The following is a 57,671-nucleotide window of genomic DNA, read 5'->3' as shown; positions in this document are numbered from 1 at the left end:
CAATCATTGAGCGAAACGACAAAGTATACGACTCTGGTTCGACAGTCGGCATCTATAGTCAGACTGGAGACGGAGCGTAATCGGACACATATACCTTTCACGACACAAAATGTGGAATGATAGTTACGTAGTAGTATATCCAAAGTGATGATTACTCAGCTATAGCGATTTTGAGTGTGAGAAAACCACACGCGATGTGGCCGTCCTCGATTATGCGGAGTTGGATAGATCGCGGTTCGAAGACAGCGCGTTACAGGTACCGACCACACAGTGACAGAGCGGAACTGGTTCGGCACTGGATCCCCTCCAACTCGGTGCACTATTTCAGTAGTGATTGCTGATATACTACGAAAAATATCATACAGCTCTACTGATCGTGTATCTGTCTCGTGCACGTTTCGTGTCGTTCGCAACTCACCCAGCCGGGTCTGTTGTGAACGTCTCGGTGGTACCGTGGGCTACTACTCACCAAACTTGGAGTGGGCCACGCTTTTTCCAATCTAGTTTCTATGATACCGTCTCCGATTAGCAACACAGCTGTTTGTACACCACAACCACAAATATTATAGCGTAGTGCCCTGTTACCCCGTCTCATGGGCAGTGATACAGCCAATGTGCCGGTACTTGTAGCGGGTGCTGGACCTGTCGGAATGACGACGGCACTCGCATTGCACGCACGCGGCATCGAAACGACGATTCTCGAGGCGGAGCCGGAAGACCGAGACCGCTCTGGGAGCCGCGCGATTTACGTCCACGGGACGACGCTCCGGACGCTCGAGCGGATCCATCCAGGACTCGGAACCGACCTCGTCGACGAAGGACTCGTCTGGCCAACCCGACGAACGTTGTACAAGGGGACGGAAGTGTTCAACCGAACGTATGACTCGCCGGGTGGGTCAGGCGACATTCCGCACTTTACCAGTGTCCCGCAGGTCACCACCGAACAATATATGCTCGATGCGCTTGCGGACGTTGGAATCGACATCCACTGGGAGTCCGAGGTCGTCACCGTTGACTCTTCGTCCAACGGTGTCCGCGTCGAAACCGCCGACGGGCAGGAGTGGGAAACCGAGTATGTCGTCGGTGCCGACGGCGGCGGCTCGACAGTTCGGAAGGAAATCGGTGCGAACTTCGAGGGCGATCAGTCCGAGAACGCCTTCCTCATCGCCGACGTTGTGGACGAAGCGATTGACGACGACCACCCGGACCTCGAGCGAGTGTTTCACTACGATGCGCCCGAGGCCGACGGCCGCAACGTGTTGCTCGTTCCCTTCACTGGCGGCTGGCGATTGGACATTCAGTGTCTCGAGGACGACGACCCCGAAGAACTCAGCAGCGACGAGCGGATGCGTGAATTCGTCTGCGATATCATGGGTGAGGAGTACGAGGATCAGTTGCAGTGGGTCTCCTCGTACTACTTCTTACAGGTAATGGCGGATTCGTTCATCGACGACCACCGACGTGTGCTGCTGGCCGGTGAAGCAGCGCACTTGCTGGCACCGTTTGGTGCTCGTGGGATGAACTCCGGTGTTGCAGACGCCGACGAGGCCGCGTCAGCGATTTCGGTGGCGCTCGACGCTCGACGGGACGCTGTTGCCCGCGACGAGATTGAGTTGTACGCTGCCCGACGCGAGACGGCCGCCGAGTATAATCTCGACGCCGCCGGACAGGCCCTCGAGTATCTCCAAGGTGAGGATCCGGTAACCGTTCTCCGGAAGGAAGTCGCCGCCTCATTGGCAGACCAGTTCGAGACTGCGGGTGAGTGGCTTGACGACGCTCCGTACGGGCCCCATGGGTCACCGCCAATCGTCTCGACTGGAAACTACTAGCGACTGGGCTTGACGCGGTCTTGTCGGTCGTGTTCGAACGCGGTCGAACTGCAGTTTTTCGGAGCACGATGGGAACTCGAAAATCTGTCTGAGACTGTGTCCTCTCTTACCGGGCGATGGGAAGACCCTGCAGTTTTATGATAGGTGTTCACGTACCGTGGTATATGTACGAGATACTGCTCGCGATAGATGACTCCAAATCGCGCGCCCGTTCCCAAGTCGAGGCAATCGTTGACATTCCGGTTGACTCCAGTTCGGTGCGAATACACGTGGTCCACGTCTTCACCGATAATCCGTCCGGCGCGACGATCCAGAAGCTGGGATCAGCGAAGACCGTCAAACGCGCCCTTTCCGACCACGGAATCGACTACCAACTCGAGGAGCGAAGCGGCGACCCAGCCACGGAGATCCGTGACTACGCGGTGACACACGACGTCGATCTCATCTGTTTGGCCGGCCGGAAACGATCTCCTGCTGGGAAGGCACTGTTCGGGAGCGTCACGCAAGATGTGATCCTCAATACGGAGCGCCCCGTCCTCGTCGCGAATGAAGGGGACGCGCCGGACGAGTAGCGAGTGCGCCTTTGGCGGTCAACTCACGCTCGTGTGTCCCTCACGTTCCGTATCGGTACTTTATCGTGATCGAGTCAACCATTCCTTCAAGTTTTTGCAGGAGTTCGTGCTGGTACGTTTCGTCTTTGATGCGTCCGGTCGGACAGACCACGCCGGCCGAGCCCTTGAGCTGACCGTTGATACTGATCGGCGCGCCGATCAGTCCCATTCCTTTGACCTGCTGGTCCCAGTCAACTGCGTATCCTTGCTCTCGGACTGTTTCCAGTTCCGCACGGAGCGTCTCCTCGTCGGTGATTGTCTCCTCGGTCCGTCGCTCGAGTCCCTCGTCGATGATTTCGTCGGTCCGATCAGATGAGAGGTGTGCGAGGATGACCTTCCCTGTCGCGTTCGAGTGTAGCGGGGTGATCATTCCCGAGTAGATGCCAAGCTCGAGTGAGCGATTTCCTGACTCGATGTGGAGGATAACTGAGCGGCCGTTCTCCTCGATCACGAGCGTCACGAGTTCGCCTGTTTCCATCGCAAGCTCTTGGAGATTCGCTTCTGCGGCCTGAAAGAGGCTATTTCGGTGTTTAATCCGCGAGCCTGTGGTCAGAAAACGGTGACTGAGCTGGTACTCGCCACCGTCGTTAACGACGTAGCCGGTCTCTCGCAGCGTCCGCAAATAGACGTGGGCCGTGCTCTTCGGAACGTCCATCTGTGCCGCAACCTCTGAGGGGCCCGCCCCGTTGACCTCCCAGAGTACGTTCAGTACGTCGAACGCACGCAACACCGAATTCATCGGGGGTGTGCCGTCGGTCATGGACGAACCATCATTGTCGACAGTGATAAACCGTCCGATACTGTTAGACGCAATTTCTAATTCTGCACACAGAACCAGTCGGTATTTGCTCTGTCTATGATAGTTAGACGCCTATTGCCTGCCAGATACGCGTGTCTCCGGAAAATTATTACGAACGTACTGGTGTAATTCTCTCGGCGACCAATACGAACCTAACTAGTGCGCCTCCAAATCAACGGGGATCGTGTGGCCAAGAATAGTAGACGGACTTCACGATAGACAATTATAGACTGCTGCCCCAGGGATCACCGTAAATGAACCAAGCTGATACACACGCCTATAGTAGCCACTGTAAGTCACTGTACACCTGTCAAACAGCTACTGTGCGATCAGGTGTAACCAGTTGCAGTTGTCACTATAATTGCGTACTTGCAACACGCGAGGGCCCCATCCTCACCGGTCAGCACAGAGAGAGTGCGCCACCAAACGAATAGTTCGAAAATCAACGTGTCTACTAGTAATAGACGAATACGAACATCATCGGTTCTGCCACTCAAAACAGTAATCTGCAAAATTGATGCCAGTTCCGGCTCGCTTAGCCCCCGATATAGGATTCGACGAACTCGTCGGATTGGAGCGACTCGGTCGCTCCAGAGCGACGGACCGCACCGTTCTCGAGGAGGTAAAGCCGGTCGGCGTGTTCGAGCGCGAACGTGATGTTCTGCTCGCAGAGCAACACCGTCACGTCAAGTTCGGTGATGGCAGTCAGCGCTTCGCTGATGTCCTCGAGGACGACTGGAGCGAGCCCGATAGACGGTTCGTCCAAAATCAAGAAATCAGGATCGCTCATCAGCCCTCTCCCAAGTGAGAGCATCTGCTGTTCGCCGCCACTCAGGCTTTCGGCTTCCTGAGATCGGCGTTCCTCTAAGCGCGGAAAGAGCTCGAAGACTTCTGCGAGACGCTCATCCTCGCCGCCATTGTTCAGGTACGAGCCGAGTCGGAGGTTCTGTTCGACGCTCATCTGGCCAAACAGGTCTCGGCGCTCGGTGCAGTAGAACAGGCCGTTTTCGACGAGCGTTTGCGTCGACGACCCGGCAATCTCCTGGCCGCGATAGGTGATCGAGCCCTCGTAGTCGAGAAAGCCGCTGATCGCATCGACGAGCGTCGACTTGCCGGCACCGTTTGGACCGATCACACCGATGGTCTCGCCCGATTTGACGTCGATGTCGATACCCTTGAGTGCCGTCACCTTGCCGTACGAAACCGTGAGGTCCGACACCGAAAGCAGTGAGTCAGTCATCTACAACTCACCTCCGAGGTACGCCTCCTGAACGGTCGGATCGTTTCGGATCTCTGCCGGTGTCCCCGCAGCAATCTTCTCGCCGAACGAGATGACGATGACGCGGTCGACGAGTTCGAGCAGGCCGTGCATGTTGTGATCGATTACGACCAGCGTCATGCCATCGTCACGAAGCGAGGTGAACAGGTCGGCGGTGCGTTCGATCTCCTCCGTCGTGAGCCCGGCAAACGGCTCATCGACCAGCAGTAGGTCCGGTTCCGTCCCAAGCGCGCGCCCGATCTCGAGTCGGAGCAGTCCCGCGTGAGGGAGTTCATCGGGCATCTGGGACGTGACGTCACCAAGGCCGACCCGTTCGCAGATTTCCCGTGTCTGTTCTTCAGTATCGGCGCGAAAGTCCGAACGCGAGAACAGCGAGTCGGGAACCTGTGAGAGCGCGACGTTCTCGAGGACGGTTCTATCGTTCAGCGGTCGGAACGTCTGGTACGTCCGTGCGATCCCCGCTTTGACGAGTTCGTGTTGTGGCCGTCCGGTTACGTCCTCGCCGCGATAGTAGATTGTTCCGTCTGTTGGTGCCATCGTCCCTGAGACGCAGTCGAACGTGGTCGATTTGCCAGCGCCGTTCGGACCGATGAATCCGAGGATTTCCCCCTCACGAACGGCAAACGAGAGGTTATCTACCGCAGTGACGTTCCCGAACTGTTTCGTGACGTCCTCGAGTCGGAGAACGTCGTCCGTCTGTCCCTCGTCGCCGGTCGACTGTGTTGAATGAGTACTCATTAGTACGTGTGTCAAGAGGTTGGCTCAGTTTGGTCGGTTCGTCGTTCGGCGAGTTCGTGGCTCAGGTCCTCGAGCCATGGAAGGATCCCCTTCGGCAGGAAGAACAGAATCAGCAGTGCGAGGCTGAAAAACAGGACCATCGAGATATGTCCGACCGTGACGTCAAGCAGCGGAATCGTCAGACTGCTGGTCTGGAGTGCGTCTCGGACGAAGTAGTAGGCGATGCCCGCCACTGCGGGGCCGGTGATCGTCCCCATTCCACCGAGGATGCTGACGATAACGACTTCGATACTGACGACGATATAGAGCAGTTCACCGACGCTAGGCTCGCCGACGGGTGTGTGGACGAACGCGGCTCCAGCGAGTCCACCGATGGTGCCACTCATCGTAAACGCGAACACCTTGAACTTCGCAACGTTGATCCCGGAGGATCGGACCGCGTCCTCATCCTCGCGGATCGCTGTGAAGATCGAGCCGATATACGAGCGTGTGAACACGTAGAAGAGCGCGTAGATGGCCAGAAACAGGAAGAGCGCGACATAGTAGTAGACGACCGTCTGGTGTTCAAACGACGTCTCGAACCCAATCGTCGAGAGGACAGCGATGGTATCGTCGACTGGAATCAGTCCCGCCGGACTCGGGAGCCCGGCATCACCACCGAGGGTACCAGGGAAGATATTAACGATTTGAACGAGCACGATTGGCGCGATCAACGTAATAAGCCCCAGATACGGCCCCTTGAGGCGAAGCGCCGGGTAGCCGACGATGATCCCCGCGATCCCAGCTGCGATTGTTCCGATCAAAATCCCCAGTAGCGGACTGATGCCGAGTTCGAGGTTGAGGACTGCCGCAGTATAGCCGCCGATCCCAAAGAACATGCTGTGACCGAAACTCAGCTGTCCCGTGTACCCGGAGACGTAGTCCCAACTCATCGCGAACATGCCAAGAAACAACGCTGCGGTGAGCTGTCTGAGTGTGAGTATCGGCATGAGCAGGGGCGCTGAAAGCAACCCAATGACGCATGCGATGCCGACGAGATATCGTGGTTCGAGGTCTACCCGTGTCATGTAATCACTTGCCTTCTACCGTATACGTCCAAACCCACCTCCATATATTTTTCTCCCGGTCTACGCACACGGTGCATCTGTATTAGTAACAGCCGAAGCGTCGGGTTCCATACCAGTGCCCCTCCTAAAATCTACTGTGAGAGACCATCTAAAGCGGCTGTATACCATTTGAACTGAGATATCGCAATCACTGTCAGCGGATTACTGGCAATTGATCATCAATAATTTTATCTGCTATTAGAAATACTCACTTCATATGCGTGGTAATCGCGTGCACAGCACCGATAGTGTAAGACGAATGAGTAGACGGCAGTTTGTCGGACTCGCGGGGGCGGGTGCGACCGTCTCGCTCGCGGGGTGTATTGGGGGATCAGACAACGGCGGCAGTGACAGTATCACAATCGGCCTCTTGGCATTCGAGCCGGGCAGCGCACCACAGGGGACCGCGCAGGAGCAGGCTGCTGAACTGGCTGTTTCCGACCTCAACGACGATGGCGGCATCCTCGGCGAGGATGTCGAATTGCTCGTCTCGAACACACAAGGGTCGGCCTCGACTGCCAGTGATCGCTATCTGGAGTTCGTCACCGACGACAACGTCGACATCACTGCTGGCGTGTTCCAGACGGAGGTGATGACCGGTCTCATGTCCGATATCGCCGACCACCAAACGATTCACATGAGCGGCGGTCACACCTCACCGACAATTGCTGAAATGCTCGCAGACGACTACGAGCAGTACAAGTATCAGTTCCGCCCGTACGGGAACGCCACCCACTGGATCGAATCGATCACAGACCTCGCTGGACACATGCAAGACGAAGAGGACTGGGAACGAATCGCCATCCTCGCCGAGGAATACGAGTGGACGCAGTCATTCTCGAACGACCTTCCTGATATGATCGAGGACGCTGGCCTCGAGGTCGTGTACAACCAACGATATCCATCCGATACGGAGAACTTCACGCCGCTGTTCGACAACATCGAGAGCGAGGACGCAGACGCCGTCGTCATGGCACAGGCTCACACTGCCGGGCCGGCGATGATCCAGTGGCGAGAAGAGGAACGTGAGTTCGCGATGTGCGGCCAGATTTCACAGATCATCGACCCGGGGTCCTACGAGTCGTTCGATGGGGATAACGAGTTTGCGATTAGTAATGCGCCCGCGGTTCACACTGCTGACCTCACCGATCAGACAGCTGACTTCGCGGAACGATACAACGACGAGTTCGATGTCTACCCGAACGACGCCTTCTCGTACGCGACGTACGACGGCCTCATGATGTGGGCCGAAGTCGTCGAACAGGAGGACACGACGGATGCTGAGGACATCGTTCCGGCACTGGCTGAGGCGTCCTATGAGGGCACACGCGGTGTAATCGAGTTCAACGACCAAGACCACGAGTTCCCACACGACGCACGGTTTGGCGAGGGCTACCTCCAGCGAATCAACTTCCAGTGGCAAGAACAGGATGGAGAGGGCATCCAGGAAGTCATCCATCCCGACGGGTTGGCCACTGCGGACTACCAAGAGCCGCCGTGGTTCTAATATATGGTTGACATCGTTAGCATCGGTGCGAATACGATCGTCCTCGGATCGTTGTACGCCCTTATCGCGATGGGGTTCACGCTCATCTTCGGCGTCGCCGGTCAGGCAAACCTGGCACACGGCGGGACGATCACGATTGGAGCGTTTACCGCCTGGTACGTCGCCGGTCTCGGCGGCGGTGTCTGGGTTGGACTAGCGGCGGCGACCGTCACGGGAGCGCTCTTCCACGTCGTCTTGTACCGGGTGTTCGTCCGACACATCGATAATCCGGTGAACGTGTTGATCCTCACGCTGTTGGCGTGGTTCGTCGTCGAATACAGCTTCCTCGCGATTATCGGCTCCGAACCGAGATCGGTTCCATCGTTACTGGGCGGTACGACGTCAATCGCCGGCGTCTCGTTCCTGTACAACAACCTGTTGATATTCGTCCTCTCGTGGGTGTTCATCGGCGCCCTCTTCGGCTTCGTCAACTACACGAAGACCGGCCAAGCGATTATCGCCACCAGCATGAACGAGCGGGGTGCCGCGCTAGTCGGGATCAAGACCGACAACATCACACTCCTGACGTGGGCGCTGGCCGGCGTCCTCGCCGGCTCCGCCGGTGTGCTCTACGGATCGTTCCGGGCCGCGTCGTGGGATATGGGGATGACGCCGCTCGTTCTGGCGTTCGCTATCGTCATCCTCGGTGGTATCGGCTCGATCCGCGGGAGCGTCATCGCCGCGTACATCATCGGCTTCCTCGAGGTGTTTACCATCTCCGCCGTTTCGCCGCGACTCAGCGGGATGACGGCGCTACTGGTGATCATCATTGTGTTGCTGGTCAAACCAACGGGACTCTACGGTCGCGAGCTACCCGGTTGAGAGCGGTCACCGTTTTTGCTTTGATTTAGGTGACAGACGAGAACCAGTCGTCAGCAGTGTTTCGCGGACGATGACGGGGCATCGACCATTTCGCCGAATACTCCTCCCCGATTCTCTGTCGCTGATTCTGAGACTGTCCTCAAGGAATATGTGTAAGAGGAACATCGAACATATGTGAAGACGATGACCAATATCGATGAGAGGAACGGAACCTCTCGGAGAGCAGTTCTTCGAGGGCTCGGTATCGCCGGAGCAAGTATTGTCCTGTCAACGGGTAGTGCAGCGAGCCAACCGGCTACTCCTGCGAGAGAGGTTGAACGTTATCAGAACCTCACGTACGTCGAACGGCCGGCGGTCGATCACCAGAGCCACAGCGAGGGCGAACTTCGACTTGATCTGTACCTCCCAGAACAACGAACTCCCCATCCAGTTCCCGTAATCGTGTACATGCACGGCGGGATGTGGATGTTCGGAACGAAGGACGGAGAACAACAGCTGTTCGAACAGTTTGCGAAAGCAGGGTTTGCCGTTGCCAGCATCGAGTACCGTTTCATCTCGGAAGCGATCTTCCCAGCACAGATTCACGACGTCAACGCCGCAATTCAGTGGCTGCGAGCCCACGCTGACGAATACGGCCTCGATCCGACTGCCATCGGAACCTGGGGCGCGTCTGCTGGAGGTCACCTCGCTGCACTGGCCGGCGTCACGAACGACGTCGAAGAATTTGCAGGCGACGGACCGTACGCCGAGTACTCGAGCGATGTCCAAGCCGCGGCGTCGTGGTATGGGATCATGGCCCTCCACAAGATGGTCGAAACTGCGCCGCCGGAAAGTGACATGCCCTACGAAGAAGCGGACTCGCCCGAGTCGCAACTCGTCGGCGAAACGATTGCAGACAATCCGGACGCCGGGAAATACGCCAGTCCCATTGAGTACCTCGATTCGGACGACCCACCGCTCTTGCTCTACCACGGCACTGGGGACGAGCTTGTTGGAGACGGACAGAGCGAACGCATGTTCGAGGCGGCTCGCGAGCGCTGTCACGAGACGACGTACTACGCACTCGAGTCACTCGGCCACTCGTCTGACGAATTCTACTCGGAACTCACCAGCAAGCCACCCGCAACGGCGACCGTCAGGACTGTTCACGGCGGCTGCTCCACTGGTGGCCCACGCGAACGAACGAAAACGGGACCGCTCGCGTCCCTCTCCGATATGGAGCGATTCTTCCGGCGAAACCTGCGATAGAACGAGGGCGCGTTCCACGAGTCAGCGGTGACGCAGTCGTCGACGACGCTGGGTGCACGAGGAACCGGAACCGAATTGAGATGGAGAGTGAAAGGGGTCGATCAGCCACCTATTCACACTACTGGTCGACTGGCAACCTTCCGTGCTCCGACTCGAACTCGTCGCGCAGCACCTTCTTGTCGAACTTGCCGGTCGTCGTCTTCGGAATCGACTCGATGAAGACAATTTGGTCCGGCAGCCACCACTTCGGGAACCGCTCTAAGAGGTGTTCTTTCAGTTCGTCCTCGGTGACGTCCTCACGCTGGACGACGTAGGCGACTGGCCGCTCGTCCCACTTTTCGTGTTCGATGTTGATCACTGTCGCCTCTTCAACGGCGTCGTGAGCCATCAATTCGTTCTCGAGTTCCAGCGAGGAAATCCACTCGCCGCCGCTCTTGATGACGTCGTCGAGCCGGTCGACGACCTCGAGGTAGCCGTAGCCGTCGATCACGCCGACATCGCCAGTCTTGAACCACCCGTCGTCGGTAAACGCCTGTTTGGTCGCATCGGGCCGGGCGTAGTATTCGTCGATGAGCCACGGCGACCGCGCTTGGATCTCGCCGGTCGACTCACCATCGTGCGGGACTGCCTTGCCGTCCGGGTCCCGGAGCCGGATCTGGACGCCGGGTGCGGGGAGACCGGGTTTCATCTGCTGTTGGTAGCGCTCGCTTTCGGACAGTTCCTGCACTTCAGAGGTGGTCATCGTGTTGACGAGGTGGGGCGCGGCCTCGGTCATGCCGTACCCCTGCTGGATCGGCGCGCCGATTTCCTTGTCAAATTTCTCCATGAGCCACTCCGGCGGCGACGTGCCGCCGATGAGGACTCGCTCTAAGCTCTCGAGTTCGACATCGTCGCGCTCGTCGTAGAACTCGGCCATCTCGAGCCAGACCGTCGTCACCGCAGCAGTAACGGTCACGTTCTCCCGGTCGATGAGTTCGGCGATTTCTTCGGCACCGGTCTTTGGCCCCGGCAAGACGAGTTTCGAACCGCACATCGTCGCGGTGTAGGGCAACCCCCAGGCGTTGACGTGGTACATCGGGACAACGGGCATCACGGTATCGTTCTCGCTGATCCCAAAGACATCGACGTGACTGTGGGTGACGGTGTGGAGGTAGAGATCCCGGTGGGAGTACGACGCCCCCTTCGGAAGCCCGGTCGTGCCGGACGTATAGCAGATGCCGGCCTCCCGGTCCTCGTCGAGCGTTGGCCAATCGTACTCGGTGTCCTGGCCCTCGAGTAGGTCCTCGTAGGCGATAACCGGCTCGAGACTGGTTGCTGGGACATCGTCGTCGAGGATCACGTACTGCTCGACGGTTTCGAACTGGTCGGCGACGTTCTCGATGGTGTCGACGAACGCGGGGTCGACGAAGACGATCTCGTCCTCGGCCTCGTTGACGATCTCGACGAGGTGTTCGTCGGGGAGCATGTGGTTGGTCATGTGGATGCTCCGTCCGCTACAGGCGAGCCCGAAGTACAGTTCGAAGTGGCGGTGGTGGTTGATCGCCATCACCGACAGACGTGAACCTGGATCAACGCCGAGGTCGTCTAGCGCGTTGGCAAGTTGGCTGATCCGGTTGTATGCGTCGTCGTACGTATACCGGTGGGTCGTTCCGTCGGGCTCTTCCGAGACGATTTCCTTGTGGCCGAACAGGTTCGTGGCCCGTTCGAGCATGATCTGTAGCGTGAGTTCGTACGCTTTCATTCGTGTTCACCGTTGTTCGTGTCTTGGGGTGTGAATCGGTAGAATACTCGTTCCTGATCGGTCGGTCCGTCAATCTCGACGATCTTCAGTTCGACCGAATCGCCGATCTCGAGGTCGGCGTAGGAGGCGTCGTCGATCCGAGCCGACAGTTTCACCGGGCCAAGGTCGACGACGCCGACGACGAACGGGACATCGTGTTCGCTCAGCCCCATCGGGAGGCCACCTCGGACCTCAGAGAAGGTAAATAGCTCTCCCTCATGAGGCAGGTCGACGTACTCGAGGTTGTCTCCCGTACACTCCGGGCAGACGATCCGTGGTGGGTAGTGAATCGCCTCGCAGTCGCGACATTCCGTCGTCGTCAACCGTCCATCACGGAGATTGTCGTAAAACTCGTGAATCTTCGTCTGGTCTGCGGTCTGTAGCTCGTAGAAATCGAGGAGTCGTGGGAGTTCGATCTCCTCGGGGATCGAGACGCGATCACGCGTTCCCCTGTCGCCGTCTGAATCGGTCATGTTTGTCATTGTGGATCACGGTCTAAGACCATGACGCTATGGACCGAGCCACTCCCGCTTAAGTTGTGGATGAGGCCGGTCGATGCATCTGCCACGTGTCTGCCTTGCGATACTTCTCCTTGGAACTGCTGGGTGACCTCGAGGGCCTGCGAGATGCCTGTTGCACCCAGTGGGTGGCCACAGCCAAGCAGCCCACCGCGGGGGTTGACAGCGACGTCGCCGTCGAGGTGACTGCGCCCGTCCTCGATGAACTGTCCGCCCCCGCCGCGCTCGGCGAAACCCAGTTCCTCGTACTCGATGATCTCGCTGATCGAGAAGCAATCGTGTATCTCGGCGATATCGATCTCCTCGAGGGGGTCCTCGATACCGGCCTGCTCGTAGGCGTTCTGTGACGCTTTTCGAGCCTGCGGCCAGCCCGAAAAGGAGGGAAGGTTGTTGATCGAGTTGCCCGCCATCGACGACTGTCCGCTGCCTGTGATCCAGGCTGGGGTGTCGGTGACCTCGCGGGCTTTCTCCTCGCTCATCAGGATTACGCCCGCCGCGCCGTCCGTGATACCGCTGCAGTCATAGAGGTGCAACGGCGGTGCGATTTCAGGTGATTCGAGGACGTCCTCGGGCTCGATCTCCGTCTGGAAGTGCGCAAAGTCGGTCTTGGCGGCGTTGCTCTTGTTCTTCGCCGCGACCTGGGAAAGCTGCTCCCGGGTGGTCCCGTGCTCGTGCATATGTCGCTGGGCGTACCAGGCGAAAAACGGCGGTGCAGACAGGCCGTTGACGCCGTCGAACTCGCGGTCCAGCACGTTCGCCATCGATCCCTGCATCTCCGGCATGTAGTCACGGCCGAGGTTCATCTTCTCGACGCCGAGAACGAGCGCGACATCCAGTTGTCCGGCGGCGATAGCCAGCCAGGCGTATCGTAGTGCGGCCTGCCCGCTCGCACACGCCAGTTCAGTCCGTGCGATCATTTCGGTGACCTCGATGCCGAGCAGTTCGGCGACCATCGGCGCGACGTGTGACTGGTAGGCAAACCGCTCGGGCTGCACCGCGCCGACGAACAGCCCCTCGATGTCCTCGGGGCCAACACCTGGGACGGCGTCGAACGTCGCCTTCCCGCCCTCCTGTGCGAGATCCTTCCAGGTCGCGTCTCGTTCACCCCAATTCGCATGACCGCCGCCAACTATCGCAACGTTTCGATTTGTCGCCATCTCACTCACCCTCGAACTCCGGCCGGCGGTCCTCTCGGAACGCCGTCACGCCCTCGAGCATGTCATCAGTCGTTGCCAGCACCGCGAACGCCTGTTTCTCCATCGCCAGTGCCGTCTCGAGGCTGGCTTCCGGGCCGTTTTGAATAACCTGTTTGGCGGCTTTGAGCGCAACCGGTGGTCCCGAGACCAGATCGTCAACGATGTCGTCGACGGTGTCCTCGAGATCCGTGGCCGGGACGGCGTGGTTAACGATGCCCCACTCCTCGGCCTGCTCGCCGTCGAACTGCATGGCGCGGTAGACCATCTCTTTCGTCCGGGCTTCGCCGATGAGGCGAACGAGTCGCTGGGTCGCACCACCGCCGGGGATCACACCGAGGTTCGTCTCGGGCGTTCCAATCGTCGCATCCTCTGTCGCGACGCGAATGTCACAGGCAAGTGCGAGTTCGATGCCTGCACCGAGACAAAAGCCGTGAATCTTCGCGACCGTCGGCCGGTCGAACTCGTAGACGGTCTGGAACATCTCATCGACATCCATGATCTCGGCTGGATCGTCAGCGGTGAAACCAGTGATATCTGCCCCGGAGCTAAACGCCCGGCCGGCCCCTTCGAAGACGACACAGGAGACCTCCTCGTCGTCAACGTTCTTCAGGAGTCGGTCGACTTCCATGAACATGTCGTCCGACATCGAGTTCATCCGCTCTTGGCGGTCGAGTTCAATCGTGAGGACCCCATCGTCGTCGAGTTCCCAGTTGATGTAATGAGTGGGCGGATCGACCCGGTAGTCGAAGAAGCCCTTCCCGGCGCTCTCACCGGTCCAGCCCTCCTCGACGAGTTCGACGAGATAGTCGGCTGGTTCGTAGCGCTCGGTCCCGTACTCTTCGTACAGCGACTCGAGTTTCTCGAGGACGACGTCCAGGCCGATGCGGTCGCCGCGTCGGCACATCCCCTCGGGGAAGCTGCCGCCGAGCCGGAGCCCGATATCGATCTCCTCGGGCGTGGCGACGTCGTTGCCGACGAGCCAGGCGGCCTTGTTGATCATCACCGCTTCCGTGCGAAGGGTATCGTAGTTGCCCGCGTCCTCAGGCTGGTAGTCGGTTCCGTCGCCGTCGTCCGCATAGTCATAGAACCCGCTGCCACTCTTTCGGCCGAGGTCGTCGGTCTCGACTTTCTCCTCGATAGCTGGGGGGACGGGTTGGCCGGACTCATCGCGGAAGTGGTAGGCGATATCGATCCCGCCGAAGTCGTTGAGCTCGAACGGCCCCATCGGATAGCCTCGCTCGTAAACCATCGCTGCATCGGCTTCCTGGACTGTTGTCTCGTCGTTTGAGAGCATCCAGGCCGCCTCCTCCATGAATGGGACGAGAACCGTGTTGACGACGAAACCGTGGACGTCCTTGCGGACATAGATCGGGCGCTTGTCGACCGACTCGGCCCACTCGTAGGCGAGTTCGGCCGTCTCGTCTGTCGTCGCTTCACCATAGGTCACTTCGACGAGATCCATCTTCACCGGTGGATTGAAGAAGTGCATCCCGACGACCTGTTTCGGACGGTCGGTCGCCGCTGCAATGTCCGAAATCGAGAGACTCGAGGTGTTCGACGCCAGAATCGCGTCCTCGGGCGCGTGCTCGTCGACCGTCGAGAAGGTGTCTTCTTTGATCTCGAGTTGTTCGGGAACGGCTTCGATCACGAGGTCAGCGTCTGCGACGGCGTCAGCGAGGTCCGTCGTCGTGTCGATGCGCTCGAGGACTGTCGCAGCGGACTCGTCGATCCGGCCCTTCTCTTCGAGCTTCTCGAGGCTCCATTTGATGTCGTCGTAGCCGTCTTGGACGAACTCTTCTTCGATGTCCCGCATTGTCACATCGTAGCCACCAATCGCGGCAACCTCCGCGATACCGTGGCCCATACTGCCGGCTCCAAGGACTGCTACTCGTTGCACTGTGTCAACCTTCATCACGAAATTATCCGTTATTGTGTCACATATATCTTTGGAAGAACGCACGCGTGCGTGCGGGTTCCAACATCCATGATTTCATGATTTGCTTCCGACTTGAAAGCGGGTTACGAACCGTTCGACAGAGATAGAGGATGGAAGATTTGACGACGAGAGAAACGGACAGTCAGTGCATCGCTCCGAGTTGCGTGCCACACACCGAACGCAAAAGCATCGTCGACCAAGGGAAAGCATCCCGTCGTCCAAGCAATTACAGTTCTGACTCGAGTTCCTGCACTTCGCGGCGAACGTTTCGTACCTTCTCGGCCTGTTCGCTGTTGGTTTCGGCGAGCGTCTGGATCTCGCCTGCGATGTTCTGGCTCCCCTCGACGCTATTGCTGAGCATCGTTGCGACTTCCTCGGCTGTCGCGGCCTGTTCGTCGGTCGCATCGGCAATCTCCTCGCTTCCTGTCGTGGCCTCGTCGATGGCGGTCTTGATCTCGGACTGTTTGTTGTTAACGGTCTCGGCGTGCTCAATCGCTCTATCGACGTGCTCGAGTGTTGTCTCAACGTTCTCGATTGTTTCCGTCGTGTGCGAGCGCACTTCGTCGACGATCTGTTCGATAGTCTCGACCTCCTCCTTTGACTGGTCTGCGAGTGCTTTCACCTCGTTGGCGACGACTCTGAACCCTTCCGCTCCACTGCCAACCTGTGCAGCCTGGATGTTGGCGTTGAGCGCCAGTAGATTTGTCTCGTCGGCGATCCCGTCGATCACGTCGACGATGGTGTCGATCTCCTCGATTCGCTCCTCGAGTGTGCGACTGGTCGTGGCGAGCGTATCCGCCGCGTCCCGAACGTCATCAACCGAGGTGACGATCTCGTCGGTCGCTTGCTTCGATTCGTCCGCCAGTTCCGCAGCTGTGGCGCTTTGGCCACTGACTTCCTCAGCACTGGCGGCGACCTCCTCAACAGTTGCCGACAGCGATTCCATCTGCATCTGAACCGACTCGAGGCTCCCGACCTGCTGATCGACGAGCGCCTCGAGTTCGTCGTTCGTCTCGGCGTTCGTTTCGGTTGCCACGAGAAGGTCCTCGACGGCCTCGTTGATCGTCTCGCTGATCCCCTCCTGAACGCGCTTGACTTCCTTGCGCTGCTCGACGAGTTCCGTGACGACGCTTACGTACTCGAACGCGCCAACGACCTCGCCGGTAGGCGTTCGTAGCGGCGACCCAGCGGCACGGAGGTGCCATCTATCGTCGTCAGGACCGCCCGAACGGATGTGGTCCTCACGAATCTCCGTCTCTGTCCGGACGATCTTCTCTGCAAGGGTTTCTTCGACGCCCTCGGTCCCAAGGACATCAATCGCGTTCTCTCCGAGCGTCTCGTCAGCAGTGATGCCAGTCAGTGGTTCGTGCTTGTCGTTCCAGTGTGTAATGCTGCCGCCGTCATCGACGACAAATGCCGGTTCCGGAAACTCATCAACCAGTTGGTCGAAGAGCCCGCGCCAGAGATCCCGTTCGTACTCGAGGCGTTCGACCTCGTCGAATTCGGCGTCATCGACGAACTCCTCAGTATCAATGAGGGGAGTGGTAGCCATGTACACCCTGTTTCCAGACGGGTACTAAGTATCTAACGGCAGCGCTCCCGAGAACGGCTGGAACCGCTGGGTGTACGCCCTCCACATCGACACGGGTCGGCGAAAGCTCCTGTCACGTCGGGAGTGCCAGTCAAAACGTTCCAGTACGACTGTGTGTGACTGACCACATCAGGCGAGTTCCAATTTCTTCGCCACCCAGTGGTCACGAGCGGCCATCACCAACTCCTCCTCGTCTGCGAACTCGGTTCGCTCGGCGACGAACTCGTCCCACTCTCCGTCTGTGACTGTCTCGAGTTCAGCCGCTGAACCAACATCGTCAGGACTGGCCGCGACCAGTTCGTCGAAGCTCTTGAACTCGGTCCGTTTGGCGACGAAGTCGTCATCGAAGACATCTGTAAGGGGAATCTCCTCGTTCCGATCATATACGTCCTCGGCGTTTGGAAGGTCGTCTTGCTTCGCTGCTGTCTCCTCAAGATCCGTTTCGAGTACCATACGATCAATCGTGGGTGAGAGTACGTAAATCCATGCCATTTCATGAACTGATCGCGGCGGCCCGTCAGTCTGCGGGGTGGCTGATCTGGGCGTCAAACACGTGCTCCGACGGGAAGACGCTTCGGCAGTCTTCACAGACCATCTGTCCCTGAATCGCGTACTCCCAGAGCTTGCCACCGCAGTCCAGACAGTCAAAGTGGGCTCTGACAAACGGGTCCTCGTCGACGTATGGATTGTCGAACTCAGCCATACGTACACGTTTGGGAACTGTCTATAAGAGTATTACCCACAAGGCACGCCGAAAGCGTCGATTCGTCGCAATTCGACACAACAGCCGATGTGGGTGCGAAATGAGCTGCCTACTTGTCGATGGCGGCCTCGGCGTAGAAGTTCATCGACCGGAGGATCGGCTCGTCGGTCATACCAAGCAAGATCGCCTCGTCGTCCGGCTCGTGGTGGTGTGGTGCGTCCGGCGGCACGACAAAGATGTCCCACTGACCCCACTCGAGGGCCTCGCCATCAACGTGTGTTACGCCCTCACCCTCGATGACGAAGTAGACCTCGGTGGCGTTGTGGAAGTGCGGGTCGGTCGGCCCGTCGTTCAGCAGTTGGGCGCGGAACGACATCGTCGGGAACAGGGGTGCCTCGCCGGTAGCGGGGTTGACGTACGCGAGGCTGTACCCGTCGTGTGGATCCGGCTCGTCGTTATCTGCACGCTGGCGCAGCGTCTCTTCCATCTCGTTCCAACCGAAGCGGTAGGGCGGCGTCGGCTCTCTGTTCCCTTCGAACGGGCCAGGAATCGAGCCGTCCGACTCCTCGCCGGCCGGACGACCGCGCCCGTACTGGGAGTCCCAGTAGCCCTGAGTTTTCGTGACCGGCTGGCGCTCGAGTTCGTGGTTCTCGAAGACGTGGGAGTTGTTCAGGGTGTCGAGAAACAGCGGCAGGTCGAGGACATCGAGCCATGCCGCAGTCTCGTCGCCGTCGTTGATATGGTCGTGCCACTCCCATTGGGGCGTCGTCACGAGGTCGTTGTCCCTCATCGGGAACTCTTCGCCGGCGACGACCGTTTTCATGTCCTCGTGGCCATCGATTGTAAAGCGAAGGGCGCTGGCGGCATGTCGGTGCGACGGTGCGGTCTCCCCAGGTGAGACCGTCTGGACGCCGATATAGATCGTGTTTGAGATCGCGTGTTTGGCGTTGATCGGAACCGCAACACGTCGCTGAAATCCCGGCGGCAGATCGGCGATTGGAACGTCGCTTTCGATACCATCGATGGCGGCCTGGATATCTTCCCACTTCCAGATATCCGGCTCGAGATCGCCGATGAGTGTTCCCATGTCGTCTTCTACTTCCCAGAGCGGACGGAGGTCGTTCTGCTCGAGCAGGGATTGGGTGTCGTCGCTTAGCTCTAGCAGGTCCTCGGGCTCTTCCTGTACCATGCATGGGTGTTCGGCAAACGATACTATAAGTGTGTTGGAGGGACCCACACCCCCGGAACAGGCGCTCTCGGCCCACGAACGATGGCTGATGCAGTGAGACTGCACCCATCAGTCGGCACGATCATCGCCGAGAGAGGATGATTTATGTAGCCGGCTCGCAGTGCATGTAGTATGCGATTCGTCAGATTCGACGACGACCGACTAGGTCTGCTGACCGACGATGGCATCGTAGACGTCACTGATCGACTTGGCCTCGAGACAGCAGATCCGCTGAAGGAGTACGCTCGGAAGGGACTGGATGCGAGCGAGTATGCAGACGCCGACCCCGATTACGACCGCGACGAGGTTCGCATCGAGTCGCCCGTTCGCCGACCGGGCAAGGTGATCGCCGCGCCGCTGAACTACGAGAACCACGTCGAGGAAGCCCTCGCGGACACAGACATCGTCACCGACGAGTGGTTCACCATCGAGGACAAGGGCTACTTCCTCAAAGCACCCTCGAGCGTCGCCGGCCCCGCAGATGGCATCGAACTCCCCTTTACCGACCGCCGCGTCGACCACGAGATCGAACTCGCGTTCGTGATGGCCGAGGACGTCAAGGACATCGACGCCGACGACGTCTGGGACGCCGTCCTTGGCTACACGATCCTCCTCGACGTCTCCGTTCGTGGTGATCAGGACCGCTCGAACCGCAAATCCTACGACACGTTCACCATCATCGGCCCCTGTGTCGCCACCCCCGACGAGGTCGGTGACCCACACGACCTCGAGATGGAACTGCAACTCAACGGCGAGACCAAACAGCAACAAAACACAGGCGGGATGATCTACAGCTGTGCCGACGTCGTCGAGTACGCCTCAATCGGCGCGACCATCGAAGCCGGCGACGTCATCACCACCGGAACGCCGGAAGGCGTCAGCGCACTCTCCGGCGGCGACACCATCGACGCCGAAATCGAGAGCGTTGGCGCGATGACCGTCGATGTCTCCGAACGCGACGTTGCCTTCGAAGACGTCAACGTCCAGAAGAGCCAACAGGACGAGTGATACGGATTGCTGTCTCCCCTGTCCCGCCGATCACCAGGGGCAGAGTCGGTGACCGGCGGTAAGTGACTACAGCAAACCGTATGAAAGACGGCCGCTACGGCATCGAACTTCGTTTTCAGCAGCGACAAAACCAACGACAGTCAGTCCTCGAGTGTCACGAGCGCGTCGAGCGCAACCGCATCGTCAGCACGCACGAGTAGCGGATTGACCTCCACCTCGGTGATCGACTCCCGGTCAACGAGCAGGTCGCCGACCGCGACGATGGCCTCGGCGACTGCCTCCCGGTCAACCGCCGGCGATCCGCGGTAGCCGTCGAACAGGGGCGATGCCTCGAGGTCGTGCGTCATTTCGAGCGCCTCGGCGGTCGAAATCGGTGCGATGCGGTGGCTCGTGTCCTGTACCAGTTCGACGGCGACGCCACCCAGCCCGACGAGGACGGTTGGACCGAACGACGGATCGCGGGTTCCGCCGACGATCACCTCGAGGCCGGCCTCGAGGTCGACACCCGCTTCGACGTAGACGCCGGCCGCAACGTCGCGGTCGTCGGCAGCCGCGAGGATGCGGTCGGCGGCCTCACGGACTGCATCGGCGTCCTCGAGTCCGACGGCGACGCCGGCCCCATCGGCCCACTCGCTTTTGTGCTGGACCGTCGGTGCGGAGACCTTCGCGACGACGGGATACCCTAACCGGTTGGCTGCGTCGACGGCAGCCTCTGCCGACTGGACGAGTTCGCCATCGGGCGAGGAGAGGCCGCAATCGGCGAGCAGCCGTTTGGCGTCGCCCTCTGTTAGCGTCGTTTGCCCGTCCGCAAGCGTCGCTTCGATTGGGTCTGCGTCAGTCATCGGCTGTCACCTCCTCGTCTGCGCCCATCGCGTCTGGCTGGCAGTTTCGCTTTGCATACTGGACGAGTGCTCCGATGGCGTCGGCAGCCCGCTCGGGTGTTCGATACGTGGGCACGCCGAGGGCCTCGAGTTCGGCGACCTCGTCGTCGATCACCGACTTCGGGCCGGCCGTCCCGAAGACGATGGGTTTGTCGACCGTCGTAACGAGTTCCTCGAGTGCGTCGGTGGGATAGCCGAGCGCGGCTTCGTACAGCTCGTAGACGAGGACGATGTCGATGTTGTCGTCACGTGCGACAGCCGAGACGACGTCGCCGAACTCGGGCATCGGCCGGCCGGTGTCGACTGGGTTTGCGGAGAAGGTAATCCCTGGGAGGATCTCCTCGACGACGTCTTGGGTCGCTGCAGAGAGCGAGGGAAGCGTCGCTCCGGTTCGCTTCAGGCGATCTGTGATGGCGATTCCCGGACCGGCCTGGGCGGTAACGACGCCAACGTTCGGGCCGTCGGGTTCCGGACAGGTGGCAAGCGCCGTTCCAGCGTCGAGCAGTTCGGACACGGATCGGACTGTTGGGACGCCGTACTGGGCGAAGCCGGCCTCGTATAGCTCGTAGGAGCCGGTCAACGCGCCCGTGTGCGATTCGGCGAAGTCGCCGACGTCCTGTTCGCCGACGTTGTAGGCGACGACCGGTGTCTCGATGGCCCGGCAGGTCTCGAGCAGCCCGCGGGCGTCGTCGGTCCCCTCGACGTGTATCATGATGGCGTCAGTCTCCGAATCGGAATCGAAGTACTCGAGTGCCTCCTCGAAGCTGACGGTCGCACGGTTGCCGAGACCGACCATCGCGGAGACACCCCGGCCCTCGTTCTCCGCGTGGAACGCCAGCGAGTAGGCGAGTCCACCGCTCTGGGCAACGATTGCAACGTTTCCCGGCGGGACGTACTCGACATCGGTCGCGAAGGTCGCATACAACTCCGCCGAGGGGACCAGAAAGCCGCTCGTGTTGGGTCCGAGTACCGACACGTCGCCCTCGGCTGCGGCCGCCTCGAGTCGGTCCTGTAACTGTTCTCCATCGGGACCGGCCTCTGCGAAGCCGCCGGCGAAGACGACGGCCGCACCGATATCGGCGTCGCCACACTCTTCGATCACGTCAGGGACGACCTGGGCCGGGACACACAGCAGCGCCAGGTCACAGTCACCGTCGATTTCGGTCACTGATGAGACGAACTGCCGGCCACAGACGGTCCCTGACGTCGACGGGTTGACTGGATACACCGGTCCGTCGAACGCAGCTGTATTTTGCATTGCCTCGTAGCCGATCTTTCCTTCTGTCTTCGACGCCCCGACGACGGCGATACCGCTGGGGTCGAACAGACTTGTCGCAGTCATACCAGTGGTGTTGTCGTAACTGGGTGAAAGCATTTTCCCCGTAAACGCGCCGTCTCATTCCGTCTCGTGATTGTCTCGTTCCCTCCTCGAGTCCGATCAGCCGTAGACGAGTCGCAGTTCGATGTCGTCGACTGCTTCGAAGAGTGGCTCACACAGTTCTGCGTCGATCCGTTCCTCAGTGAGTCGGTTGGCCGCGCCAGCAATCGTGACCGCTGCAACCGGTCTCCCGTCCTCGATTACGGGCGTCGCAATCGCATGGAGGCCACGCATGTCCTCCTGGAAGTTCATCGCGTACCCTCGCTCGCGAGTGGCCTCGAGTTCGTCTAACAGCGTCTCGTCGTCGGTGATCGTGTTTTCGGTTTGTGCTGGCAAGCCGTGGCGCTCGATGATCTCGACGACCTCCTGTTCGGGGAGGTGGGCCAGGATGGCTTTTCCGGCCGAGTTGGCGTGGAGCGGTACCCACGTCCCGATCGTCGAATCGAACGAGAACGAGTCATTGTGCGAGACGCCGTAGAGGAAGATCCCACGACCGTTTTCGTGGACGATCAGCCAGACGGCCTCGTCTGTCTCGGCTGCCAGGCGTTCGATACGGTCTTTCGCCGCGTGGTAGACATCGTACTGGTTGCGAACGGCGACGCCCGTGTTGAAAAATTGCAAGCCGAGGCGGTACTGGTGCCCGTCGTTGACGACGTATCGTCGTCGCTCGAGACTGACCAGATGCTTGTGGACTGTACTCTTGGCGAGGTCGAGCCGTTCCGCGAGTTCGGTGACGCCCGCACCGCCGGTTTCTGTGAGTGTTTCGACGATAGCGAACAGCGTTTCGTTCGATTTGATGGCCCGTCCATCGGCCGCGCGCTCCTTCATGATAAATATGGTTTATCTCCGATTACATAATCACTTCCGAAAAAATACTGATATGATACGGGGATGTACAGAGTGACGTTCGCTCTCATGAAACACAACTGGATTGGCTATCAGAAACCTCTGCTACACAGGTCTGAGATGGTGATTTTCAGCTGATAGGCGGGAAATCCGATGCGAGGCCGTTTACACAAGTACTGTAGTAAAATCTGGACGACTACCCGTGTTATTGTCTCACAATACGTTCTCTATTGGCGAACGCAGTAACTAACTCAGCACTTTGTACAGGTCTCTTCTCTCACGAGTCAGAACTAGCCAGGAGCGGTTACAAAGACAATCGGACGGGTTGAGGCGGAAGAACGGGTCTTATTCCGCGGCCGATTTCAGCGCAGCGCGTAACTCGTCCGGAACTGGGACACTGTGATCGCCGCCAACAGGAACGCAGACCCGGTGCTCCGTGCCGGTAAACACGACAGACCCATTGTGGGTGCCAGTATAGACGAACTGAACACTCGAGGTGCCAATATCGGTCGTCAGTTCGATCTGGACCTGATCGCCACCGCGTACCTGCCGTTCGAAATCGAAGTCCATCGAGACGAGTGGTAACCCAATCTCGTGTTCCTCGGTCAACTCCCAGAAGGACCAGCCAATATCCTCCATGAACATATCGGAGGTCTCGTGAATTGCGTCTATCATCCGCGGATAGTGGGCGATACCGAACGGATCCGTATCCGAGAACCGAACTGTCCATGTTCGTGTGTAACTCATCTGTAGGACCGTCTCCGCCGAACTAAAATAAGGCTACCCCCGAACACGTACCTGTACTTATACGTCTCGCCGGTAGTCGTGTGACAGAGAGTGCCAACACGGTTCGGTCTCCACGAACAAATAGGGGGGACCGAAACCACTAACTCGACTGTCCGGAAATATAGGGTACCCATGCCAATGCGGACCACGCCAGCAGCGGTGCTTGTGCGAGTCGATTCTGGAGTCGTACGGTGTCGAACACGAATCGAACACGGGCGACCAATTGGAACGGGGACGGTATGACGGCGAACTCGAACGCGTTCAACCGACGAGACTCGAGCCCCGCCGTCGACACTCGAGCGAACTACGACTACGCTTCGGGCGAGGTTGCCCAACCCGGTCTGGTTGAGGCTCTCGAGGAACTGATCGCGGGAGACGTCCGTTTCGACAGCTACACCCGCCAATTGTACGCGACCGACGCGAGCGCGTACGAGATGACGCCCATCGGTGTCGTCTTTCCGACGTCGACCGACGATGTCGCTGCCGTCGTCGAGTACTGTGCAGATCGAGAGATTCCAGTGCTGCCTCGCGGTGGTGGCACCAGCCTTGCAGGACAGGCAGTTAACGAGGCGGTTGTCCTCGATTTCACTCGGTACATGGATGGCATCGTCTCCGTTGATCCAGACGAACGGCGGGCGAGGGTTCAGCCAGGCGTTATCCTTGACGAACTCAACGACACACTCTCGCCCCACGAACTGAAGTTTGCACCTGATCCGGCCGCTGGCAACCGGAGCGTCATCGGTGGTGCAATCGGCAACAATTCGACGGGTGCCCATTCGCTCGTCTACGGGAAAACCGACGCCTACGTCGAGGAGTGTGAGGTTGTCCTCGCCGACGGTACCGTTGCGACGCTCGGCGAAATCGACCTCGAGGAACTCCGAGACCGCGCAGATCCTGAAGGAACCATCCTCGAGTGCGTCTTCGCCGAAGTCGTTCGTATCATCGACGAGGACGCCGACGAGGTCCGCGAACGGTTCCCCGACCTGAAGCGCAACGTCTCTGGGTACAACCTCGACGTGCTCGTCGAGGAAGCCGAACGCGGTTTCGTCAACCTTGCCCGTGTGCTGGCTGGCAGCGAGGGAACCCTCGCCAGTATCACCGAAGCCGAGATTTCCCTCGAACCGGTGCCCGAGACGAAGGCAGTGTCGCTACTGTTCTACGAGAGCGTCCTCGAGGCCGTGACCGACGTCCAACACGTCCTCGAACACGAGCCTGCAGCGGTCGAGTTGATCGACGACGTTCTTTTGGGATTGGCACGGAACACAGCCGGATTCGAGGATGTTGCCACATTGGTCCCCGACGGGGTCTCTGCGGCGTTGCTGGTCGAGTTCTACGCCACGGATGACGACCACGGACGCGAGCAGACGGCCAAACTCCTCGCTGACCGTGGTTCCGACCCTGACCGCGACACCAAGGTAGTGCCGCCAGACGACCGACCATGGGCCGACGATCAGTACGCCGTTGCCGGCCTCGAGGCACACGACGAACCCGACCGGGAGCAGTTCTGGACGTTGCGCAAAGCCGGGCTGCCAATCTTGCTCTCGCGGACGAGTGACGAGAAACACATCAGCTTTATCGAGGACTGTGCGGTCCCGCCCGAACACCTCCCGGAGTTCGTCGAGCGGTTCCAGTCGCTGTTGGCCGACCAGGGCCGTGACGTCGACGCGGCGTTCTACGCGCATGCGGGTCCCGGTGTGCTCCACGTGCGGCCACTCGTGAATACGAAAGCCGCCGCTGATCGCGAGGCGATGGTGGCCATCGCCGACGAGGTAACCGATATGATCGTCTCCTTTGGTGGCAGCGTCTCCGGTGAACACGGCGACGGTCGCGCTCGAACACAGTGGAACCAGAAGCTCTACGGCGATGCTCTCTGGGAGACGTTCCGGAGTCTGAAGTCGGCGTTCGACCCCAACTGGTTGCTCAATCCGGGGAACGTCTGTGGCGACCACGACATGACGGCGAACCTGCGATACGGCGACGAATACAGCTATGAGCCTTCATTTTCCCCGTCACTGAATTGGACCAATGAGAATGGGATGCAGGGTATGGTCGAACTCTGTCACGGGTGTGGGAGCTGTCGAGGCTCTCAGGAGACGACCGGAAGTGTCATGTGCCCGACCTACAGAGCAGCCGACGAGGAGATTACCAGCACTCGTGGACGAGCCAACATGCTTCGTCAGGCCATGAGCGGTGACCTGCCCGACGATCCCACCGACGACGAGTTCGCCGAAGAAGTGCTTGACCTCTGTATCGGCTGCAAGGGCTGCAAACACGACTGTCCCAGCGAGGTCGACCTTGCCAAGCTCAAGACCGAGGTCATGCATACCCGCCATCAGGAACACGGCTCGAGCGTCCGTGATCGGCTCTTCGCGAACTTCGACACGCTTGCAGGAATTGGCAGCATGCTTGCCCCCGTCTCGAACGTTGTCAATTCGCTCCCAGGTGTACGAACAATTGCCGAGGAGACCGTCGGTATTGCCCGCGACCGTTCGCTTCCAACCTTCCACCGAGAGACCGTCCAGAACTGGTTTGACGCGCGTGGTGGGTCACGCGTATCTGAAGCTGATGCCGAGAGAAACGTAGTATTCGTTGCTGACACGTACACGAACTACTGTCATCCAGAAGTCGGAAAAGCGACAATTCAGGTACTCGAGGCTGCCGGTGTTCACGTTGACGTCACAGAGCGAACCGATAGCGGCCGGCCAGCGCTCTCGAAGGGGTTCGTCGAGAAGGCTCGCGAGACGATGCGAACAAACGTCGCAGAACTCGCTCCTCGAGTCCGCGACGGGTGGGACGTCGTCCTCGCTGAACCATCGGATGCAGTCATGTTCCAGTCCGATGCGCTGGATCTGTTGTCGGGCGACCGCGTTGAAGCGGTTGCCAAGAATAGCTACGGAATCTGTGAGTATCTCGATACGTTCCGACTTGGCGACCCCATCAACTGGAACGCCCCCAACGAGTCACTTGCCTATCACGGCCACTGCCACCAGAAGGCACACGCAAAGGACCACCACGCAGTTGGCGTGTTACGACGGGCCGGCTATACCGTCGATCCACTTGACTCGACCTGTTGTGGCATGGCCGGAACGTTTGGTTACGAGGCCGAACACTACTCGATGAGTCAGTCAATCGCTGATCTTCTGGTCGAACAGATCGCAGACAGTGACGCTTCGGTTGTTACTGCACCTGGGACATCGTGTCGAACCCAACTGGGTGAGAGACAGCTCAATCCGGTTCCCGCGGAGAGTATGCTCGCCGGTAGTCCTCTTGATCGGGATGAGCCGCCGACCCCAATCGAGTTGCTGGCCGTTGCGATCCAGAACCCGGATTCGGGAACTCACTGAGAGATCTGTCGTCTGTCTGGAACCGAGATGGCTACTCGGATTTGTGCTTGCGCTCCGGCTATAGTAGACGTTAGAAGTAATTACTCACTGTAGGAATAGAGCGTTGATCAAGGGCTGTATCAATCGCCGTTGTAAGATCATCAAGTGACTCAAAGAAGCGGTTGCTGAGAGCGACTCGGAGTTGTCTCCATTGACAGGTTTAGCTCTGGCGAGTACGCTGGTAACGTGACGAAGGCGAGGCCATCACGGGCCACCAGGTCTGTGACGTCCGACGCCTGAAAATACGGCACTCCATCCAGCACAATGAGCAGATCATCTTCGAACTCTTTGCATAACGCACGAATGAGATGGATGGCGTGTTCGGCGGCTACGTACTCTTCGAACCGAGCGAAAAACCGATCACCGTCTTCGGTGATCGCGCCCAAGAGACACCTGACATGGGTGAATCTGGATACGTTCATTCCCTGCTGTCACCGTCGAGTACGGCGACCTCGAGTTGCTCATCACGCCCACACTCGCCGAGACGGAACGTGGCCTCGTCCTGATCGACGTCGGCCTCGAGTCGGTCAAGGTCCACTCGCCGACGGAATCGAGTCGGGAGACGTTCGCTGCCGAGTCGAGTTCGGAACTCGGTATCGACGCAACTGCTGTCGCCTCGAGTGCTGAAGCTGCGTCAGAGCGATACGGAGACTCCCGTACTATTTTCCGGACACGCAAAAGACATCTGCATTCGATGTAACCGATGGTTCTAGAGGCCACCGAAATCCCCGAACCACTAGACATCAATAATTCCACTGCGTAATTTGAAATTGAACGTATACGATTTCGACCACTCAGCACGCCTTCAGTTGCCCACGGAAACAGGTAGTGTCCAAATAAGCTGATTCCATGCGAAGCTGAATGATCTAATCCAGTCGTCGGCAGTTTCTGCTTCGGCATTGTTAAAGTAGTTTGAGAAACAGAGGATCCGTCGCTTTATCACACCAAACACACGTTCAACAGCGTTCCGATTTCCATGTTTCTCGTCTCTGAAATCGAAGCCGTGACGCTGACATGCATCTTGTAACGAGTACGATCTATCGACGAGAAACACGACGTCTCTGACGCCGTGTTTCTCGGAGAGTTCCGTAAGAAACGAAAGAGCGAGAACCTTCGTTTTCGTCGCCTCAAGCTTGGTATGGAGTGATTCGTTTGTTTCAGGATCAACTGCGGCGTACAGCCAATACTGCTCATCATCAATCGGATCACAGTTTCGTCAACCGCAACGTGATCCGGACACCGACCAGATTCGGGCTGTAGATCAGCCTTGTGAACCCAATTGTGAACGGGAGATTGAACGCGTTTGACACCGAGCATATCAAGATTAAAGATAGTATTCGAAAGCGAAAGTCCAACGAGATGTAGCTGAATACTGAGCTGGCACTGTCTAGTTTAGCATCTCCTCAGCTGGCGTTCGGCCATCGAGCAATTGATGCGGTCTCTGTCGGTTGTAGTAATGTACAAATTGTTCAATCCATTTGCGGGGTGCTCCGCCGACTGCCCACCCACGAGTTATGGAAACGGTCAACGCGCATTTTGAAGGTGTGAGACCACTTTTCGATGAGGTTTCGGTCGGTATAGTCAACCTGACAGTTCAATCCTAACCGAGCAAGGGCAGTCCGATAGCCAAATTGATCGACGAGAAACACCGCCTCGGAGAGATTATGTTTTTCGCGGAGTCTATGCAGGAATGCAACCGCTGGATCGGTGCCATGGCGGCCGAACAATTGCGCGTCGAGAATCAGTTTTGTGTCGAGGTCTATTGCAGCGTACAATCAAGACCATTCGCCGTTTATTTTGACAGCGGTCTCGTCAACCGCGACCAGCGAGGGCTTCGCCCTCGGCGGGTCGGGAACGCTGTTAGCTCAAACCACGCTAACTAGACGGTGCCTATGCACCCAGTGTTTAACCGTATCGAACAATTCATTATAGGTAATGGAACGCCTGACCCGCCAGAAAGAGCGTGAGGACGAAACTGAAGACGAAACCACTGGACAGGAAGGCGTTCGAACCTGTCCTGAATGTGATTCAACGTCGCTCACCAGAAGTTCGGATGAAAGCGAAATTAGCTGTGAGGACTGTGGACTGATTTTGGAAGAGGAGACGATTGATCGAGGCCCAGAGTGGCGGGCGTTCAACGCAGCCGAGCGTGACAGTAAATCACGCGTTGGTGCGCCGACGACCCAGACAATGCACGATAAGGGGCTGACGACGACAATCGACTGGAAAGACCAAGACGCCTACGGTCGATCACTTTCCTCGGAGAAGCGCACGCAAATGAATCGACTGCGGAAATGGCAAGAGCGGATCCGAACAAAGGATGCCGGCGAACGAAACCTCCAGTTTGCGCTCTCTGAGACAGACCGGATGGCTTCTGCGCTGGGTGTTCCCCGCTCTGTTCGAGAGGTTGCAAGCGTCCTCTATCGACGTGCACTTGACGAGGATCTCATCCGGGGTCGCTCAATCGAAGGTGTCGCTACCAGTACGCTATACGCAGCCTGTCGGATGGAAGGGATCCCACGATCCCTGGATGAGATTGCGGCCGTCTCACGAGTAGACCGGATGGAAATTGGCCGCACATATCGGTACATCTCACAGGAACTAAGCCTCGAGATGGAGCCTGTCGATCCGAAGAAATACGTCCCTCGATTCTGTTCTGAACTCGAACTTCCCGAAGAGGTACAAGCGAAAGCTAACGAAATCATCGATACGACAGCCGAGAAAGGGTTGCTGTCAGGCAAATCACCGACTGGATATGCCGCAGCGGCCATCTATGCCGCTTCGCTCCTGTGCAATAGCAAAAAGACCCAGCGTGAGGTCGCGGATGTTGCGCAAGTAACTGAGGTCACGATCCGAAATCGGTATCAAGAGCAAATCGCTGCAATGGGGATTCACAGCTAACGCTGCTGAGTGGGAATCAGTTCACAGGTAGTAGTCCTCGCGTTCGATAACCTCGGCGAAGGCAACGGTTTCTGTGACATCCGTGAGTTCGATGGTCACTCGTTCGCCCTTCTCCGTATCGGGGATAATGATCACATACCCTCGCTCGACACGAGCAACGCCATCACCTTGCTCTCCGATGTCTTCAATGTCGACAGTGCGAGTTTCGCCTTCCGCAACAGGTGGCTCTAGAGTGTCTTCCTCTCGTCTCTGTGTACTGTCCTCGTCAGGGGTGGTTGTCGTTTCAAACAATCCAACGCGATAGACTTCGTCTTCTCGAAGATTTTCGGTTGCAATTTCAGACTTGGGAATTTCGATGACGTACGAATCGCGTTGTTCTGTCACGCTAGCACTAAACAAACATAGTAGGGTGTCGGGAATCTGCATCAGTATCGTTCCTTCTCAAAGCACTGTGTAGATACCCTCTTGAGACCATCGGTGACAGAACGACTCGAGCAATACGGTGCTCAATCGGTACGAATGCTCACCCACCAGGTCGTCTGAACGTATAGGTCACGTCGTCGGATTCAATCGTGAGAGAGCCGTCGTCGTGATTTACGATGAGATCGACGTCTCCTTTCTGCTCGAACTCATGAAGTGGCATCCCCGTACTGACGAGACCATCCTGCGACACCTCAATGTGTGCAGACCCGAAGTTGATCCGGATCCGATCGTCTTTGAGAGTCACGTCTCCGGTCTCTCCAAACTGGCGCAGTTCATCGACTACTGTTTCCCAGTTGCTGAACTGAATACGCTTCGTCATGGGTTGGTATACAGTTGTTAGTAGCTAATACCTTGCACACACTTCACCTCCAGAAGTTCCCTACTCACGGTTATACTCAATGCAATATCAGGATTAAATATCTATAGAAGAGTATAAATGACGACTCACGCGAGTATCCAGCCAGATGGAATTTATCGCGTCTTTGGATCCTTCTGATGAAGCAGGGGAAGACGCTGAACAGGAAGTCTGGGACGGACTCAAGGAGGCGCTTGGGCCAGACGACACTGGCATAGCGTACTACAAGTACCCGATAATCGACAAGACAAGCGGGCAATTCGATCAGGAACCGGACTTCGTTTTGTTTCACCAGGACCTTGGACTACTGGTCATCGAATGCAAAGGGTACCAGATCGGGCATATCGATCGTATCGATGGGTACACGTGGTATCTTCAGGGAATGGGCCAAAACCAATCGACACCACTTGGCCAGGCTCGCCAGCAGGCGATGCATCTCCGATCATATTTCAACCGTGGAGATACATCGTTGGTCAACGAATACGGGGAGGTCGTCGTCCCATCAAATCAGTTTGTTGCCCTGCCAAATATCACACGCAAAGAGTGGGAAGCACGTGGATTCCACGAACTCCCGTCGACACCGAAGGTCATTACGGGTGATGAACTGTCACCCCAGGCGCTTCGTCGGCGACTCAATGATATCAGCATTCGACGATCACTCACAGATGAGGTGTATGCAGACGGGCGATCGATTCTCAGTGGGGGACCTGCGATTACTGATGATTACACGCCTCCAGTAACCAGCACTGCGAACAAGGGAGCGTTGTACGAACGTGTCCAGAAAGGGTTGCGTGGACTCGACCAGAAACAAGAAGCGATCGGGATTCAGATTCCACCATTGTGGTTTGAATAATTGATTCGAGCAAAATTATTCGAGATGGCGGATCCAAATGCCAGTACCATGGACGGCTCAGATCAACAATCGTGAACGGACAGTATGAGCGGGCGTGAACACGTCCGCCATGTCGTAGAGTTGCTTGATAAAACAGCACCTGTACAAGAGATTGCGGACCGAGCAGATGTCTCGCGGACGACAGCGGATGATAAACTCCAGCGACTGCAGAATGATGACTGGGTCAGAGAAACGACGATTGATGGGACGAAAGCATACGAGTTGAATCCTGTTCGAATGTTCTTCGATGAGGTGACTGATCTGATCGACGAGTATTCGCGCGACAGATTGGAAAGCCAGCTTACGGAGTTAAAGACGAAACAAGAGGAACTGGCCGCAGAATACAACGTCAGTTCGCTTACTGAGTTGCGGGAGCAACTCGCCGGTGAAGATTTGCCAGTTGCGGAGCTTCGTAAGCGTCGTAATGTCGTCGAAACCTGGGAGGCGATAAACACTGAACTCAGACTCGTGAAGCATGCTCTCCAGTTGTACGATGACGTCGTTGGCCTTTCGTCACCCGAAAGTAAATTAGAACCTGCTACCTCACGTAGAGGTCTGGGGCAATAAAAAGCGAACAATATTCCCTTCCGGTGATTCCTCCTCGAAGACGAGTTCACCACCGAGAGAATCGACACACCATTGCATCACCCAAAGGCCAACACCGGACCCGTGAAAAGTGGTATTTGCCGACACATCCTCTTTGAGCACGTCAGTTTCAACAGCAGGGATACTTGGATTAGTATCGGTGATTTGGATTACCCCCCGACCAGTATCGGTCTCTTTAGCAACCAAAATTTTAACCGTGGAAGTTTTATCATCGCTATGGACGATTGCATTTTCGAGAGCGTGCTTAGTTGCGTAGTGGAGGCCCTTATCAGCGTTCACGAAAACGTCTGACTGGATATCGACTGTCAGGTTAGCGTTTGGATACTCTGATCGAATCTCTGCAACAACATCCTTGACCAGTTTTCTGACTTTTGTGGGCGAACGTTCTGTTGCGCCGGGTTCTGCAATCTCTTCGACCTGTTGAATCGAGTCACTCAACGTTCCAATCTCCATAGCGATGTCCAGGATTGTTTCAACTTCCTCCTCAAGTGTCTCCGCTTCGATTGCACTTTTGAGGCGGTCGGCGTACCCAATGAGTATGTTCGTCTCATTTCGTAGGTTGTGACGGATAACTCGATTAAGAAGGCGTAATCGGCGCTCTCGAGCCTTGTATTCTGTAATATCTTGCACTTCTGCAATAACGCATGGCAGTTCATCGATTGTTGTCTGATTCAGACAAACACGGACCCAGACTAACTCACCAGTAGAGCGCTCGATTTGCCACTCAAATACCTGCTCGTCTCCGTCTGCAGCTGCCTGAATCCGACGGACCGCTTTTTCTTGAGTGAACCGCTTTGTGGAAGCCGTATAGTCTCCAACCCTCATTTCTCGGAGTTCTGCTCGAGTGTAGCCATATAATTGTTCTAACTGTTTATTCACATCAAGGATTTTACCATCTTCAGGGTCATGTAAGGTTATTGCAATATGTGTGTCATCGAAAGATTTTGGCAGTGAGATATTTTCCAAATCAGCCATACCAAACTAAAGTAAGTAAACTTATATAAACAGATCTTCTGGGGAAACGGTTGCCTATTGGTTCTCGACACACATATACACACATTCACTTTTAGGCCCAAGACAACACCCTTAAGATATGAAAAATAGATACATCGCGTACCAGAAAAACTCATGCAAAACGAAGATGCACCATCTCATGGTGATCGAACGCTAATTGAGCACTTTCCAAATGGGGTGTTAGTACTGTTCGATTCTGATCTTCACTATCGTATTGTTGGTCCCGAAACACTGCCGTTCTCACAACAGAAAGCAGCAGAGATGGTCGGCAAACACGTTGACGATATTTTCCCAGATGAAACGGTTGCCGTACTTGAACCGAATCTCCGTGCGACAATTGCAGGGGGGACTCGGTCGTTTGATATTGAGTATCAGGATCGAATCCATCATATTGAGACGAGATCGGTACGTGTTGGCAATGAGCCATATGGGATTTTAGTTACGCAAGATGTTACTGAAGTTCGTCAGACAGCAGCGGCACTCGTCACCAAAAATGAGCGTCTTGATCAGTTTGCGAGTATGGTTTCTCACGATCTTCAGAACCCCTTAGCAATTGCAGTCGGTGAACTCGAGCAGTATCGCGAGACGGGCGAAGACATCCATTTGGATGGAATCGAGGACGCGTTGGTCCGAGTCGAGGATCTCATTGTAGATCTCACCGCACTCGCACAAACCAATTCCTCGTCAGAGACACGCAAGTCAGTCTCACTACCTGCGGTTGCACGAGAGGCATGGGAATACATCGATATACGGTCAGCATCCCTTGAAACAGAAGATTGCACGATCCAAGGTGATAGGAGTCAACTCCAGGCACTTTTTGAAAATCTGTTTCGAAACGCAGTCGGCCATGGTGGAGCGGATGTAACTGTTCGAGTCGGACCCATTGGTAGTGGATTCTACGTTGAAGATACTGGAAAAGGAATTCCACAAGCGAAACGAGAACAAGTATTTGAACATGGATTTACAACAGGATATAGTGGGAACGGAGTTGGGTTGACGATTGTAAACCGGATTGCCACCGACCATGAATTTGAAGCCACACTTATGGAATCGCAAGAGGGTGGTGCTCGCTTCGAATTTCAGTGAGCGACACGTTGGAAGTCACAGCAATTTGACTACCAATCTAATTCAAGACGACGGTGTTCAGATACGGATTGAAAAGTGAGCCGTAGCGTTTTTTGAGTGTTTATGCCAGAAAGCGCTAGCCTCAGCGGTAATATCGACCAGATCGACTTAGGATGTATTGAACGCGAAGCGACACCACGATTGCTGATGAAGCTTAGTATTCAATTGCACTTTGCTGGATTATCGCTTTCGAATACTGTTTTTATTCTCGAGACATTTGGTGTCGAACGGGCTCGTTCTACTGTTTATAATTGGGTTCACAAGGCCGATTTACAGCCTGAATCCGGTCGATGTCCAGATTACGTTGCGATTGACGAGACTGTGATCCAACTGAATAATGAGCAGTATTGACTGTACGCTGCAGTTAGCCCTGAGACAAACGAATTGGTCCATACAACGCTTGAACCGACAACAACGAAGGTTATCGCTCATTCGTTTCTTATAGAACTCTCCGAGAAACACGACGTCTCCGATGCCGTGTTTCTCGTCAATGGATCGCACTCGTTGCAAGATACATGTCAGCGTCACGGCTTCGATTTTAGAGACGAGAAATATGGAAATCGGAACGCTGTTGAACGTATCTTTCGAGAGATAAAACGACAAACACTCAGTTTATCAAACTTTTCAGCAATGCGGAAGCAGAAACTGCCGACGACCGGTTCAGATCGTTCAGCTTCGCATGGAATCAGCTTGTCTGAACACTCCCCTTCTGAACGCAGCCACTGACTCATACTGCCGGACATGTAAATCCGGTCGTATGCGTGCGGCCGTTCCACGCTGGAACGGTCGTGAATTCGTGACCAGCTTCGGATTGACTTCTGTTCGGTAGTATCACTACCGGTGAGTGATGGCTATCGACTCGAGTGACAATCAAATAGCGATTATGCCTGCGGATTTTCGTTCAAAAAAGAACGGCAAGATTGCAGGGCATCTTCCGATGGCGGCCTCCCAACCGCCTCTTTTCGTGGTGGTATCAACGAGGTGAATCCGCCACTCTCACCGATTACTCGTCTTCGTCGTCTAAGCCGTCGTCGTCTTCGTCGTCATCATCGTCCAGCCCATCGTCATCATCCTCATCATCGTTATCGTCGTCGATGTCATCATCTTCATCGTCGCCCGCGTCGATATCGTCATCTTCGCCTTCGTCATCATCGTCTAGCCCATCATCGTCGGCATCGTCTAGTTCGTCGTCGTCTCCGTCGCCGTTCAGGTCGTCGTCGTCCATCCCGTCATCGTCACCGATTCCGTTACCTTCGTCGACCGACTCTTCGTCATCGTCATCCATACAGCCTGCGAGCGCGGCAACCGCACCGACGCCGAGTACCTTCGTGAATCGCCGTCTGTTGAGGGTTGGTGCTTTCATAGCGTGCGTTTAGGCCGATGACGAATTGCTAAATAAGGCTGAGAGTTCGTTGCAGTGAATTATCTCGATTAACTCGAATTGCAATGTTTGCAGTGAGAGCAATTGTGTCGTTGCATTTCCGACATGTATTTTTCGTTTTGCTACTTTCGTTCTATAGGCTTGCTACCACGCCGGCAAAGTTCTCAACTGTCGATTTGGTCCTTTAGCACCCGTATAAATGCCGAAGCAGACCAGATTCCGTTTTCCACTGAGGCTGTCCTTGAGTCTCTCTTATCAGCCACAGCAGGCATCGTCATCGCCGTCTGAACGACACACGGCACTCTGCTTGTGCTGGGTAGCTGTTCCAGTTGCACTGTGGCGCTCCTCGAGTCAGACAAATTCCCCGCTACAGCGTCGCTGACTGGTTTAACTGCTTGATAATGAAGTATGGTGGAGTCAACGCAGGCGATAACGTACCAGTCGTGTTTCGACTGCTGTCGCTGCCGATCAGTTTCGGTTGCGACTGACTACCCCAGTGTTGCGATCAATACTACGACCGATGACTCACCCACACAGCAACGATACCGGTGTCCCGATGACGAGTACTACGACCGACTCGAGCAACCTGGAGACGTTGCTCATTGGCATTGATGCGGGCTGTTTGCCGATTTTCGAACGGTTGTTTGAGGAGGACCGCATTCCGACGATTGAACGGCTCTGTACGGACGGGGTCGCTGCGCCTCTCGAGTCCCAGATTCCACCGTGGACACCAAGTGCCTGGCCGTCGATCTATACTGGCGTCAATCCCGGTAAACACGGCTCGATTGGCTTCGTCGGGTACGATGGCTACGATTGGCACGTAACGAGCAACGACGACGTCCACGAACACCCGCTGTGGACGCTGCTCGATCATCACGACCGCTCGAGTGTCGTCGTTAATGCGCCAGTCACACACCCGCCCGACGAGTTCGATGGCGCGGTGATTCCCGGGTTTCTCGGCCCCGAAGACCCACCCTGTCATCCGGCGGGACTCTTAGAGGACGTTCGCGACGGGATCGGCGAGTACCGCGTGTACCCGAGCTACACGCGCGATGACGACTCGCTCTCGGAGGCAGAAAAAATCGAGGAGTACTGTACGCTGGTCGGTATGCGCGGTTCGGCATTTCGCTACCTTGTCAACGAGTACGAGCCGGACTTCGGGTTCGTCCAGTTCCAGAAGACAGACACCGTCTTCCACGAGTTCGATGGCGACGAAGCGCACGTCGACCGCGTCTACGAGGCAACGGACGAGCAGATCGCAGAGATCCTCGAGCACTGCGATCCGGAGCGGGTGTTTCTCGTCAGCGATCACGGAATGGGTCCCTACGAGGGCTCAGAGTTTCGAATCAACGAGTTCCTCCGTGATGCTGGGTATCTCGAGACGACAACTGGCGGGAAGGGAATGCCCTCGTGGACGCCGATGCGCAGGCAGCTTCGTGAGGGAGAAGACTGTGACACGTGGGAGCCCGGACTCACAGCGCGGACGTTGTCGGTCGCTGCTCGGTTCGGGCTCACGGCTAGTCGTATCCGGGCGGGTCTCGAGCGGGTTGGTCTCGCCGAGTTCGCCATCGACCATGCACCGGGCGGTGTCTCTCGAACGGCGAACGAACAGGTCGATTTCGCCAACTCTGTGGCGTACGTCCGCGCCCGAACTGAACTCGGCGTTCGGATCAATCTCGAGGGGCGAGATCCTGACGGTGTCGTGTCGCCCGATTCGTACGAACAGGTTCGTGAGGAACTCATTCGAGAACTTCAGACTGTCGAGACGCCCGATGGGGAGCCGTTCTTCGAGACCGTCGCACCGAGCGAGCGGTACTTCCACGGCCCGAACCACGAGGAGGCGGTCGATATCGTCACGATTCCGTCCGGCTTCGATCATATGATTACCGAGCAACTCGGTAGCGGGGAGGACGGCTACTTCGACCCCGCTGAACCCTGGAATCACAAACTCGAGGGCGTCTTCGCAGCCACAGGGGCGGGCATCGATTCGGATGCAGCGATTGACAGCGCACACATCTTCGACGTTGCACCGACGATCATGGCCGCGATGGGCCTACCCTACAGTGACCGGATGGATGGCAGCGTCGTCCCAGTGCTGGACTCGACTGACGCAGTCGAATCGAGTCGCTACCCGTCCTACGAGGACGACGAAACCAGCCGAGCTGAGCCTGATGCTGACGTCACTGAACGGCTGGCCGATCTTGGCTACATGGAGTGACAACTTCACACTGCTCTTGCTCTGTTTGAGCGGCTGAAACCGTCTTACACGGGGGATAAGTATGGGTTGTCCTGGTGAGTCTTGCAACACCGATCGCTCGATGGGATTCATTGCAGACGTCCGTCTGACTCACGATGAGCTTCCGCTGGTCCCGACCATGAAGCGCCAGCCCGATCTCACGCTGAGACGTGAGTACGAGACGACCTCCAACGGCACCCAGATGCAGTTCGTTTCCGTGTTCGGTGACGAGACAGACGCCCTCGAGGAGGTTCTGGCAGACGATGCGACCATTTCTGCGGCAACGAAGGTCGCCACGTTTGGACAGCGGTCGATCTACCGGCTGACCATTGACACCCATCTCGAGATTGTCCCGGGCCAGTGTAGCGAGTGTGGGATATTCGTCTTTACTGCGACGAGTACCAACGCTGCGTGGAGTGTTCGACTGTACCTTCCTGACAGAGAGTCGTTGGCGGCGATTCGACACTGGTACCGCGACCATGGCGTCTCGTTCCGGGTGACAAAGCTGTGTGAGTCTGGTGCCACCGACGAGGGCACGTACTTCTTGACCGATAACCAGCGTGAGATTCTCCTGCTGGCATACGAAGCTGGCTACTTCGATGTGCCGCGGGATATCACTCAGGATGACCTGGCTGAGCGACTCGACGTGACCGATTCAGCCGTCTCCCAGCAACTTCGGCGAGCGATCTCGATGCTGATCGCAGCCACACTCGAGAACGACCGAACTGCCGGCACAACTATCTAATCTGTGATGATAATTGCCACTATCCTCTCGAGGTGTCCGCTTGTTACTACCCTGGTGACTTATACTGTCGATAAACGGCTTCAAAGAGCCTAAGAGTCGAACTTCGAAATTTCCTTGCTCGCTACTGTTGGTCACAGTGAAACCGTTTTAGTCGGTGGGGAAATCATACTTCTCAGCTCGGGGGAACGATTAGTACTTAAAAACTTGCTATCCGAACCCCTAGTTACTCGGCCACCTCGTTGCTTCACTAGAAGTGACTATCAATGACGGAACGAAGCGGGATGCGAGATGCGGAGCCGGGGGATGAGGCGCGGGGGCGACCGACGACCGATTCTCACGCTACCACGATGTCGAACCGATCTCGGCGGACGTTTTTGCGAGGGGTCGCCGTAACGGGGGCAACGACACTCGGCGTGCTCTCGAGTGCAAGTTCACCAGCAGCAGCGTTTCACGAGAACTACGACACTGTCGTCGATGTCGTCGAAGCCGGAGCGGACAACACCGGTGGGAAATCGATTACGCCGGTACTCGAGGACCTGCGGGCGGATAATACGGCGTTCGTCTTTCCTGAGGGGCGGTACTATATGGACTCACAGTTCCGATTTACCGGATTCGAGAACATCGGTTTCTTCGGACGCGACGCGACGATTGTCCCCGCGCCGTACCACGAGTTCGATGGGCCACGGTTCCGCCTGTTCCGACTCGGCGTCTCGTACAACCCTGGTCAGCGCCTCCAGTTCGAGGGGTTCGACGTCGATCAGACGGCGGCCGAGACTGGTATCCGCGTAATCGAGACGACGATTTCACAGGAGTTGCAGGTACGCGATATTACAATCGACGGCGAACACGACAGCGGAACGTGGGGTCCGGGCATGTTCGCGATCAGCGATCCGAACGGTCAGGGCGTCGTCGAACGTTTCCGTGCGCCTGATGGCGGTCGCCATGCCGACGACACGCCGAACGCGGGGAATCTGTGGCGCGGCCCAATCGGTATCGAGGCAAACACGAACGTCGGCCACCTCGAGTTCAGAGACTGCGAACTCGGCGGCTTTCCGGATAACGGTCTGTACGCGGTCAACGAGGAGGGTACGGTCATCGTCGACGGCGGCCGATTTGCAAACAGCAACGGCGCGAACGTCCGCCTCGGTGGGCAGGGCAGCGTCATCCGAGATGCCACTGTCGCTGTTGACCGAACGCGGTCGTACGACAACAGCCAGCGGGGCATCCGCCTCGAGAACGGTGACAACCTCGAGATTTCCGACGTTGATATCTCGATCTCGGCGCCACAGCCGACCAGCCACGCGATTGCGGTGATGAACACCTGTAGTCGGTCGCGAGTCGAGGGGACCTCACTCGAACTCCGTGGTGACGATGTCAATCACGGAATCGTCGTCTCGCCTCGCGCCGGATTCTCCCATATCGTCGACTGTGATATCGTCCACGAAACGGCGGGTGGCTACCCGCTGTGGATTCGAGAGACGAGCAAACAGGATCGCGTGCTCGTCGAACTCACCAATATCTCCGGCGAGGCGGGTGTGACCAGCGCTGGATTGCGTGACGGTATCCGCTGTGGCCGGGATAACTGCCGGTTCAGTCACGTCCGCGTCGACCAGCCAGGTCGAAACGGTGTCGACCGCAATGGCCTCGTTATCACCGGCGATGACGCCACAATCTACAGAGGCGAGTTCCACGCGAGTCAGTACCCGTACGTCGATCAGGGCAACGGCAACCACATTCGAAACTCGGCGGCTGAATCACACACTGCTGGACTCGAGGGCATCCGACTCTACCCCGGTATCGACGGCCCCGAACTCCGGGTGAATCACATCGTCAACGGTATCGACGACCTCGGCGCGACCGATGTTGTAACGTGGCGAAACACACTCGCCTAGGCGAAACCCAGCATTCCCGTCACTCGAGCGTCTCGGTCGCCCCAATCGCTTCGCGGAAGGTCACGACCTCGAGGTCGCGTTCGTCGACCCACTCGAGGGTTTCACGGATTCGCTCTGCGGTCACGTCGTCTTTGAACGTGTGGGCGCCAAGTATGCCGAGGGCCTCTTGCTCGGCGACCTGATCGAGTTCTGCTTGCACCTCCTCGCGGGTCGTAAACTCGATGAAGTAGTCACGGTTGGTTCCGAACGGATCGAACGCTTCGGGATCGTTGTGCATCGATCCCGGGTGAACGTTCGAAATCCCGTCGTAGTACTCTCGAGCGATATCGACCGTCCGCTCGTCGACGATGTCGTACGGTGCCAGCAGGGTGTCGATGTCGAACCCAAGCCCCTCGAGGTCCTGTTTTGACTCCTCGAGGAACTCGTGCATGAGGTCGTCTGGATAGCGTTCGACTGTCTCATCGGCATCGAAGGACACGCCGACTGGCTCGTCGAACTCGAGGAAGCCACCGATATCGTCGGTGTCCGAGTCGACAACAGTCCGGCGCACGCTCTCGTTGCCGTCCGTGATTTCGATCTCGTAGCCGTGGTGAAAGCCGTGATTGCGCTGCTCGGGATAGATCCGCGTCTCGTCCGGCTCGACGTCTTCGACGAGGTCGAACGCACCGAGTGCGGTGTGGGCGGTCGTGTGCGACGCGATTTCCCAGCCCGCATCGGCGAGTTCCTCCAGGTGGTTGAGGGCCATCCAGTCGGTGCCGTTATAGTCTTCACGGCCGACCCACTCCGAGACGATTCCGGCAGTCGCAGGGGCGTCGAACTCCTGATGGACCGGAAACGCCTGCTCGTAGTCCTCGATTGGCCCATCGTCGTAGACGAACACGACAGCCCCGCCGTCAATGCTCGGGACGTCGTCCGTATTCTCACTCTCGTCCTCGCCGCTTTCAGCTCCGTTCGCAGTGTCGTCTTGGCCCGTCTCAGTCTCGGCGCCGCCGTCTGCGTCACTATCTCGAGACTCCGACTCCTCGCTCGAGTCGCCGTTCCCGTCGCGTTCGGTCCAGCGACTGACACAGCCGGCCGTCAGTCCGAGCATACCCACGCCGGTCGCCTCAATGAGTCGCCGACGCGTCGATTGCTGATCCATCTTCGCACTACTGTCGGCCCGTCGACTCTATACTTATATTTCCGTTAATGACTGGGAGAGCGATTCTCCGTACCGTCTTGCGGTTTTGCGAACGAAACCAGCCTGTCCTGCTGTGGGTACGTTCGTGGGTGCTGGATACGCTCGAAGCGATGATGCTGCCTCGAGACTGAGTGGCCTGGTTGATCTCCACCGTCGAAGGCAGTCGCTGTGGCGTTTAACACGGCTATAATAAGGTCTCGAGAGCGACACGCCACTGCTATTGTGGTCTCTCTCTGCGCTCATCGCTGTCCGCCCGGCACCGTGACTTGCCACGTTTCGAACGGGGGTGACCCGCGGCCGTGGCGATGAACAGGAGCCTCGCGAGTGGCATCTTCTCGGTCGTCAGCGCGAAGATCGTCGTCTTGATCGTCACTGCCGTCTCGACGCCGCTTCTGTACCGATTCCTCGGCGCGTCGGCCTATGGTGACTACGCGGTCTTGCTCTCGGTGTTCGCCATCTACATGATCTTCGTGAGCTCTGGCATCACCGACGGCGTCCGGAAGTATCTCGCCGAGGACCGCTCCGTCGCCAACTGGCAGGAACACGTCGTCGGCTTCTACCTGCGGCTGGCGATCTGGCTCGCCGCAATCGGCATTCTCGTCATGGTTGCTGCGACCGAGTTCGGCTACGTTTCGGTCGCGTTCGGTGAGGAGCGAGCAGTGTACTTCTACATCCTCGCGATCCTCGTCGTGACGGCCCAGTTTCGCGACTATGCGCGAAAGACGCTCATGGGATTCGGCCTCGAGCGCTACTCCGAACCGCTGAAAATCCTCGATAAGGTCGGCTTCGTCGTCGTCGCGATTCCGCTTACCTACGTCGGCTTCGGTGTCGTCGGCGCGCTGCTCGGCCACATCGTCGCCAGTGCGCTCGTCGCGGTCGTCGGATTGGCGCTCGTCCACAGTCGAATCTCGCTGCTGTCGGTGTTTTCGACGCCGACCGAGCGGTTCCCACGAACGCAGATGCTTACGTTCAACTCGATGAGTATCGTCCTCGTGTTCTTGCTGATGTCGCTGTACCACGTCGACATTCTGATGCTCCAGCAGTTCCGCGAGAGTTCGGACGTTGGGAACTACCGGGCCGCCCTCCAGATCGCCGAGTTCCTCTGGTTCGTCCCGCTGGCGCTACAGACGGTGTTTGTCCACTCCACGTCCGAACTGTGGTCCCGAAATCGCACCCGGGAGATCACGGACCTCGCCTCCCGAACGACGCGGTATACGTTTCTGCTGACCGGCGTAATGGCAGTTGGCCTCGCAGCGCTCGCTGACGTTGCGATTCCGCTTTACTTCGGTGCCGAGGCTGAGCCGGCTATCGACCCGCTGTTGTTACTCCTCCCCGGCGCGCTTGGGTTCGCCCTCGCCAGGCCGGTTCTGGCTGTCTCACAGGGGAACGGAACCCTTCGCTATCCCGTCGCCGCCACCGGCGTCGCGGCCGGCGTCAACGTCGTCCTCAACGTCCTGCTGATCCCGTCCTACGGCATGCACGGCGCGGCCATCGCGACCAGTATCGGCTACGGTTCGATGTTCGTCCTCCACTGCTGGAGCGCTCGTCAAGTCGGCTTCGACCCGCTCGCAGACGCACGCCTGGCTCGAGCGACGCTGGCGACGATCCTCACCGCCGTGCCGATCTTCGCGCTTACTGCCACGATTTCGAACCCGTGGCTCGCCCTCCTCGTCGTCCCACCGGTCGGCTTCGTCCTCTACCTCGGGTTTGCCTTGCTGGTCGGCGCACTCGACCTGACCGAACCGCTCGAGATCCTCTCGGCGTTTCCGGATCCAGTCGGCTCGAGTGCCAGTACACTGCAGACTCGACTTGCGGGCCTCGAGAGTGGCCCCCCGCGAAACTGGTTCCAACTCCTGCTTGTCGGCGCTGGGCTGTCTTTGTTCGCGTCGGGGCTCGCCGTGGGGGTTCTGGGGATCGACGCTCCGGTCGTGTTGCCCTGAGCCAGGCATCCGCAGTCTTATTGGAGAACTCTCGAGTAGTCACTGGTGCCAGCGAGCATAGGCTTGCCGTCGCACCCGCGTGCACCTTACGCTCTCAGTACGTTTGTGGCGGCCGCTCGAGAATCTCGAAAATCTCGCTCGCACGAAACTCGCGATTGCGCTCGTTCCCCGTAGTCTCCTCGAGGACGTCGTTGTGCTCGAGTGCATCGTGGCAGCGGGTCTGGTTTGTAACACGGCGGCTGGTCATCTGAGACGAGTCAACCCGGCGAATCGGTCGGTAAAATCTGGCGTTCCGTTCGTAACTACTGCCATGCTCGACCCCTCCATAGTTACATTTACCACCGAAAATCTAACTAATCAGGCGATCAACCAGGGCCAATTAATACTGACCAAGGATTTCGATCCTTGATCGCGAGTGGAGGTCACGTCCTGTTTCCGGGTTCAATAGCGCGGTAGGCGTGTTTCCTCGAGGGTTAGTGACAATCAATACTATTGTAGCCACTGAACGTCAGTGCGCACCTGATCGCCAGACGGATCGGCGATCAGTGCGTGTTTCCGGTTTCGGAATCAGCCACAGGACACGACTATCGCACTTGCATCTCGAGGTGTTCGTGTTCGCCCATATCGAACACCATCGCGAACAGGAGGAAGGCGGCGCTGGCGACGAACAGCAGCAGGATGCTCGAGCCCGAAACGCCGATACCAACGCTCAAAAGCGCCGTAATCATCGTCAGTCCTGTCGCGACGGCTCCGGCCGCGCCCAGTCCCGCGCCGATGAGGTAGAACAGGGCGAGCGGATGGAAATCGAGCACGAGGTGTTTCGTTTTGAGTCGCCAGAGGAAGTTCCGAAGCAGCATGGTCGATACTTTCGGGATGTACTCCGAGTACTGGATGCTCGATTCTTCGTCGCCGTAGACGGCCGGCATCGCCACGTCTGCGACGCGCATCTCGTGGACGTTCAACGTCACGAGCAGGTCGTTACAGTAGCCGTAGTACTCGTAGAGTTCCTCGACGTTGATCGCCTCGAGTGCGTCGCCCGAGATGGCGGTGTACCCGTTCTGGGGGTCCATCGTTTTCCAGTAGCCCGAGGCGGTCTTCGTCAGGAACGTCAAGATCGTGTTGCCGACGAACCGAAAGCGAGGCATGGCTGCCCGATACTCCGCCGAGAGCAGTCGATTCCCTTTCGCGTAGTCGGCTTCTCCCTCAGCGAGCGGATCGAGCAGTCGAGGCATATGGGAGAGATCCATCTGCCCGTCTGCATCGACGGTAACCGTTGCGTCGATATCCTCCTCGAGCGCTGCCAGATACCCGGTTTTGATCGCCCCGCCAGCGCCGAGATTCTCGCGGTGTTGAATCGGAACAACGCGCCCAATTGGCTCGCCGACCGATGCTCGTCTTGCGAGCGCGGAGGTCCCGCCATCAGCGACGAGTCGGTCGGTATCCTCGCGACTCGTGCTGGAATCGCCGCTCGCATCGCTGTGTGTGTCCTCGCGAGCGGCCTCGAGAATCTCCTCCCAGGTGCCGTCGCTCGAGCGGTCGTCGATCACGTAGAGGCGGTCGACGAAGGCGGGCATCTCGCAGATCACGTCGCCGACGAACCCCTCCTCGTTGTACGCGGGAATTACGACGCCCACGGAGAGACCGCGATACATCAGCGTTCACCTCGAGTCGACTGCAGTTCCGACGCCGTGATGACCTCGAGATCGAGGCCGTCGATGTACTCGAGTAAGTCGACGAAGGCGTCCTCGCTCATGCCGTCCTCGCCGACTTCCTCGAAATGCAAGACGGCGAGTTGGCCGTAGTCCGCAGCGTGCTCGAGATACGTTCGCGTCGTCTCGCCGGCATCGGCAGCAAACACGCCCACGTTGTGTGGATCCGTCAGCGGCAATGCGTTCGGCGCGCCGCCGTAGCGAAACGCCTGCTCGTGGGTGTCTCTGACGAGATCAATCGTGGTTGGCCCGAGCACGTTTCGGGGCGTGACAAAGTGGTTCGTTCCGTCCGAGAACCCACGATTCTCGAGGTAGGCGTTCGTCCGCTCGAGTGCGCCTTCCTGCTGTTCGGGGGTAAAGTCGGGAAGCGACTGCGCGCCGGTTCGGGGCCGGGCGGCCACGTCCCAGCCAGCGTCGACGAGCGCATCGAGCTGGGTGATCGTGAGTCGTCCCTCGGTCCCGACGGCCTCAGGGATGACCGCCTCGACGCCCGCGAACTCGTAGGCCGCCATGTGTGAGAGCGCGACCTCGTGGTGGCTCTCGAGGGTGCCGTCGAACAGCAGCATGACAGCGCCCGTCTCCGGTCGGTCGGCTGCTCGAAGGTCGTCGAGGCGACACTCGATGGCTCCCGTAGTGTCGCCACGACGGCGAGCACTCAGGCGGAGTTCACGGACGTCACTGAGATCGGGCTCGCCCTCGACCTGCGTGGTCCCGAAGTCGACGCGCACCCAGCGGTCGGTCGGGCCGACGAGCGTCCGTTCCATGGTGTGGACGGCTCGTGAATTCGGGGCGAACAACTCGAGCGTGAGATGGAGTTGCTCGCGCCCGCTGAACGATACCGCTAGCGAGAGATTCGACTCGGAGAGATCGATCCCCGCCGAGAACGTCCGATAGATCGTTGCGTATTCGGTGTCGTCACCAGCTGTGAGTTGGGCCGATTGCGTTCCAGCGTACGGCTCGTCCGTCGCGGCCTCGAGTGTACCCGCGTCGATCATCGACACCCAGCCGTCGAGATCCTCGAACGAGTCTATCGCCTCGCCGGGCAGGCCGACCGTTGCGTCGGTGCCGGTCGGCTCCTCGTCGGTGTCGTCTGTTTCCGACTCCGGTGTCGGACCGTCAGGCGGTGACTCCTCGTCATCGTCTGTGTCGCCCCACTCGGGAACGCTCGAGAGACAGCCCGCAAGGCCGAGCGTTCCGGCCGTTGCAATTGACGTCACGACTGTTCGTCGGCTTCGATGCGTCATTACTCGAGGCGACGACTCAGTTCCTCTTTCTTATAGAGCCATTAGCGGCGCTCTCGCGACCGACGACTCCCATGCGTGGCTCTCGAGTGCACCAGTGAAAGCAAGACCTGTCGAGGCGGCTCCGATACCGGCTCGAAACGTGGTTTATCCACGCGATAATAATCCCCCTCGAGCAGCAACCTCCGGGAAATGACTCGCGTTAGCGTCGTGATTCCGACGTACAACAGAGCGCCAACGCTTCCACGGGCGATTGAAAGCGCACTTGCACAGACCATCGACGACCTCGAGATTCTGGTCGTCGACGACGGCTCGACCGACGACACTGCCTCGGTGCTTGCGACCTACCAGGATATCGACTCGCGGGTTCGGCCGGTCGTCCACGCAACCAATCAGGGAGCAAACGTCGCCCGAAACACGGGCATCGAACACGCCCGCGGCGAGTATCTCGCTTTTCTCGATTCGGACGACGAGTGGCAGCCCGAGAAACTCGAGCGTCAACTCGCCGCCCTCGAGGACCGCTCGGACGAGTGGATCGGCGTCTACTGCGATGCGGGCTTCGAACTCTCTGGTGCGAGCGGGCGCGTCCAGCGTGTCGCTGCGTCCGCCCTTTCGAACGCGGATACCGAACCGACCAGAGAGGGCGGCGAGGAACTCATCGGCGAAATCCTCGCGGACAACGTCCAGCCCGGTGCCGGGTCGACGCTGCTCGTCGAGACGGCCGTCGCACGGGAAGTCGGCGGGTTCGACGAAGCGCTCGAGCGGTTCCAGGACCCGGAGTTCTGTCTGCGCGTCCTCGAGCACGGCAACCTCGCCTACGTCGACTCGGAACTGGTCCAGCGCGAACCGACCGGCCACCCACCGGCAGCCGTCATCGAACAGGCGAGCGAGCAGTACCTCTCGGCGTATGCGGCTGCCGTCGACCGGTTCGAGGCGGAGGGCTACGACATCCGGGCCACTCACCACCTCATTCTTGCAAAGCGGTTCCTCGCTGAGGGACACCCACTCAAAGCCGCATGGCACTTGCGAGCGGCATCGGTGTCTGCACGCCACGTCCCCGGACTCTGCTGGAGCGCTGGCGCTGGCATCCGGCGGCGACCGGCAGCGATGCTACTGCCGTTCGTCGTTCTCGTCGTTGCGACTGTTGTGGGTGTCGGGGCACTCTCGAGTCGCCTCCGAGCAACTGTGTAGCGGCCGTCGCCTACTCATTAGGGTCGGCGTCCACGCTGTCAACGACTGCCGTCCCGGATGGGTATGCAGTGGGCTGTTGAGGCGAATGCCATGGGGCTTGACCTCGAGGCGGTTCACGAAGACGGTGCTCGATCACTCTAGAGAAAATACTTACCAATCCTTCAATATACGTCGATATGGAGCGCAGGGACGTCCTTGGAACAACGTGCTCGTTCGTCGTAGCCGCTGTTGCAGGCTGTCTCTCTGACCAGGACGAAATCGGCATGAGCGACAGCGTTCCTACCGAGATCTCGAACTGGGAAGCGACTCGAGATCTCGCTCAGGATGCAGTGCCAGCCTCAGATGAATCCCCGCGCATCACAGTCGATGGTGACTCGACAGTCGTGGTCGAAGGATACGTTAGTTATCCCTCTGGAAATTGTGACGAACTCGTAATTTCCCCAGATCGAACGGAGTACGACCCGGAAGATGGCTCGCTCTCCGTGTGGGTAGGCTACATCCGTGACCAGGTACCAGGCGAAGGCTGTGCGGTACCCGAGTCCTCCACCCCATATCAGGTACGCGTTAGCTTCGACGACGGGTTGCCCGACACCGTTACGGCCGTTGAATATGGGAGTCACGGGGAGAAGGAAGCAACGAAGCCGTAGGTTGTACTTGATGAAGGCAGTAATAGTGACTCGTCACGAGCGAGGCACATCGAATACTCTATTGCACGCGAACAACAGGTATGCGTATGGGTTCAACACTCGTTTTGGCCTTGCTGGCAGGGATCTTCGTCGGGGCCCTGTTCAGTGTGATACAAATACCCATCCCGGCCCCACCAAGTCTCCCCGGTGTCCTCGGAATCATCGGAATCTTTCTGGGATATAAGGGAATCGAATGGGTAGGCGTGAAGATCGATTTGTTCGCGATGCTTTCGGTCGTTTTCTGACTTCGCTTCGCTCAAACCGTGTAACTGGAAAGAGAGACAAACCCAATGAGTGCTGTTTCCAGGGATACCGTTTGATACTCGACTTGTAGTGTACAGTAGATTCACGAGAGTAAGTCAATACAGTGACTTTCAAGCGTTGAAAGGGCCTGAAAACACCTGCTCGAGGTCGTCCAAGTCGACCAGCAACCAGCGCTCGTCGAGTTCCGAAGCGAGGCCATCGACGAAGCCGCTTTTCGAAAACAGGACAAACTGCTCGGATCGATCTTTCGGCCCCCAGCGAACGTTTGTAGCCTTTTTTCGAAGGTCATCAACGAGCCCGTAGCCAACCGGATCAGTGGTCCATTTGCATTCGGCGAGGAGTACCCGGTCGTCGTTGGGTGCGAGTCCGACGATATCGATCTCGTCTTCTCCGTACCACCATCGACCGACCTCGGAGTACGGCTCCAGTTCACCTCGTCTGATGAGTTCCCAGACAGCCTCGTTGCAAATATCCTCGAACGTTGTCGCAACGTGTGTTGGTAAATCTGGCTCAATTGTCCCCTCAAAAACGATAGACGGCGCTTCTTCGATACTCGAGCGATTTGGCTCGACGTAGCGGTACCAGAATCGGAGAAATTCATCGGCAACTCGGTACCGGGAGCGCTTGGACTTTTTTCTGGTTGCTGTGACCGGAACCTCACGCTCGAGGAGCCGAAGGCGACGAAGCGTCTGGAGATACTTCGAAAGCGGCCCGGAATCGATGCCAGTTGCTCCTGATATTTCGTTTGGTGTTGTCTGCCCGAGTGCCACCGCCTCGAGGATACTCAGGTAGCGGGCAGGATTCCGAAGCTCGGTTCGAAGTAGAAATTCCGGCTCGTTGTACAGCACTGCTGTCGGCGAAAGGATGTGTGTCTGGATATTCTCGGCTAGTGAGTCGTCGTAGTCGAAGAGCGTGAGGTACATCGGTGTCCCCCCGGTGATGGAGTACGACCGGATCGCATCCCCGATATCGCCGGCGATCACGTCGTACGCTTGTTGAAACGAAAACGGCTGGAGATCGATCTGGCCAGTTCGACGACCGTACAGCGGGCTTTCGTGGCCGAGTACTTCAGATTCCATCGTACTCACACTCGAGCCACACAAGACGAGCATTGACGCAGTGTTCTGAAGTTGCTCGTCGACGAATGCTTGGACGTAGGACGGGAGTGAGTCGTTTTCGTCGACTAAGTACGGGAATTCGTCAATGACAACGACTCGATTCTCTGTCTCGAGTTTCTCACCGAGATACTCGAATGCGTCGTCCCAGCCGTCAATTCTGGGAATACGCTCATCGAACGCGTCGGCGACCTGTTCTACGAACTTTTCACGTTGACGACCTTCTGCCTCCTGCGCAGCAAGATAATACAGATGGGGTCGATCAGCACAGAACGCTTTCAGAAGCGCAGTCTTTCCGACGCGTCGGCGTCCGTACACCACGTAAAAAGCATGACCGGAGGATGAATATGCCGTCTCGAGCGACGCGAGTTCGTCCTCCCGATCATAGAAGGTCATACGTTGGATAATGATTATCGCGATAATGACTTGGGTGTTTTGGTCCAGTGGACCGTTTGGCGGAGAAGATATCAGAAAGCCACTTCTGAACGTGGCTCGAGATGCCCCTCTTAGCCCAGGATGTACCGGAGCTTAGGGAACCGCTCGAGGAGCGGTTGTCCGCCGACGGTGAGCTGTTCGATGTAGCGGTCGAGGCCGACGATCCGACCGGCGGCGAACGCGCCCAGCGCCAGGAACAGGATGGCGTAGATCAGCGTCGAGTCGAACAGTGCGAGCCACTGTCCTTCCCAGCCGCCGAGGTAGAACATCGCCATCTGCATCGCGCCGCCGAGGGCAGCCAGACGGACGAACGCGCCGGCGATTAGCGCAACGCCGATCAGCACCTGGGTGGCCGGCACGACGACGTTGATGACCTCGAGGAGGGCGGCATTACCGGCCATTGCGGCGAAGAGGCCACTAACGGGGCTGGCTGGGTCGACGCCGTGGATCAAGAAGCCGCTGGCGTCGAACGCTTCGCCGCTGACGACCGCGAGCTTGCCAAGGCCTGCGAACAGAATCATGCCGCCCATCACGAATCGGAGGGCGACGACGAACCATGCAGTCAGCGCGTGAGGGTGTCCTTCGAGTGTAATTCCTGCATATCGGCTTTCGAGTTTGTTTTGCGTTGTTGTGGACATCGTGGGTCAGCTCTTGTATTTGTACAGAGGGGCCCCACGAGGATGATCGAACACCCTCTATTTGATGGGTCTGTGGTCGGAGTGTGAGAATCGGAGACAGAAAACCGCCGTTTAGAGCTCGAGCGACCCCAATCGCGCGGAGTTGGAGATCACCGAGACGCTCGAGGTGATCATCGCGGCGACTGCGATCACCGGGTGGAGCAGTCCGAAGAACGCGATTGGGATCGCAACCGCATTGTAGATGAACGCCCAGAAGAGATTCTGCTTGATCTTCGAGAAGATTTTCTCGGAGAGCGTGAAGGCGTCGACGAGCGCGTCGAGCTGTCCGCGGACCAGGCTGACGTCGCTGGATTGAATCGCGATGTCCGTTCCCGTTCCGATGGCGATCCCGACGTTGGCTTGCTTGAGCGCCGGCGCATCGTTGATGCCGTCGCCGACCATCCCGACGTTGTACCCCTGGTCTTGCAGTTGGCTGACCTTGTCGATCTTCTCCTGCGGGAGGACACTGGCCAGTACCCGCTCGGGGTCGATATCGACTTGTTCGGCGATTGCGCGGGCGGTCCGCTCGTTGTCGCCCGTGAGCAGCCACGTCTCGATCCCTCGGTCGTGGAGTTCCGCGATAGCCTCGACGGACTCATCTTTGATCGTGTCGGCGGTGCTGACGAGTCCGACCGGTTCGTCCTCGAGACCAACGATCACCGTCGTTTTGCCCTCTTGCTCGAGTTCGCGCAGTCGGTTGGCGATGTGCGTTGGGAGGTTGCCCTCGAGTTCGTCGTCGAAGAATTTGGGATTGCCCACGGAGACCGTTCGGCCGTCGACGGTCGCCGTGATTCCCTTGCCAGGGACGCTCTCGAACGCGTCGGGGTCCGAGAGTTCGATCCCCGATTCCTCGGCGTATTCGACCATCGCATTCCCGATTGGGTGCTCGCTCCCGCGTTCGGCGGAGGCAGCGAGTCTGATGAGTTCGTCCGCGTCGAGTTCCCGCCCGGAAGCGCTCGCGGTGTCGTCGCCAGGATTACCGGTCGTTATTCCGCCATCGGTGGCGCTCGAACGGCCGGGTTGAACAACCACGTCCGTGACGGAGTGGTTCCCCTCAGTGATCGTTCCCGTCTTGTCGAGGACGACGATATCGAGGTCTTTCATCGTTTGGATGGCCTCGCCGTCGCGGAAGAGAATCCCGTTCTCCGCCGCTTTGCCAGTTCCCGCCATGAGCGCTGTCGGCGTTGCCAACCCGAGCGCGCAGGGACAGGAGATCACCAGGACGGCGACGGCGGCGAAGATCCCAAGCGTCAGCGGCTCGAGCGTGAGGTCCACCCACGGGAGAGACGGCGCACCGACGCTGGCGACGGCCTCCATCGCACCCGGTGTGAGCCACCACAGCAGGAACGACAGTGCCGCGATAGCGAACACCGTTGGGACGAAGTAGTTCGTGATGCGGTCGGTCAGCGCCTGAATCGGCACCGTGGTTCCCTGGGCCTCCTCGACGAGTTCGACAACTTCCGAGAGGAAGGTGTCGTCGCCGACCTTCGTCGCCTCGAGTGTGAGTCGACCGGCGTTGTTGACCGTCGACCCGATTACTTCGTTGCCTTCTTCCTTGGTCACGGGGTCTGACTCGCCGGTGACCATCGACTCGTCGACGCTGCTCCGGCCGTCGATGACGACGCCGTCGACGGGAATCTTCTCGCCCGGCCGGACGACCAGTCTGTCACCGACATCGACCTCATCGAGGGGTACCTCCACCTCTTCGCCGTTCTGAAGGACCCGCCCCGTCTCCGCTCGCATCGACATCAGCCCCTCGATTGCCGAACTCGCACGGCCCTTTGCGCGGTGCTCGAGGTAGGTACCGACGTTGTGCGAGGCCATGATCATCGCCCCGACGCCGGCGTAGTTCTCCATCGGCATGACGAAGACCATTACGCCGGTTGCCCACGCGACGAGTGTCCCGACCGAGATCAGCGCGTGCATGTTGAACACGCCGTTTTTGAGCCCTCGGTACGCCGCCGCGTGCGTTCGAAGCCCGTAGTAGAAGACAACGGGAGTCGCGAAGACGAGCATCAACACGTCGATCTGACCCCCGCTCAGCGTGTCCAACGGCGTCCACATGAAGACCATCAGGAGAACGATGGGCGACGTGACGATCCAGGCACGGATCCCCAACTGGCGAAGCGTTTGCAGTTCGTCGTCGTCTTCCATCTCCTGGTCCCCATCGAGGAGTTCTTCTCGCACGCCGTAGCCGGCGTCTTCGACGGCTGCGACGAGGTCGTCGGTGCTTACGTCCGGATCATGCTGGACGTCCGCACGTTCCGTCGCAAAGTTGACCGACGCTTCGTCGACGCCGTCGACATCCTCGAGACTGTCCGCTATCGCTGATGCACACGTCGTGCACGACATTCCCGAGAGGGACAAGTCGGTACGCTCTAGATCAGTTTGGTTCTGTGGCATGGTGTCGTCACCTCATCATACCCTACGAGAGCCACTTTGAAGCGAATTCTCGTTACAATTATTCGAATCCAGAGCGGGGGAGACTTACAAATCAAAAGTGTAGGCCGAAGTCAGTCTATGCCTTGCTGCAGCGACTCGTAGCGCTGTTCGTACAGATCCTGACAGGAACTGCAACAGAACACCTTAATCTCGTCTCCAACCTGAGCGGTCTCTCCATCGCTCGTGACGGCGTTGTCACAGACAGCACACGAGAGACTGAAATCGGCCGGATCGATTCCAGTGTTCCACTCGTAGTGTGCAAGCGGCTTGATATCGTACGAAACCAGATCGGAAACCTCGAGAACCGCTCGAAACCACGAATGCACGTCTTGGTTCGGTGCGTTCACGTGAGCGACGATACTCCCATCCAGTTGCTGGAAGGTGTGCTCGGTTTCGCTGAGAGTAGAGACGTGCTCGAAGACGCGTTCAACAGCCTCGGGTTTGACTTCCAGATGAAGCAGTGCTGGAACGCGGTCCTGGAGTTTCGTCCGGTCGACGTCGAGCGTGAAGGTCTGGATGATGTCGAGTTCTTGCAGTCGAGCGACGCGGTCGGACACTGCTGGCGGTGTCAGACCGACGTGTTCGGCTATCTCGCTGTATGGTCGGCGACCGTCCTCGATTAGCAATCGAAGTATCTCGAGGTCAGTTTCATCTGGCTGTCTCATATATCTAAATACGACACCGATAGTATTACCTCTTGCTCGTATTTTGCTTTGCATTCAAAAGCACAGTTGGATTCTTGCCGAACAATTGAAACCACAACCGCGATAACCGGTCTTGCAGACCAGCATGATCCGACTGCCACCTATCACTGGAACGACTTGTGCTCTGTTCGAGTGCAAAACGACATCGTTCATAGCCAGATCTGTCAGTAACCCACGACTGAAGTCGTGGGCTTCCTCCTTGCATTTCTGTGAGTCTTTGCTTGTCATTCTGCGCTGTTGGTACCCCATTCTGTTCCATCACTCGCGTCGTTCTTCTGGCCGACCTCGATCTTGATCGCACCACTGCATAGTCGTCTTCGGTGATCCAGCGAGATAATTGCTTCAGGTGCCCCGGTACCAGACCTCGTTGAGTTAGTCAAGACCATCTCTCACTGCGGTCTCGAGGATGGCGAGAACGAGGAGGCTGCCTCGCTGTTTCCCCACCGTTCGGCTGCCTCTTGCAGTGTCACACTCGCAAGAACTCGCCTACTCGTCTTGTAGCGCTGTGGTGATCGATTGCAGTTCCGCTTTTCGGAAGGTGCGCTCGAGTGCCTCTTTGGTGAACGCAGTCGATTCGATTCGTTCGTATCTTCCGACCGATTGACGAATCTCGTTTCGGAGTTCAGCAACAGTTTGTATTATACGCCCTCTACAGAGCGCCTTGTTCTGTACATTTTGGTCGGATTCGTTTCACCCGTCAATACTTGTGCTCGGATGGTGCCAGTCCGAGGTCGTCGTAGAACGCCTGATCGATGCGATTACGTTGTGCCACCCAGCGTTCGAACCCATCGCGATCCGCTGGATAGGCCTCGTACTGCCGTTCGTAGGTCGCGACGTGGTCTCGAGTGGTTCTGACGCCACGGATTGCCTCGAGGAGGTCTCGCTTGCTCACGCCAAGCGTTTCGAAGGTGCCCTTGCGAGACTCCGAAACGAAGTTTTTGAGTACGCCGCTGCCGACGTGTAGTTTGCTTTTGAGACTGTCTATCTCCGTCGAGGTACCGACGATTTCGCGCAACTCTGCTTCGGGAAGTAACGCGGCGACGGCTCGGAGGACGTTCACGTCCATGGAACTCGCGGCGACGTTGTAGGCGTCCCACGAGGCGAGTTTTGCGGCCTCACCGTGCTCTCGGTAGAGCCAGCGGTTGTGTTCCCAGAGGCCAGCCTCGGAGACATCGCCGTCTTCGACGGCCTGGACTGCGGCACGACCAGCGGAGTAGCCCGAGTAGGCTGCGCCACGAATGCCCTTCCCCGTGATCGGATGGGTCGTCCCCGCCGCACCGCCTGCGGCCAGATAGCCGGGTGCAACCATCGAATCCAACGGCCGCCGGAGTGCAATCGCCGAGCCGAGTTTGTTCTTCGTGCCGAACTTTTCGGCGACAGTCGCCCCCTGAAATTCGGGTCGATTCTCGAGATCGCGACGAATGCGGTCGGCGAACGGAATCGGGTCCTTGTTCATCTGGAACCCGAGGCCGACGTTGATCTGAGTTGGCGTCCGTGGGAAGTACCAGATGTAGCCCAACTCCTCGAGCGGTTTGCCGACGATGGCGTTGTGGTAGCTCACCGGTTTTTCGGTCTCGATGATTTCGCGATACGCCGACCCGAAGTGCGTGTAGTGGGGGACCTCGAACGTCGGGTCGCCGGCCGTGTCGAGTGCATCGAAGTCGACCATATCTTGCAGGATTGACTGTGCGCCTGCGGTGTCGATCAGGACGTCACACTTGTAGGTTACCGGCTCACCGTCTCGGACTGCCTTGACGCCAGTCACACGACCATCTTGGGTGACTTCGTTGACCACCGTATCGTAGTGTTGTTCGACCCCGTTGTCGGCCGCTTGCTCGAGGAGGCGCTGGCCAAACTCGTAGCGGTCGACAACGTTGCTGCCCTGCTCGTCGTAGGGCAACACCTTCCGGACGTCGAGGTCTTCGTCCCAGAACTCGATCTGATCGATGTTGGAATCGATCAGGACTGCCTCGTCGTCCGCAATCGCGTCCATATCGATTGGACCCGGATAGTTCGCCGGCTCTCGAGGGCGTTTTATCGCATCGCCACAGGCGATATAGCCACCCTGCTCTCGAGGCTTGCGCTCGAGTTGCGCGACGGCCATTCCTTCGGCTGCTGCTGTTGCTGCCGCAAAACAACCCGCAATTCCGCCGCCGACAACGACTACGTCGTACTGGTCGTGCGCCATTAGGTCTATTCTGTGCGTTCGGAAATGAGCCACGTAACTTTTGCTTTTGCGGCGGTTCGGACGGTGAGACAGCCAAATTGTTGGTACAACTACGGTTTCTGATTTGTGCTGATTTCGAGACCGTCTCCTCTGAGTTACCCGCGCGTGGCACCTTTTCTTCTCAACTCTGTCGCTGTCGTGTACAGACGACCTTTGAACGAGGGTATCCGGGATACATCCCTCGACAGATCCGTATTTGAGTGTCTCCGCAAGTGTCTTCGTATGTCAGACACAGATGATCGCCTCCAACGATATCTCGAGGACGAACTCGGTGAGTGCCGAAACGAGGACCGCCAGAAGCGTCTGGATGAACTCGATGACCTGAAATCCGTCCTCGATCCGGCTGTCGTTTCGAGTGATGTTCAGACGCCCTCTGCGCTCGGTAACGAGACGCGCTACCAGTTGGTCCGACTTCTCGTTGAAGCCGGTGAGTCGCTGTGCGTCTGTAAAATCACGCTACTCGTCGATGTGAGCAATAGTGCCCTCAGCCACGCGCTCTCGACGCTCGCTGAGGCAAACCTCGTCACGAAACGCAAAGACGGACGCTGGCGGAAGTATCGAGCAACGACTCGAGCGAGTGCCCTTTTGACTGTCCGTGACGGATCTCGCCGCGTCTACCACTTCGAACTCGCGATTCTGGTCGCCGTCGCCGTTTTCAGCGTTGGTTTTGTCAACTCGAGAGTATCTGGATCTCATCAAAACTGATTTGCAAGGGAAGGCGAGACAGACACTCTCACACTTGTTAGACGATCACTTAGCGGGACTGAATCCGTGGGCTTAAATGCAAGAGGGAGAAAGGATCTTATCCTAACAAAGAACCAATGCACCAGTCCGCGCAAGTGTGACTGGGAAGGGTCAATGCAGGCCAGCCGTCTACTGGCGTGCAAATGAGACCGTGTGTACGTGTAGTCCAGGCGTCCACTGGACCCGTTCCCGGGTCACTCAACATTACACTTTTAGTGTAGTGCCGATCCGATGAACGTGGCTACTGTGCCAGCTGGTGGATCGCTCGGCTTGA

Annotated in this window: 48 protein-coding genes and 5 pseudogenes (1 of these 53 running past the window's edge); 21 read left to right on the top strand and 32 right to left on the bottom strand. The window is 57.9% G+C overall.

Annotated features, from left to right (window positions below; all coding sequences use genetic code 11):
- From B2G88_RS06505 to B2G88_RS06495, 3 genes are all read left to right on the top strand, one after another.
- Positions 1–80, top strand: the 3' portion of a protein-coding gene (locus tag B2G88_RS06505; protein ID WP_087714332.1) for a hypothetical protein. The gene continues 1,960 nt to the left of window position 1, outside the view; 80 of the gene's 2,040 nt are visible here — the last part of the coding sequence; its start codon lies beyond the left edge, outside the window; the stop codon is at positions 78–80.
- 513 nt (positions 81–593) lie between these two features.
- A complete protein-coding gene (locus B2G88_RS06500) occupies positions 594–1,829 on the top strand; it encodes an FAD-dependent monooxygenase (protein WP_087714331.1) in 1,236 nt (411 codons plus the stop codon).
- Positions 1,830–1,993: 164 nt separating this feature from the next.
- Positions 1,994–2,401, top strand: a complete 408-nt coding sequence (locus B2G88_RS06495; RefSeq protein WP_054862516.1) for a universal stress protein — start codon at positions 1,994–1,996, stop codon at positions 2,399–2,401.
- Between the two features lie 40 nt (positions 2,402–2,441).
- Here the strand turns inward: B2G88_RS06495 and B2G88_RS06490 are convergent, their stop codons facing one another.
- The 4 genes from B2G88_RS06490 to B2G88_RS06475 form a co-directional block, all read right to left on the bottom strand.
- The gene (locus B2G88_RS06490; RefSeq protein WP_054862515.1) at positions 2,442–3,200 is read right to left on the bottom strand and encodes an IclR family transcriptional regulator; all 759 of its coding nucleotides are present in this window, start codon (positions 3,198–3,200) and stop codon (positions 2,442–2,444) included.
- A gap of 574 nt (positions 3,201–3,774) precedes the next feature.
- On the bottom strand, positions 3,775–4,479 hold the full coding sequence (locus B2G88_RS06485; RefSeq protein ID WP_054862514.1) for an ABC transporter ATP-binding protein: 705 nt from the start codon (positions 4,477–4,479) through the stop codon (positions 3,775–3,777).
- Positions 4,480–5,256, bottom strand: coding sequence for an ABC transporter ATP-binding protein (locus tag B2G88_RS06480; RefSeq protein ID WP_087714330.1), 777 nt, complete (start codon positions 5,254–5,256; stop codon positions 4,480–4,482). It abuts the gene before it with no gap.
- 11 nt (positions 5,257–5,267) lie between these two features.
- Positions 5,268–6,323 (bottom strand): branched-chain amino acid ABC transporter permease, encoded by a 1,056-nt coding sequence (locus B2G88_RS06475; protein ID WP_087714329.1) that lies wholly within the window; start codon positions 6,321–6,323, stop codon positions 5,268–5,270.
- Between the two features lie 298 nt (positions 6,324–6,621).
- Between B2G88_RS06475 and B2G88_RS06470 the strand changes: the two genes are divergently transcribed.
- From B2G88_RS06470 to B2G88_RS06460, 3 genes are all read left to right on the top strand, one after another.
- Complete coding sequence (locus tag B2G88_RS06470; protein WP_176393190.1) at positions 6,622–7,869, top strand: ABC transporter substrate-binding protein; 1,248 nt, start codon at positions 6,622–6,624, stop codon at positions 7,867–7,869.
- Positions 7,870–7,872: 3 nt separating this feature from the next.
- Positions 7,873–8,730, top strand: a complete 858-nt coding sequence (locus B2G88_RS06465) for a branched-chain amino acid ABC transporter permease (RefSeq protein ID WP_054862510.1) — start codon at positions 7,873–7,875, stop codon at positions 8,728–8,730.
- 183 nt (positions 8,731–8,913) lie between these two features.
- On the top strand, positions 8,914–9,978 hold the full coding sequence (locus B2G88_RS06460; protein WP_054862509.1) for an alpha/beta hydrolase: 1,065 nt from the start codon (positions 8,914–8,916) through the stop codon (positions 9,976–9,978).
- 118 nt (positions 9,979–10,096) lie between these two features.
- Here the strand turns inward: B2G88_RS06460 and B2G88_RS06455 are convergent, their stop codons facing one another.
- From B2G88_RS06455 to B2G88_RS06420, 8 genes are all read right to left on the bottom strand, one after another.
- Positions 10,097–11,719 carry a long-chain fatty acid--CoA ligase gene (locus B2G88_RS06455; protein WP_054862508.1) on the bottom strand — a complete coding sequence of 541 codons (1,623 nt, stop codon included), beginning with the start codon at positions 11,717–11,719 and terminating at the stop codon, positions 10,097–10,099.
- Positions 11,716–12,231, bottom strand: coding sequence for a Zn-ribbon domain-containing OB-fold protein (locus B2G88_RS06450; protein ID WP_054862535.1), 516 nt, complete (start codon positions 12,229–12,231; stop codon positions 11,716–11,718). The genes B2G88_RS06455 and B2G88_RS06450 overlap by 4 nt, the downstream gene beginning before the upstream one ends.
- A gap of 5 nt (positions 12,232–12,236) precedes the next feature.
- On the bottom strand, positions 12,237–13,433 hold the full coding sequence (locus B2G88_RS06445) for a thiolase C-terminal domain-containing protein (RefSeq protein WP_087714327.1): 1,197 nt from the start codon (positions 13,431–13,433) through the stop codon (positions 12,237–12,239).
- A 1-nt stretch (position 13,434) separates the two neighbouring features.
- A complete protein-coding gene (locus B2G88_RS06440; RefSeq protein WP_087714326.1) occupies positions 13,435–15,384 on the bottom strand; it encodes a 3-hydroxyacyl-CoA dehydrogenase/enoyl-CoA hydratase family protein in 1,950 nt (649 codons plus the stop codon).
- A 250-nt stretch (positions 15,385–15,634) separates the two neighbouring features.
- Positions 15,635–16,960, bottom strand: coding sequence for a methyl-accepting chemotaxis protein (locus B2G88_RS06435; RefSeq protein ID WP_087714325.1), 1,326 nt, complete (start codon positions 16,958–16,960; stop codon positions 15,635–15,637).
- A gap of 168 nt (positions 16,961–17,128) precedes the next feature.
- Complete coding sequence (locus tag B2G88_RS06430) at positions 17,129–17,452, bottom strand: hypothetical protein (RefSeq protein WP_054862507.1); 324 nt, start codon at positions 17,450–17,452, stop codon at positions 17,129–17,131.
- 64 nt (positions 17,453–17,516) lie between these two features.
- Complete coding sequence (locus B2G88_RS06425; protein WP_054862506.1) at positions 17,517–17,702, bottom strand: hypothetical protein; 186 nt, start codon at positions 17,700–17,702, stop codon at positions 17,517–17,519.
- Between the two features lie 109 nt (positions 17,703–17,811).
- Entirely contained in the window at positions 17,812–18,891 is a 1,080-nt protein-coding gene (locus B2G88_RS06420) for a cupin domain-containing protein (RefSeq protein ID WP_087714324.1), read from the bottom strand.
- Positions 18,892–19,062: 171 nt separating this feature from the next.
- Here B2G88_RS06420 and B2G88_RS06415 point away from each other — a divergent pair, with 171 nt between their 5' ends.
- A complete protein-coding gene (locus B2G88_RS06415; protein WP_054862505.1) occupies positions 19,063–19,938 on the top strand; it encodes a fumarylacetoacetate hydrolase family protein in 876 nt (291 codons plus the stop codon).
- Between the two features lie 140 nt (positions 19,939–20,078).
- Here B2G88_RS06415 and B2G88_RS06410 read toward each other — a convergent pair whose 3' ends face one another.
- The 4 genes from B2G88_RS06410 to B2G88_RS06395 all read right to left on the bottom strand — a co-directional run bounded on the left by B2G88_RS06410 (position 20,079) and on the right by B2G88_RS06395 (position 23,790).
- Positions 20,079–20,780, bottom strand: a complete 702-nt coding sequence (locus tag B2G88_RS06410) for an acetate--CoA ligase family protein (protein WP_087714323.1) — start codon at positions 20,778–20,780, stop codon at positions 20,079–20,081.
- Entirely contained in the window at positions 20,773–22,161 is a 1,389-nt protein-coding gene (locus tag B2G88_RS06405) for a CoA-binding protein (RefSeq protein WP_087714322.1), read from the bottom strand. Before B2G88_RS06405 ends, B2G88_RS06410 begins: the two co-directional genes overlap by 8 nt.
- A gap of 96 nt (positions 22,162–22,257) precedes the next feature.
- Positions 22,258–23,025 (bottom strand): IclR family transcriptional regulator, encoded by a 768-nt coding sequence (locus tag B2G88_RS06400; RefSeq protein WP_087714321.1) that lies wholly within the window; start codon positions 23,023–23,025, stop codon positions 22,258–22,260.
- Between the two features lie 363 nt (positions 23,026–23,388).
- Complete coding sequence (locus B2G88_RS06395; protein WP_054862504.1) at positions 23,389–23,790, bottom strand: acyl-CoA thioesterase; 402 nt, start codon at positions 23,788–23,790, stop codon at positions 23,389–23,391.
- Positions 23,791–24,068: 278 nt separating this feature from the next.
- Between B2G88_RS06395 and B2G88_RS06390 the strand changes: the two genes are divergently transcribed.
- A complete protein-coding gene (locus tag B2G88_RS06390; RefSeq protein WP_087714320.1) occupies positions 24,069–27,173 on the top strand; it encodes an FAD-binding and (Fe-S)-binding domain-containing protein in 3,105 nt (1,034 codons plus the stop codon).
- Positions 27,174–27,243: 70 nt separating this feature from the next.
- Here the strand turns inward: B2G88_RS06390 and B2G88_RS06385 are convergent.
- From B2G88_RS06385 to B2G88_RS19800, 3 pseudogenes are all read right to left on the bottom strand, one after another.
- Positions 27,244–27,604 (bottom strand): annotated as a pseudogene (locus B2G88_RS06385) (transposase); the annotation flags it as partial.
- Between the two features lie 413 nt (positions 27,605–28,017).
- Positions 28,018–28,592, bottom strand: a pseudogene (locus B2G88_RS06375) (IS6 family transposase); the annotation flags it as partial.
- Positions 28,593–28,599: 7 nt separating this feature from the next.
- Positions 28,600–29,257 (bottom strand): annotated as a pseudogene (locus B2G88_RS19800) (IS6 family transposase).
- On the opposite strand from B2G88_RS19800, the gene B2G88_RS06365 reads away from it, so the two are divergent.
- Positions 29,148–30,113, top strand: a complete 966-nt coding sequence (locus B2G88_RS06365; protein ID WP_087714318.1) for a transcription initiation factor IIB — start codon at positions 29,148–29,150, stop codon at positions 30,111–30,113. The pseudogene B2G88_RS19800 and the gene B2G88_RS06365 overlap by 110 nt on opposite strands.
- A 21-nt stretch (positions 30,114–30,134) precedes the next feature.
- On the opposite strand, the gene B2G88_RS06360 is transcribed toward B2G88_RS06365, so the two are convergent.
- Positions 30,135–30,539, bottom strand: coding sequence for a TRAM domain-containing protein (locus tag B2G88_RS06360; protein ID WP_054863906.1), 405 nt, complete (start codon positions 30,537–30,539; stop codon positions 30,135–30,137).
- A gap of 97 nt (positions 30,540–30,636) precedes the next feature.
- On the bottom strand, positions 30,637–30,915 hold the full coding sequence (locus B2G88_RS06355; RefSeq protein WP_054863907.1) for a hypothetical protein: 279 nt from the start codon (positions 30,913–30,915) through the stop codon (positions 30,637–30,639).
- Positions 30,916–31,060: 145 nt separating this feature from the next.
- Between B2G88_RS06355 and B2G88_RS06350 the strand changes: the two genes are divergently transcribed.
- Together B2G88_RS06350 and B2G88_RS19870 are read left to right on the top strand one after the other, a co-directional pair.
- Positions 31,061–31,804: a nuclease-related domain-containing protein gene (locus tag B2G88_RS06350; RefSeq protein WP_054863908.1), complete on the top strand. Its 744-nt coding sequence runs from the start codon at positions 31,061–31,063 to the stop codon at positions 31,802–31,804.
- Between the two features lie 84 nt (positions 31,805–31,888).
- Positions 31,889–32,410: a DUF7342 family protein gene (locus B2G88_RS19870; protein WP_176393189.1), complete on the top strand. Its 522-nt coding sequence runs from the start codon at positions 31,889–31,891 to the stop codon at positions 32,408–32,410.
- Here the strand turns inward: B2G88_RS19870 and B2G88_RS06340 are convergent.
- Positions 32,387–33,424 carry a PAS domain-containing sensor histidine kinase gene (locus B2G88_RS06340; protein ID WP_054863909.1) on the bottom strand — a complete coding sequence of 346 codons (1,038 nt, stop codon included), beginning with the start codon at positions 33,422–33,424 and terminating at the stop codon, positions 32,387–32,389. The genes B2G88_RS19870 and B2G88_RS06340 overlap by 24 nt on opposite strands.
- 153 nt (positions 33,425–33,577) lie before the next feature.
- On the opposite strand from B2G88_RS06340, the gene B2G88_RS06335 reads away from it, so the two are divergent.
- Both B2G88_RS06335 and B2G88_RS06330 read left to right on the top strand, forming a co-directional pair.
- A complete protein-coding gene (locus B2G88_RS06335) occupies positions 33,578–34,549 on the top strand; it encodes a sensor histidine kinase (protein ID WP_087714317.1) in 972 nt (323 codons plus the stop codon).
- Positions 34,550–34,651: 102 nt separating this feature from the next.
- Positions 34,652–35,286, top strand: a pseudogene (locus B2G88_RS06330) (IS6 family transposase).
- Positions 35,287–35,591: 305 nt separating this feature from the next.
- Here B2G88_RS06330 and B2G88_RS06325 read toward each other — a convergent pair.
- Complete coding sequence (locus B2G88_RS06325; protein WP_054863912.1) at positions 35,592–35,951, bottom strand: hypothetical protein; 360 nt, start codon at positions 35,949–35,951, stop codon at positions 35,592–35,594.
- Positions 35,952–36,525: 574 nt separating this feature from the next.
- Between B2G88_RS06325 and B2G88_RS06320 the strand changes: the two genes are divergently transcribed.
- From B2G88_RS06320 to B2G88_RS06310, 3 genes are all read left to right on the top strand, one after another.
- The gene (locus B2G88_RS06320; protein ID WP_245835317.1) at positions 36,526–38,187 is read left to right on the top strand and encodes an alkaline phosphatase family protein; all 1,662 of its coding nucleotides are present in this window, start codon (positions 36,526–36,528) and stop codon (positions 38,185–38,187) included.
- Between the two features lie 100 nt (positions 38,188–38,287).
- Complete coding sequence (locus B2G88_RS06315) at positions 38,288–38,950, top strand: helix-turn-helix domain-containing protein (RefSeq protein WP_087714315.1); 663 nt, start codon at positions 38,288–38,290, stop codon at positions 38,948–38,950.
- A gap of 263 nt (positions 38,951–39,213) precedes the next feature.
- Positions 39,214–40,842 carry a right-handed parallel beta-helix repeat-containing protein gene (locus B2G88_RS06310; RefSeq protein WP_087714314.1) on the top strand — a complete coding sequence of 543 codons (1,629 nt, stop codon included), beginning with the start codon at positions 39,214–39,216 and terminating at the stop codon, positions 40,840–40,842.
- 19 nt (positions 40,843–40,861) lie between these two features.
- Here B2G88_RS06310 and B2G88_RS06305 read toward each other — a convergent pair whose 3' ends face one another.
- The gene (locus tag B2G88_RS06305) at positions 40,862–41,983 is read right to left on the bottom strand and encodes a polysaccharide deacetylase family protein (protein ID WP_054863913.1); all 1,122 of its coding nucleotides are present in this window, start codon (positions 41,981–41,983) and stop codon (positions 40,862–40,864) included.
- A 344-nt stretch (positions 41,984–42,327) separates the two neighbouring features.
- On the opposite strand from B2G88_RS06305, the gene B2G88_RS06300 reads away from it, so the two are divergent.
- A complete protein-coding gene (locus tag B2G88_RS06300) occupies positions 42,328–43,962 on the top strand; it encodes a flippase (protein ID WP_087714313.1) in 1,635 nt (544 codons plus the stop codon).
- 94 nt (positions 43,963–44,056) lie between these two features.
- Here B2G88_RS06300 and B2G88_RS19480 read toward each other — a convergent pair whose 3' ends face one another.
- The 3 genes from B2G88_RS19480 to B2G88_RS06290 form a co-directional block, all read right to left on the bottom strand.
- Positions 44,057–44,209, bottom strand: a complete 153-nt coding sequence (locus B2G88_RS19480; RefSeq protein WP_176393188.1) for a hypothetical protein — start codon at positions 44,207–44,209, stop codon at positions 44,057–44,059.
- A gap of 337 nt (positions 44,210–44,546) precedes the next feature.
- On the bottom strand, positions 44,547–45,614 hold the full coding sequence (locus B2G88_RS06295; RefSeq protein ID WP_054863914.1) for a glycosyltransferase family 2 protein: 1,068 nt from the start codon (positions 45,612–45,614) through the stop codon (positions 44,547–44,549).
- Positions 45,614–46,915 carry a polysaccharide deacetylase family protein gene (locus B2G88_RS06290; RefSeq protein WP_054863915.1) on the bottom strand — a complete coding sequence of 434 codons (1,302 nt, stop codon included), beginning with the start codon at positions 46,913–46,915 and terminating at the stop codon, positions 45,614–45,616. Before B2G88_RS06290 ends, B2G88_RS06295 begins: the two co-directional genes overlap by 1 nt.
- A 189-nt stretch (positions 46,916–47,104) precedes the next feature.
- On the opposite strand from B2G88_RS06290, the gene B2G88_RS06285 reads away from it, so the two are divergent.
- The 3 genes from B2G88_RS06285 to B2G88_RS06275 all read left to right on the top strand — a co-directional run bounded on the left by B2G88_RS06285 (position 47,105) and on the right by B2G88_RS06275 (position 49,034).
- Positions 47,105–48,103 carry a glycosyltransferase family 2 protein gene (locus B2G88_RS06285; RefSeq protein WP_054863916.1) on the top strand — a complete coding sequence of 333 codons (999 nt, stop codon included), beginning with the start codon at positions 47,105–47,107 and terminating at the stop codon, positions 48,101–48,103.
- A gap of 176 nt (positions 48,104–48,279) precedes the next feature.
- Entirely contained in the window at positions 48,280–48,750 is a 471-nt protein-coding gene (locus B2G88_RS06280; protein WP_054863917.1) for a hypothetical protein, read from the top strand.
- Positions 48,751–48,836: 86 nt separating this feature from the next.
- Entirely contained in the window at positions 48,837–49,034 is a 198-nt protein-coding gene (locus tag B2G88_RS06275; RefSeq protein WP_054863918.1) for a XapX domain-containing protein, read from the top strand.
- A gap of 129 nt (positions 49,035–49,163) precedes the next feature.
- On the opposite strand, the gene B2G88_RS06270 is transcribed toward B2G88_RS06275, so the two are convergent.
- From B2G88_RS06270 to B2G88_RS06250, 5 genes are all read right to left on the bottom strand, one after another.
- Complete coding sequence (locus tag B2G88_RS06270; RefSeq protein WP_087714312.1) at positions 49,164–50,564, bottom strand: ATP-binding protein; 1,401 nt, start codon at positions 50,562–50,564, stop codon at positions 49,164–49,166.
- 110 nt (positions 50,565–50,674) lie between these two features.
- A complete protein-coding gene (locus B2G88_RS06265; protein ID WP_087714311.1) occupies positions 50,675–51,241 on the bottom strand; it encodes a DoxX family membrane protein in 567 nt (188 codons plus the stop codon).
- Positions 51,242–51,352: 111 nt separating this feature from the next.
- Complete coding sequence (locus tag B2G88_RS06260; protein ID WP_087714310.1) at positions 51,353–53,683, bottom strand: heavy metal translocating P-type ATPase; 2,331 nt, start codon at positions 53,681–53,683, stop codon at positions 51,353–51,355.
- A gap of 110 nt (positions 53,684–53,793) precedes the next feature.
- Positions 53,794–54,387 (bottom strand): Lrp/AsnC family transcriptional regulator, encoded by a 594-nt coding sequence (locus B2G88_RS06255; protein ID WP_054864161.1) that lies wholly within the window; start codon positions 54,385–54,387, stop codon positions 53,794–53,796.
- 736 nt (positions 54,388–55,123) lie between these two features.
- On the bottom strand, positions 55,124–56,614 hold the full coding sequence (locus B2G88_RS06250; RefSeq protein ID WP_087714308.1) for an NAD(P)/FAD-dependent oxidoreductase: 1,491 nt from the start codon (positions 56,612–56,614) through the stop codon (positions 55,124–55,126).
- Between the two features lie 261 nt (positions 56,615–56,875).
- Between B2G88_RS06250 and B2G88_RS06245 the strand changes: the two are divergent.
- A pseudogene (locus tag B2G88_RS06245) lies at positions 56,876–57,262 on the top strand (ArsR/SmtB family transcription factor); the annotation flags it as partial.
- Positions 57,263–57,671: the final 409 nt, after the last annotated feature.

Origin of the sequence: Natronolimnobius baerhuensis, from assembly GCF_002177135.1 — an archaeon.
Lineage (GTDB): Archaea > Halobacteriota > Halobacteria > Halobacteriales > Natrialbaceae > Natronolimnobius > Natronolimnobius baerhuensis.
Note: the sequence above shows the minus strand (reverse complement) of the source record. Positions and strands in the feature narration are given on the sequence as shown.

What these genes read in the sequence shown, in the direction of transcription:
- B2G88_RS06500 (WP_087714331.1), top strand. Translation starts at nt 594, where the DNA reads ATGGGCAGTGATACAGCCAATGTGCCGGTACTTGTAGCGGGTGCTGGA.
- B2G88_RS06495 (WP_054862516.1), top strand. Translation starts at nt 1,994, where the DNA reads ATGTACGAGATACTGCTCGCGATAGATGACTCCAAATCGCGCGCCCGT.
- B2G88_RS06490 (WP_054862515.1), bottom strand. Translation starts at nt 3,200, where the DNA reads ATGACCGACGGCACACCCCCGATGAATTCGGTGTTGCGTGCGTTCGAC.
- B2G88_RS06485 (WP_054862514.1), bottom strand. Translation starts at nt 4,479, where the DNA reads ATGACTGACTCACTGCTTTCGGTGTCGGACCTCACGGTTTCGTACGGC.
- B2G88_RS06480 (WP_087714330.1), bottom strand. Translation starts at nt 5,256, where the DNA reads ATGAGTACTCATTCAACACAGTCGACCGGCGACGAGGGACAGACGGAC.
- B2G88_RS06475 (WP_087714329.1), bottom strand. Translation starts at nt 6,323, where the DNA reads ATGACACGGGTAGACCTCGAACCACGATATCTCGTCGGCATCGCATGC.
- B2G88_RS06470 (WP_176393190.1), top strand. Translation starts at nt 6,622, where the DNA reads ATGAGTAGACGGCAGTTTGTCGGACTCGCGGGGGCGGGTGCGACCGTC.
- B2G88_RS06465 (WP_054862510.1), top strand. Translation starts at nt 7,873, where the DNA reads ATGGTTGACATCGTTAGCATCGGTGCGAATACGATCGTCCTCGGATCG.
- B2G88_RS06460 (WP_054862509.1), top strand. Translation starts at nt 8,914, where the DNA reads ATGACCAATATCGATGAGAGGAACGGAACCTCTCGGAGAGCAGTTCTT.
- B2G88_RS06455 (WP_054862508.1), bottom strand. Translation starts at nt 11,719, where the DNA reads ATGAAAGCGTACGAACTCACGCTACAGATCATGCTCGAACGGGCCACG.
- B2G88_RS06450 (WP_054862535.1), bottom strand. Translation starts at nt 12,231, where the DNA reads ATGACCGATTCAGACGGCGACAGGGGAACGCGTGATCGCGTCTCGATC.
- B2G88_RS06445 (WP_087714327.1), bottom strand. Translation starts at nt 13,433, where the DNA reads ATGGCGACAAATCGAAACGTTGCGATAGTTGGCGGCGGTCATGCGAAT.
- B2G88_RS06440 (WP_087714326.1), bottom strand. Translation starts at nt 15,384, where the DNA reads ATGAAGGTTGACACAGTGCAACGAGTAGCAGTCCTTGGAGCCGGCAGT.
- B2G88_RS06435 (WP_087714325.1), bottom strand. Translation starts at nt 16,960, where the DNA reads ATGGCTACCACTCCCCTCATTGATACTGAGGAGTTCGTCGATGACGCC.
- B2G88_RS06430 (WP_054862507.1), bottom strand. Translation starts at nt 17,452, where the DNA reads ATGGTACTCGAAACGGATCTTGAGGAGACAGCAGCGAAGCAAGACGAC.
- B2G88_RS06425 (WP_054862506.1), bottom strand. Translation starts at nt 17,702, where the DNA reads ATGGCTGAGTTCGACAATCCATACGTCGACGAGGACCCGTTTGTCAGA.
- B2G88_RS06420 (WP_087714324.1), bottom strand. Translation starts at nt 18,891, where the DNA reads ATGGTACAGGAAGAGCCCGAGGACCTGCTAGAGCTAAGCGACGACACC.
- B2G88_RS06415 (WP_054862505.1), top strand. Translation starts at nt 19,063, where the DNA reads ATGCGATTCGTCAGATTCGACGACGACCGACTAGGTCTGCTGACCGAC.
- B2G88_RS06410 (WP_087714323.1), bottom strand. Translation starts at nt 20,780, where the DNA reads ATGACTGACGCAGACCCAATCGAAGCGACGCTTGCGGACGGGCAAACG.
- B2G88_RS06405 (WP_087714322.1), bottom strand. Translation starts at nt 22,161, where the DNA reads ATGACTGCGACAAGTCTGTTCGACCCCAGCGGTATCGCCGTCGTCGGG.
- B2G88_RS06400 (WP_087714321.1), bottom strand. Translation starts at nt 23,025, where the DNA reads ATGAAGGAGCGCGCGGCCGATGGACGGGCCATCAAATCGAACGAAACG.
- B2G88_RS06395 (WP_054862504.1), bottom strand. Translation starts at nt 23,790, where the DNA reads ATGAGTTACACACGAACATGGACAGTTCGGTTCTCGGATACGGATCCG.
- B2G88_RS06390 (WP_087714320.1), top strand. Translation starts at nt 24,069, where the DNA reads ATGACGGCGAACTCGAACGCGTTCAACCGACGAGACTCGAGCCCCGCC.
- B2G88_RS06365 (WP_087714318.1), top strand. Translation starts at nt 29,148, where the DNA reads ATGGAACGCCTGACCCGCCAGAAAGAGCGTGAGGACGAAACTGAAGAC.
- B2G88_RS06360 (WP_054863906.1), bottom strand. Translation starts at nt 30,539, where the DNA reads ATGCAGATTCCCGACACCCTACTATGTTTGTTTAGTGCTAGCGTGACA.
- B2G88_RS06355 (WP_054863907.1), bottom strand. Translation starts at nt 30,915, where the DNA reads ATGACGAAGCGTATTCAGTTCAGCAACTGGGAAACAGTAGTCGATGAA.
- B2G88_RS06350 (WP_054863908.1), top strand. Translation starts at nt 31,061, where the DNA reads ATGGAATTTATCGCGTCTTTGGATCCTTCTGATGAAGCAGGGGAAGAC.
- B2G88_RS19870 (WP_176393189.1), top strand. Translation starts at nt 31,889, where the DNA reads ATGAGCGGGCGTGAACACGTCCGCCATGTCGTAGAGTTGCTTGATAAA.
- B2G88_RS06340 (WP_054863909.1), bottom strand. Translation starts at nt 33,424, where the DNA reads ATGGCTGATTTGGAAAATATCTCACTGCCAAAATCTTTCGATGACACA.
- B2G88_RS06335 (WP_087714317.1), top strand. Translation starts at nt 33,578, where the DNA reads ATGCAAAACGAAGATGCACCATCTCATGGTGATCGAACGCTAATTGAG.
- B2G88_RS06325 (WP_054863912.1), bottom strand. Translation starts at nt 35,951, where the DNA reads ATGAAAGCACCAACCCTCAACAGACGGCGATTCACGAAGGTACTCGGC.
- B2G88_RS06320 (WP_245835317.1), top strand. Translation starts at nt 36,526, where the DNA reads ATGACGAGTACTACGACCGACTCGAGCAACCTGGAGACGTTGCTCATT.
- B2G88_RS06315 (WP_087714315.1), top strand. Translation starts at nt 38,288, where the DNA reads ATGGGATTCATTGCAGACGTCCGTCTGACTCACGATGAGCTTCCGCTG.
- B2G88_RS06310 (WP_087714314.1), top strand. Translation starts at nt 39,214, where the DNA reads ATGACGGAACGAAGCGGGATGCGAGATGCGGAGCCGGGGGATGAGGCG.
- B2G88_RS06305 (WP_054863913.1), bottom strand. Translation starts at nt 41,983, where the DNA reads ATGGATCAGCAATCGACGCGTCGGCGACTCATTGAGGCGACCGGCGTG.
- B2G88_RS06300 (WP_087714313.1), top strand. Translation starts at nt 42,328, where the DNA reads ATGAACAGGAGCCTCGCGAGTGGCATCTTCTCGGTCGTCAGCGCGAAG.
- B2G88_RS19480 (WP_176393188.1), bottom strand. Translation starts at nt 44,209, where the DNA reads ATGACCAGCCGCCGTGTTACAAACCAGACCCGCTGCCACGATGCACTC.
- B2G88_RS06295 (WP_054863914.1), bottom strand. Translation starts at nt 45,614, where the DNA reads ATGTATCGCGGTCTCTCCGTGGGCGTCGTAATTCCCGCGTACAACGAG.
- B2G88_RS06290 (WP_054863915.1), bottom strand. Translation starts at nt 46,915, where the DNA reads ATGACGCATCGAAGCCGACGAACAGTCGTGACGTCAATTGCAACGGCC.
- B2G88_RS06285 (WP_054863916.1), top strand. Translation starts at nt 47,105, where the DNA reads ATGACTCGCGTTAGCGTCGTGATTCCGACGTACAACAGAGCGCCAACG.
- B2G88_RS06280 (WP_054863917.1), top strand. Translation starts at nt 48,280, where the DNA reads ATGGAGCGCAGGGACGTCCTTGGAACAACGTGCTCGTTCGTCGTAGCC.
- B2G88_RS06275 (WP_054863918.1), top strand. Translation starts at nt 48,837, where the DNA reads ATGGGTTCAACACTCGTTTTGGCCTTGCTGGCAGGGATCTTCGTCGGG.
- B2G88_RS06270 (WP_087714312.1), bottom strand. Translation starts at nt 50,564, where the DNA reads ATGACCTTCTATGATCGGGAGGACGAACTCGCGTCGCTCGAGACGGCA.
- B2G88_RS06265 (WP_087714311.1), bottom strand. Translation starts at nt 51,241, where the DNA reads ATGTCCACAACAACGCAAAACAAACTCGAAAGCCGATATGCAGGAATT.
- B2G88_RS06260 (WP_087714310.1), bottom strand. Translation starts at nt 53,683, where the DNA reads ATGCCACAGAACCAAACTGATCTAGAGCGTACCGACTTGTCCCTCTCG.
- B2G88_RS06255 (WP_054864161.1), bottom strand. Translation starts at nt 54,387, where the DNA reads ATGAGACAGCCAGATGAAACTGACCTCGAGATACTTCGATTGCTAATC.
- B2G88_RS06250 (WP_087714308.1), bottom strand. Translation starts at nt 56,614, where the DNA reads ATGGCGCACGACCAGTACGACGTAGTCGTTGTCGGCGGCGGAATTGCG.